At 63.4% G+C, this 54,269-nt stretch carries 60 protein-coding genes and 2 pseudogenes; 37 read left to right on the top strand and 25 right to left on the bottom strand.

What is annotated here, in order from left to right; translation table 11 throughout:
- Positions 1–85: 85 nt before the first annotated feature.
- Together J2X36_RS22260 and J2X36_RS22255 are read right to left on the bottom strand one after the other, a co-directional pair.
- On the bottom strand, positions 86–343 hold the full coding sequence (locus J2X36_RS22260) for a hypothetical protein (RefSeq protein WP_310353894.1): 258 nt from the start codon (positions 341–343) through the stop codon (positions 86–88).
- On the bottom strand, positions 340–978 hold the full coding sequence (locus J2X36_RS22255; RefSeq protein WP_310353892.1) for a hypothetical protein: 639 nt from the start codon (positions 976–978) through the stop codon (positions 340–342). The genes J2X36_RS22260 and J2X36_RS22255 overlap by 4 nt, the downstream gene beginning before the upstream one ends.
- A gap of 171 nt (positions 979–1,149) precedes the next feature.
- Between J2X36_RS22255 and J2X36_RS22250 the strand changes: the two genes are divergently transcribed.
- The 11 genes from J2X36_RS22250 (at position 1,150) to J2X36_RS22200 (ending at position 9,229) form a co-directional block, all read left to right on the top strand.
- Complete coding sequence (locus J2X36_RS22250; RefSeq protein WP_310353890.1) at positions 1,150–1,917, top strand: hypothetical protein; 768 nt, start codon at positions 1,150–1,152, stop codon at positions 1,915–1,917.
- Between the two features lie 4 nt (positions 1,918–1,921).
- Positions 1,922–2,212, top strand: a complete 291-nt coding sequence (locus J2X36_RS22245) for a hypothetical protein (protein ID WP_310353887.1) — start codon at positions 1,922–1,924, stop codon at positions 2,210–2,212.
- A gap of 444 nt (positions 2,213–2,656) precedes the next feature.
- Positions 2,657–2,920, top strand: coding sequence for a hypothetical protein (locus J2X36_RS22240; RefSeq protein WP_310353885.1), 264 nt, complete (start codon positions 2,657–2,659; stop codon positions 2,918–2,920).
- Positions 2,917–3,519 carry a hypothetical protein gene (locus J2X36_RS22235; protein ID WP_310353882.1) on the top strand — a complete coding sequence of 201 codons (603 nt, stop codon included), beginning with the start codon at positions 2,917–2,919 and terminating at the stop codon, positions 3,517–3,519. Before J2X36_RS22240 ends, J2X36_RS22235 begins: the two co-directional genes overlap by 4 nt.
- Before the next feature lie 50 nt (positions 3,520–3,569).
- Entirely contained in the window at positions 3,570–3,815 is a 246-nt protein-coding gene (locus J2X36_RS22230; protein ID WP_310353879.1) for a hypothetical protein, read from the top strand.
- A 716-nt stretch (positions 3,816–4,531) separates the two neighbouring features.
- Positions 4,532–5,038 carry a sigma-70 family RNA polymerase sigma factor gene (locus J2X36_RS22225; RefSeq protein WP_310353935.1) on the top strand — a complete coding sequence of 169 codons (507 nt, stop codon included), beginning with the start codon at positions 4,532–4,534 and terminating at the stop codon, positions 5,036–5,038.
- On the top strand, positions 5,035–5,844 hold the full coding sequence (locus J2X36_RS22220) for an anti-sigma factor (RefSeq protein ID WP_310353877.1): 810 nt from the start codon (positions 5,035–5,037) through the stop codon (positions 5,842–5,844). Before J2X36_RS22225 ends, J2X36_RS22220 begins: the two co-directional genes overlap by 4 nt.
- Before the next feature lie 169 nt (positions 5,845–6,013).
- On the top strand, positions 6,014–6,244 hold the full coding sequence (locus J2X36_RS22215) for a hypothetical protein (RefSeq protein WP_310353875.1): 231 nt from the start codon (positions 6,014–6,016) through the stop codon (positions 6,242–6,244).
- Positions 6,245–6,340: 96 nt separating this feature from the next.
- A complete protein-coding gene (locus tag J2X36_RS22210; protein ID WP_310353873.1) occupies positions 6,341–7,876 on the top strand; it encodes a CHRD domain-containing protein in 1,536 nt (511 codons plus the stop codon).
- Positions 7,877–8,571: 695 nt separating this feature from the next.
- Positions 8,572–8,925, top strand: coding sequence for a 4a-hydroxytetrahydrobiopterin dehydratase (locus tag J2X36_RS22205; protein WP_310353871.1), 354 nt, complete (start codon positions 8,572–8,574; stop codon positions 8,923–8,925).
- Between the two features lie 163 nt (positions 8,926–9,088).
- Entirely contained in the window at positions 9,089–9,229 is a 141-nt protein-coding gene (locus tag J2X36_RS22200) for a hypothetical protein (protein ID WP_310353869.1), read from the top strand.
- A 662-nt stretch (positions 9,230–9,891) separates the two neighbouring features.
- On the opposite strand, the gene J2X36_RS22195 is transcribed toward J2X36_RS22200, so the two are convergent.
- Positions 9,892–10,263 (bottom strand): AtpZ/AtpI family protein, encoded by a 372-nt coding sequence (locus tag J2X36_RS22195; protein ID WP_310353866.1) that lies wholly within the window; start codon positions 10,261–10,263, stop codon positions 9,892–9,894.
- A 523-nt stretch (positions 10,264–10,786) separates the two neighbouring features.
- Entirely contained in the window at positions 10,787–11,143 is a 357-nt protein-coding gene (locus tag J2X36_RS22190; protein WP_310353863.1) for a hypothetical protein, read from the bottom strand.
- Between the two features lie 907 nt (positions 11,144–12,050).
- Here J2X36_RS22190 and J2X36_RS22185 point away from each other — a divergent pair.
- The 7 genes and pseudogenes from J2X36_RS22185 to J2X36_RS22155 all read left to right on the top strand — a co-directional run bounded on the left by J2X36_RS22185 (position 12,051) and on the right by J2X36_RS22155 (position 15,944).
- Positions 12,051–12,293: a hypothetical protein gene (locus J2X36_RS22185; protein WP_310353860.1), complete on the top strand. Its 243-nt coding sequence runs from the start codon at positions 12,051–12,053 to the stop codon at positions 12,291–12,293.
- 440 nt (positions 12,294–12,733) lie between these two features.
- On the top strand, positions 12,734–12,898 hold the full coding sequence (locus J2X36_RS22180) for a hypothetical protein (protein ID WP_310353857.1): 165 nt from the start codon (positions 12,734–12,736) through the stop codon (positions 12,896–12,898).
- Positions 12,899–13,106: 208 nt separating this feature from the next.
- Positions 13,107–13,484 carry a hypothetical protein gene (locus tag J2X36_RS22175; RefSeq protein WP_310353855.1) on the top strand — a complete coding sequence of 126 codons (378 nt, stop codon included), beginning with the start codon at positions 13,107–13,109 and terminating at the stop codon, positions 13,482–13,484.
- 66 nt (positions 13,485–13,550) lie between these two features.
- Positions 13,551–14,136 (top strand): annotated as a pseudogene (locus J2X36_RS22170) (IS5 family transposase); the annotation flags it as partial.
- Between the two features lie 190 nt (positions 14,137–14,326).
- Positions 14,327–14,521: a hypothetical protein gene (locus J2X36_RS22165; protein WP_310353852.1), complete on the top strand. Its 195-nt coding sequence runs from the start codon at positions 14,327–14,329 to the stop codon at positions 14,519–14,521.
- On the top strand, positions 14,518–15,477 hold the full coding sequence (locus J2X36_RS22160) for a site-specific integrase (protein ID WP_310353849.1): 960 nt from the start codon (positions 14,518–14,520) through the stop codon (positions 15,475–15,477). The genes J2X36_RS22165 and J2X36_RS22160 overlap by 4 nt, the downstream gene beginning before the upstream one ends.
- A gap of 188 nt (positions 15,478–15,665) precedes the next feature.
- Positions 15,666–15,944: a DUF6522 family protein gene (locus tag J2X36_RS22155; RefSeq protein ID WP_310353847.1), complete on the top strand. Its 279-nt coding sequence runs from the start codon at positions 15,666–15,668 to the stop codon at positions 15,942–15,944.
- A gap of 76 nt (positions 15,945–16,020) precedes the next feature.
- Here the strand turns inward: J2X36_RS22155 and J2X36_RS22150 are convergent, their stop codons facing one another.
- On the bottom strand, positions 16,021–16,245 hold the full coding sequence (locus tag J2X36_RS22150) for a hypothetical protein (RefSeq protein WP_310353846.1): 225 nt from the start codon (positions 16,243–16,245) through the stop codon (positions 16,021–16,023).
- A 2,402-nt stretch (positions 16,246–18,647) separates the two neighbouring features.
- On the opposite strand from J2X36_RS22150, the gene J2X36_RS22145 reads away from it, so the two are divergent.
- The 4 genes from J2X36_RS22145 to J2X36_RS22130 all read left to right on the top strand — a co-directional run bounded on the left by J2X36_RS22145 (position 18,648) and on the right by J2X36_RS22130 (position 20,500).
- Positions 18,648–19,034, top strand: coding sequence for a hypothetical protein (locus tag J2X36_RS22145; RefSeq protein WP_310353843.1), 387 nt, complete (start codon positions 18,648–18,650; stop codon positions 19,032–19,034).
- 126 nt (positions 19,035–19,160) lie between these two features.
- The gene (locus tag J2X36_RS22140) at positions 19,161–19,919 is read left to right on the top strand and encodes a Crp/Fnr family transcriptional regulator (RefSeq protein WP_310353840.1); all 759 of its coding nucleotides are present in this window, start codon (positions 19,161–19,163) and stop codon (positions 19,917–19,919) included.
- A gap of 136 nt (positions 19,920–20,055) precedes the next feature.
- A complete protein-coding gene (locus tag J2X36_RS22135; protein ID WP_310353838.1) occupies positions 20,056–20,298 on the top strand; it encodes a DUF6894 family protein in 243 nt (80 codons plus the stop codon).
- A 7-nt stretch (positions 20,299–20,305) separates the two neighbouring features.
- The gene (locus tag J2X36_RS22130) at positions 20,306–20,500 is read left to right on the top strand and encodes a hypothetical protein (RefSeq protein WP_310353835.1); all 195 of its coding nucleotides are present in this window, start codon (positions 20,306–20,308) and stop codon (positions 20,498–20,500) included.
- A gap of 29 nt (positions 20,501–20,529) precedes the next feature.
- On the opposite strand, the gene J2X36_RS22125 is transcribed toward J2X36_RS22130, so the two are convergent.
- Entirely contained in the window at positions 20,530–20,655 is a 126-nt protein-coding gene (locus J2X36_RS22125; protein WP_310353831.1) for a hypothetical protein, read from the bottom strand.
- A 1,580-nt stretch (positions 20,656–22,235) separates the two neighbouring features.
- On the opposite strand from J2X36_RS22125, the gene J2X36_RS22120 reads away from it, so the two are divergent.
- Positions 22,236–22,466: a hypothetical protein gene (locus tag J2X36_RS22120; RefSeq protein WP_310353829.1), complete on the top strand. Its 231-nt coding sequence runs from the start codon at positions 22,236–22,238 to the stop codon at positions 22,464–22,466.
- A gap of 485 nt (positions 22,467–22,951) precedes the next feature.
- Here J2X36_RS22120 and J2X36_RS22115 read toward each other — a convergent pair whose 3' ends face one another.
- From J2X36_RS22115 to J2X36_RS22105, 3 genes are all read right to left on the bottom strand, one after another.
- Positions 22,952–23,551 (bottom strand): phasin family protein, encoded by a 600-nt coding sequence (locus J2X36_RS22115; RefSeq protein WP_310353828.1) that lies wholly within the window; start codon positions 23,549–23,551, stop codon positions 22,952–22,954.
- Between the two features lie 683 nt (positions 23,552–24,234).
- Positions 24,235–24,552: an integration host factor subunit beta gene (locus J2X36_RS22110; protein ID WP_310353826.1), complete on the bottom strand. Its 318-nt coding sequence runs from the start codon at positions 24,550–24,552 to the stop codon at positions 24,235–24,237.
- Positions 24,553–24,644: 92 nt separating this feature from the next.
- Complete coding sequence (locus J2X36_RS22105) at positions 24,645–24,881, bottom strand: hypothetical protein (RefSeq protein WP_310350033.1); 237 nt, start codon at positions 24,879–24,881, stop codon at positions 24,645–24,647.
- Positions 24,882–25,363: 482 nt separating this feature from the next.
- On the opposite strand from J2X36_RS22105, the pseudogene J2X36_RS22100 reads away from it, so the two are divergent.
- Positions 25,364–26,326, top strand: a pseudogene (locus J2X36_RS22100) (IS630 family transposase).
- A gap of 68 nt (positions 26,327–26,394) precedes the next feature.
- On the opposite strand, the gene J2X36_RS22095 reads toward J2X36_RS22100, so the two are convergent.
- The 6 genes from J2X36_RS22095 to J2X36_RS22070 form a co-directional block, all read right to left on the bottom strand.
- A complete protein-coding gene (locus J2X36_RS22095) occupies positions 26,395–26,610 on the bottom strand; it encodes a hypothetical protein (protein WP_310353823.1) in 216 nt (71 codons plus the stop codon).
- Positions 26,607–27,446, bottom strand: coding sequence for a sensor histidine kinase (locus tag J2X36_RS22090; RefSeq protein ID WP_310353821.1), 840 nt, complete (start codon positions 27,444–27,446; stop codon positions 26,607–26,609). Before J2X36_RS22090 ends, J2X36_RS22095 begins: the two co-directional genes overlap by 4 nt.
- A gap of 35 nt (positions 27,447–27,481) precedes the next feature.
- Positions 27,482–27,661: a hypothetical protein gene (locus J2X36_RS22085; protein WP_310353819.1), complete on the bottom strand. Its 180-nt coding sequence runs from the start codon at positions 27,659–27,661 to the stop codon at positions 27,482–27,484.
- Between the two features lie 231 nt (positions 27,662–27,892).
- The gene (locus J2X36_RS22080) at positions 27,893–28,240 is read right to left on the bottom strand and encodes a helix-turn-helix domain-containing protein (RefSeq protein WP_310353817.1); all 348 of its coding nucleotides are present in this window, start codon (positions 28,238–28,240) and stop codon (positions 27,893–27,895) included.
- Positions 28,241–28,534, bottom strand: a complete 294-nt coding sequence (locus tag J2X36_RS22075; protein WP_310353814.1) for a cyclic nucleotide-binding domain-containing protein — start codon at positions 28,532–28,534, stop codon at positions 28,241–28,243.
- A gap of 98 nt (positions 28,535–28,632) precedes the next feature.
- Entirely contained in the window at positions 28,633–29,589 is a 957-nt protein-coding gene (locus J2X36_RS22070) for a helix-turn-helix domain-containing protein (protein ID WP_310353809.1), read from the bottom strand.
- Positions 29,590–29,655: 66 nt separating this feature from the next.
- On the opposite strand from J2X36_RS22070, the gene J2X36_RS26940 reads away from it, so the two are divergent.
- Positions 29,656–29,961, top strand: a complete 306-nt coding sequence (locus tag J2X36_RS26940; protein WP_405029838.1) for a DUF6894 family protein — start codon at positions 29,656–29,658, stop codon at positions 29,959–29,961.
- Positions 29,962–30,265: 304 nt separating this feature from the next.
- On the opposite strand, the gene J2X36_RS22065 is transcribed toward J2X36_RS26940, so the two are convergent.
- Positions 30,266–30,619, bottom strand: a complete 354-nt coding sequence (locus tag J2X36_RS22065; protein ID WP_310353807.1) for a hypothetical protein — start codon at positions 30,617–30,619, stop codon at positions 30,266–30,268.
- Between the two features lie 1,079 nt (positions 30,620–31,698).
- On the opposite strand from J2X36_RS22065, the gene J2X36_RS22060 reads away from it, so the two are divergent.
- Complete coding sequence (locus J2X36_RS22060) at positions 31,699–31,947, top strand: DUF6894 family protein (RefSeq protein ID WP_310353806.1); 249 nt, start codon at positions 31,699–31,701, stop codon at positions 31,945–31,947.
- On the opposite strand, the gene J2X36_RS22055 is transcribed toward J2X36_RS22060, so the two are convergent.
- The 3 genes from J2X36_RS22055 to J2X36_RS22045 form a co-directional block, all read right to left on the bottom strand.
- A complete protein-coding gene (locus J2X36_RS22055; protein ID WP_310353804.1) occupies positions 31,944–32,057 on the bottom strand; it encodes a hypothetical protein in 114 nt (37 codons plus the stop codon). The two genes, J2X36_RS22060 and J2X36_RS22055, sit on opposite strands and share 4 nt — an antisense overlap.
- A gap of 135 nt (positions 32,058–32,192) precedes the next feature.
- On the bottom strand, positions 32,193–33,701 hold the full coding sequence (locus J2X36_RS22050; protein ID WP_310353803.1) for a LuxR C-terminal-related transcriptional regulator: 1,509 nt from the start codon (positions 33,699–33,701) through the stop codon (positions 32,193–32,195).
- Positions 33,702–34,140: 439 nt separating this feature from the next.
- Positions 34,141–35,175, bottom strand: a complete 1,035-nt coding sequence (locus J2X36_RS22045) for an IS110 family transposase (protein ID WP_310353801.1) — start codon at positions 35,173–35,175, stop codon at positions 34,141–34,143.
- A 197-nt stretch (positions 35,176–35,372) separates the two neighbouring features.
- On the opposite strand from J2X36_RS22045, the gene J2X36_RS22040 reads away from it, so the two are divergent.
- A complete protein-coding gene (locus tag J2X36_RS22040; RefSeq protein ID WP_310353799.1) occupies positions 35,373–36,005 on the top strand; it encodes a tyrosine-type recombinase/integrase in 633 nt (210 codons plus the stop codon).
- A gap of 344 nt (positions 36,006–36,349) precedes the next feature.
- Here the strand turns inward: J2X36_RS22040 and J2X36_RS22035 are convergent, their stop codons facing one another.
- Positions 36,350–36,667, bottom strand: a complete 318-nt coding sequence (locus tag J2X36_RS22035; RefSeq protein WP_310353931.1) for an integration host factor subunit beta — start codon at positions 36,665–36,667, stop codon at positions 36,350–36,352.
- Between the two features lie 134 nt (positions 36,668–36,801).
- Here J2X36_RS22035 and J2X36_RS22030 point away from each other — a divergent pair, with 134 nt between their 5' ends.
- Positions 36,802–37,020 carry a hypothetical protein gene (locus J2X36_RS22030; protein WP_310353796.1) on the top strand — a complete coding sequence of 73 codons (219 nt, stop codon included), beginning with the start codon at positions 36,802–36,804 and terminating at the stop codon, positions 37,018–37,020.
- 119 nt (positions 37,021–37,139) lie between these two features.
- Positions 37,140–37,385 carry a hypothetical protein gene (locus J2X36_RS22025; RefSeq protein ID WP_310353795.1) on the top strand — a complete coding sequence of 82 codons (246 nt, stop codon included), beginning with the start codon at positions 37,140–37,142 and terminating at the stop codon, positions 37,383–37,385.
- Positions 37,386–37,568: 183 nt separating this feature from the next.
- Here J2X36_RS22025 and J2X36_RS22020 read toward each other — a convergent pair whose 3' ends face one another.
- From J2X36_RS22020 to J2X36_RS22005, 4 genes are all read right to left on the bottom strand, one after another.
- The gene (locus tag J2X36_RS22020) at positions 37,569–38,606 is read right to left on the bottom strand and encodes an HAD family hydrolase (RefSeq protein ID WP_310353792.1); all 1,038 of its coding nucleotides are present in this window, start codon (positions 38,604–38,606) and stop codon (positions 37,569–37,571) included.
- Between the two features lie 71 nt (positions 38,607–38,677).
- Complete coding sequence (locus J2X36_RS22015; RefSeq protein ID WP_310353930.1) at positions 38,678–40,291, bottom strand: arylsulfatase; 1,614 nt, start codon at positions 40,289–40,291, stop codon at positions 38,678–38,680.
- Positions 40,292–40,383: 92 nt separating this feature from the next.
- Positions 40,384–41,307, bottom strand: a complete 924-nt coding sequence (locus J2X36_RS22010) for a formylglycine-generating enzyme family protein (RefSeq protein WP_310353789.1) — start codon at positions 41,305–41,307, stop codon at positions 40,384–40,386.
- 101 nt (positions 41,308–41,408) lie between these two features.
- Positions 41,409–41,696 (bottom strand): hypothetical protein, encoded by a 288-nt coding sequence (locus J2X36_RS22005; protein ID WP_310353787.1) that lies wholly within the window; start codon positions 41,694–41,696, stop codon positions 41,409–41,411.
- 324 nt (positions 41,697–42,020) lie between these two features.
- Here J2X36_RS22005 and J2X36_RS22000 point away from each other — a divergent pair, with 324 nt between their 5' ends.
- The 6 genes from J2X36_RS22000 (at position 42,021) to J2X36_RS21975 (ending at position 49,163) form a co-directional block, all read left to right on the top strand.
- A complete protein-coding gene (locus tag J2X36_RS22000) occupies positions 42,021–42,485 on the top strand; it encodes a hypothetical protein (protein WP_310353784.1) in 465 nt (154 codons plus the stop codon).
- A gap of 2 nt (positions 42,486–42,487) precedes the next feature.
- Positions 42,488–43,723 (top strand): HlyD family secretion protein, encoded by a 1,236-nt coding sequence (locus tag J2X36_RS21995; RefSeq protein WP_310353782.1) that lies wholly within the window; start codon positions 42,488–42,490, stop codon positions 43,721–43,723.
- A gap of 1,005 nt (positions 43,724–44,728) precedes the next feature.
- Positions 44,729–46,156: a sensor domain-containing diguanylate cyclase gene (locus tag J2X36_RS21990; RefSeq protein ID WP_310353780.1), complete on the top strand. Its 1,428-nt coding sequence runs from the start codon at positions 44,729–44,731 to the stop codon at positions 46,154–46,156.
- A 166-nt stretch (positions 46,157–46,322) separates the two neighbouring features.
- Positions 46,323–46,817, top strand: a complete 495-nt coding sequence (locus J2X36_RS21985; protein ID WP_310353778.1) for a PAS domain-containing protein — start codon at positions 46,323–46,325, stop codon at positions 46,815–46,817.
- 238 nt (positions 46,818–47,055) lie between these two features.
- Positions 47,056–47,382, top strand: coding sequence for a hypothetical protein (locus J2X36_RS21980; RefSeq protein WP_310353775.1), 327 nt, complete (start codon positions 47,056–47,058; stop codon positions 47,380–47,382).
- 65 nt (positions 47,383–47,447) lie between these two features.
- The gene (locus J2X36_RS21975) at positions 47,448–49,163 is read left to right on the top strand and encodes a PAS domain-containing methyl-accepting chemotaxis protein (protein ID WP_310353772.1); all 1,716 of its coding nucleotides are present in this window, start codon (positions 47,448–47,450) and stop codon (positions 49,161–49,163) included.
- 56 nt (positions 49,164–49,219) lie between these two features.
- On the opposite strand, the gene J2X36_RS21970 is transcribed toward J2X36_RS21975, so the two are convergent.
- On the bottom strand, positions 49,220–50,605 hold the full coding sequence (locus tag J2X36_RS21970; RefSeq protein ID WP_310353769.1) for an HD-GYP domain-containing protein: 1,386 nt from the start codon (positions 50,603–50,605) through the stop codon (positions 49,220–49,222).
- Between the two features lie 481 nt (positions 50,606–51,086).
- Here J2X36_RS21970 and J2X36_RS21965 point away from each other — a divergent pair, with 481 nt between their 5' ends.
- On the top strand, positions 51,087–51,320 hold the full coding sequence (locus tag J2X36_RS21965) for a type II toxin-antitoxin system ParD family antitoxin (protein WP_310353768.1): 234 nt from the start codon (positions 51,087–51,089) through the stop codon (positions 51,318–51,320).
- On the top strand, positions 51,310–53,580 hold the full coding sequence (locus J2X36_RS21960) for a PAS domain S-box protein (RefSeq protein ID WP_310353765.1): 2,271 nt from the start codon (positions 51,310–51,312) through the stop codon (positions 53,578–53,580). The genes J2X36_RS21965 and J2X36_RS21960 overlap by 11 nt, the downstream gene beginning before the upstream one ends.
- Positions 53,581–54,269 lie beyond the last annotated feature (689 nt).

Genomic DNA, 54,269 nt, shown 5'->3' with positions numbered 1-54,269 from the left:
AGCTTCTGAAAGAAGCGAATTACATGAGATGGCTCGAAATCTCATTATAATTACAGATTACATATTAGAGATTAGATATTGTAGATTAGAAATTGTACCCGGAAATTGGATCTTGGGCTTCCATCTCAGCGATGGACTTCTCGATGTCCTTGGCGGACATGGTGTGCCCCTCAGGTCGGAGGAGATCCTTGAAGTGGCGGATGTCCTGTTCGTGGAGATCCACGAGGCGGACGAGATTGTTGTTCTCCTCCACCAGTAAGGCGTTGAGCTGCTCCAACGCGCTGACGCGCTGGTGCAGATCCTTGACGAGCTGAGTCAGTTCGTGGGTGGTCAGGCCGTTCATGGCTTCACCTTCTTCTTGCCCTTGCCGCGCCACAGGCCCTTTGGGTCGTATCGGCCGCGGAGCAGATTCTTCGGGTCCTTCAGGTTGTTGGCGATCTGATCCACCAGGATCGTCGCGTGGAGACTCTGTTCGAGGAACAGTTCGACGGTCAGTTCATCGAACTCGTCCCAGGACATGCGAGTGACTGCGCCATAGTGGTAGACGGAGCCGGGGTATTTGCTGATGAACTGGCCGAGCATCGGGGCGGGCTTGTCCTTGATCTTCGGCATCTTCAGCGTCTCGGTCACCAGATCCTTGTAGAACAGCCGGCACGCGACGCCCATCAGGTCTAGGTGCAGTTTAGCTTCGAGGTAATGCTCGAAGAATCCTGGCTCGTGCATCTGCGTGGCGCCTGACCAGACGGCCAGGCGGCTGCTGGGCGTGAACGGGTCCGTCCGGTCGAACATCTGCCAGTTCAGGGCGTAGCGCGAGCTAGACCACTTGCCGCGGATATCGGGCCCGTTGTCGTAGTAGTTGATTGTGGCTAGGGTCAGCCGTGATGAGTCCGTGAATCCGTGTCCGGAATCATCAAGCTTGACCGCAGAGGAATCTGTCTGCGCAAATGATTCCAGCTTCGTGTAGAGATCGATGGTCATGAATCTTTCTTCTTTAGCCAGATGCATCCTCTAAGCACGTCGAGACAGGCGGACGCAATACCGCTTTTTGTGCAAAATGCATTTTGACAAGACCTTCGATGTGGGCTACGTCCCCGATCGTTCGCAGCCGTCGACTTTAGTGGGCGACGAGTATCCTTTGAGGATTTTCTGATGGTCTGTTCACCCAAGGCCCGTGGCTTCCAGGGGTTCTCCCTTGATGGCGGCGATATCGCCTCATTGCCCGCGCTGCATGACGGCATGACGCTGGTGCTGATCGATCACCATCCCATGCTGATCCCGGTCGTGGCGTCCGACGCGTTGGTGGGTGCCGACGAGTGCGTGCCCTTCGTCAAGTCCATGGTCCCGAAGGATTGCGAGCACCTGTTCCAACCGATGCTGGCCTGTCGCGTCGCCGAGGCGTGCACCGAGGTCATCAAGGGCTGCACGCCAAAGCGCGCTCGCAAGCACCGCGACACCGCAGTTCGCTGCGCCCTGATGTCGTCCATCGCGACCGGCAACGCCTATTTCGGTCGTGGAGCACGACACACGCATCAAGAACGCCATGCCAGTGCGCGACACGGACGAACTTCAGGGGTGGCTCAGCGTCCATTTCACAGCGGTCACGTTCAGTGCAACTCGCCCCATGATGGAGGTGGTCTGATGACCACGACCGTGTGTCTCGCCGCGGGCGAGTACGATGAGGGCAGCGAGTGCGGGTACTCGCTCTACCGGACTGGGGCGCCTACTGAGGCGGCCCTAACCCAGATGCTGCTCGATGAGCGCGGTGACGGCATCGTCGCTGATTTCAGCGTCGATAAGTGCGAGGCCAGCGAGGGCAGCAAAGTATTTGGGGAACTCGACTTAGAGCACTCGCGTCTGGTGATGGCGGACGAGAACGGCAACTGCGCGGACGTTTGCGCCCTCTCGGTAGGGGGCTGAACTGATGGCTCTCAAGCTCTACTACTGCATCGGCTACCATCCTGATGTCCGCGCGACCGATGGGGCTGAGATGGAGTGCTACGTCCGCGCGTCTGACGAGGACACAGCTCGTCAGATATGGGCCGAAGCGTTCGACCTGAATGATCCGGACATGGATCAGGATGAGTTCGAGGAGGTCATCGAGGAGATGAATTTCTCGGCCAACGAGCTCAAGACGTATCCCGAGGACGCGGCGGCTAATGCCGGAGCGATCGATTGGGGCGAGATCTACCGCGTTATCAAGGCGGGCGTCTGAAGTTGAAATGGGGGATGTTCCCCCGCATCCCCATCTCCTTCGCCCGCTTCAAGGTGGGTCACATAATCGGCGCGGTCGCTCTTGGCCGCGCCGGCATCCTGCGCGTGCGCTCTCGATGCCCGGAGCCGGAGAGGGGCTACAGCTATTCTGGCGGCCACACGGGGAAAAAGGTGGGCCTGAAGGCGAAGCTCGTCGCGAGGCCCCTGGCCGTCTGCGCCCCTCTAATCAAGCGCCTGGCTGATGGCGCTGCTCGCCCCAAAGCGAGTTCGAGTGCTGCATCGAGGAGTACGGGCTGCGCATCGGTTTCCTGTTGCAAAAACGGGATCTGTTTCGCGAAAGCTCCGACGACTTGCAGATCTAAAATAGGCCTTTCGCTGACTTGAACTCAACGGCACCGCCCGCGAGGTCAAATCGGTGAGGCGGAACTACTAAGGAGGTATTGTTTTGAGCGTTTCAATTCAGGGGTTAGTCCTGTATCTCGCCTACGTGGAAGACCGCGAGGGTGGGGGGTACTTCCACTATTCCCTCCACCAGACGGAGGCTGGGGCTGAGGCGGGCGCTCGCGCCTTGCTGAAGCAGGAGGAGGGGCGGTTTGTGGGCTGGAATCAAGGCGCCATGGACGCCCTCAGCTTCAATGAACTGTGCGCGTGGCTTGAGGACGACAACGGTCACCTTATGGGCGTCGAGGAACTGGAGGTACAGCCGTGAGCGATCTCTCCTTCCGCCGCGCCTACACCGTCGCAGAGGACCAAGTCCTATGCACCGGCATGGTGCTCGGCCGCATCCGCGCTCTGCACCCGTCCTGCCCGTTCACCATGGACGTGAATCCGACCTACCTCGACGAGGACGGCGACGAGGTGATCCTCGATGAATCGGACGATCCGGACGACTTCGAAGTGTCCAAGGACTCCGTGCGGCTCATACTCGGCTTCCAAACCGAGGACGACGCCGCGTTCTTCATGGCCAAGTACGAGAACAACGTGCAGATGCTCACGGGTCTGCGGAAGGAGCCGAAGCCGCTACACCTCTACTTTGTCGAGGCGCAGTGGGCGAACAGCGACGGCATCGAGAAATACGATCTGTGGGTGCGGGCCGAGAGCGAAGATCAGGCGTTCGCCTTGGGGTCCGACTACTACGAGATCCCCGACATTCACGGCCAGGAGACCTTCACCCGTGCCGACGCCGAGGCGTTCTACGACGTGGGCTTCGAGATCCAGCGCAAGAAGACCTACCGCGAGCCGATCGAGATCAAGGCTGGCACCTTTGAGTGGGATGACGCCGACCGGCTGACCGTGGGGGCGCTGTGATGGCTCAGGAAATCTGGCTCGCCCTCTATCACTGAGAGGATGCGCGTGGCGTGCCCTTCTACTCGGTCCATGCGACCGAAGAATCGGCTCGCCTCACCTACATCGAGACCGTGATCGGCCTACTCGTCGACTGCGGCGAGGACGAGGACGAGACCGAACTGCGGGCCCTGACCGACGAGCAGCTTCACAAGCGGTTCGACGAGGTTTTCCTGCAGCAGACCCACTGCTGGTACGAACGGGCGACCGTCCGCCAGTGTGACACCGCGGCCGATGTGGAGCGCCTGGACGTGATGTGATGCGCCTGCTCTCGGTCAGCGACATGGTGGGCGTGATGGCCCACCTGGCCAGGCCAATCGCCGCGCTGGGGCTCGGACTCTCTCGCTCCGAGTTCCAGGTAACCGGTTCGTGCGCTGCGCCGGGTGGGAAGCACGTCGATCGCGATGACGTGCCTTCAGATTTTGACGTGGCTTCGGGAGCGCGGACGGACGTCAAATAGGAGAAGGTGGGTGGCGTGATTGCCATCCACCGTCGAGGCTTATCGGGCTGCTTTGGGTCCGCCTCGCGCCACAGGGCGACGCCATAGAGCAGACCTTCCGCATTGCGCCCATAGTTGCCGTTCAGCCCCCGCAGACAGCATCTCCAAAGCGGCCATTCGCCGATTGGACGTTACGGCACGCAGTGGATATCTCGGACTTTAGCGGGTTCGGCTCAGCCTTCGTCCCTTAGCTGGTGGCTGGTGCCAGCCGTCCAATGATCCACTCCGGCGCCTCGCCCAAGTCAGAGAAGAGAGGGGTATAAGGATCGTCCACGGGTATGGCTTTTGTCCTCTGCCCCTGCATGCCCCGGCATCAAACCTGAGGTCTACCGACTACCAGCGCAGCGCGAAGCTGAGGGCTCCGTCAACAGGTACGTCTGCGGACGCGGGCACGACGGGAGCTGTTGCCGGTGGAATAACGCCGGATCGGCGGCGTCTATGGCCCGGAAGCTGATCTCGGACACGCGCAGCGGCGTCATGGACAACCTCGCCGCCCTGATCGAGCCTGCCATCCCGGCGTTGCGTCGCTACGCCTGGGCGCTGCTGCGCGACCATGACGCCGCCGACGATCTCGTGCAGGACACGCTCGAACACGCCGTCCGTCGCTGGAACCTGCGCCGTCAGGACGGCGACGTGCGCAGCTGGCTGTTCAGCATCGAGCACAACCTGTTCGTCAGCGCAAAGCGGCGCTGGGCCCGCCGCGGCGTGCAAGTCGGTCTGGACGAGGCGCGCGCCGTTCCCGGGGCCGCGTCTCCGGAGCAGCAGGTCGGAATCGGCGACCTGCTCGCGGGGCTCGACGCGCTGCCGTCCGACCAGCGGAGCGCCATCCTGCTCGTCGGCGTGGAGGGGCTGTCCTACGCGCAGGCGGCGCAGGCCCTCGGCGTCCCGGTCGGCACCCTGATGTCGCGCCTGAGCCGGGGCCGTGAGCGCCTGCAGGCCTACCTTGAGACGGGACAGGTGCCGCGCCTCAGGAGGGTGAAATGACGCGGCCCGACCCTCCGCTCGGCGAGGACGACCTCCAAGCCTGGATCGACGGGCGCCTCGATCCCGAGCGTCAGGAGGCGGTACAGGCGGCGCTGGCCGACCAACCCGAGCTTGCCCAGCGCCTCGGCGACTACAGGGCGACGCAGGACGCCCTGCGAGCGCGCCTCCGGTTCAAAGCCGCGGAGCCGATCCCGGCGCGGCTCCGCATCGACAGCATCCTGTCCGCGCAGAGGCGGGCCCGGAAGAGCTGGCTGTCGGCGGCCGTGGCGGCCTGCCTCTGGATAGTTCTCGGCGGCGTCGTCGGCTGGGCTGTCAACGAATTCCTCGCCGTCGACGGCGGCCTGGGCTTCGGCGCCCGCTCCAGCGCCGTGGCGCAGGAGGCCATCGACGCGCACCGGACCTTCGCGGTCGAGGTCGTCCATCCCGTCGAGGTTCGGGCCAGCGAGCAGGCGCACCTCAAGCAGTGGGTCACCAAACGCCTGGGCCGCAGCCTGCAGATTCCGGACCTGACATCGCTCGGCCTTTATCTGGTCGGCGGCCGTGTCCTGCCGGCCGGGCAAAACATCGCAGCGCAATTCATGTTCGAGGACGACGCGCGCAACCGGGTCACCGTCTACGTGTGCACCGGTCAGGCCGGCGCGGGCGATCTCAGCTTCGCGCGGCGCGGAGACGTTCAGAGCTTCTACTGGACCGAGCACGGATCCGGCTACGCCGTCGTCAGCACGATCGACCGGGCCCGTCTGCAGGCGGTCGCCGAGCAGGTCGCCCGACAGATCGAGGAGGTGCCCGAGAAGAAGCAGGGCTGACGCGGCGTTGCGCCAGCCATTGGCCGTCGCCCCGTCGCGTCGGCTCCGAGGTAACCACCGAAGAGCGGCAAGCCGTCCGCCTCTAGGCGCGTCTTGGCCAAGCTTCGGTGCAACAGGGGGGTCTGTCACAGTCGAACCATTGAGCTACCGTCAACAGGGAGTGCTCCCGATGATGAAAGAGATCCTGCCTCGCACTACCAGACTGCTGGCCGCAGATGACATCTCAACTCTGCTGGGAAGCGTGTGTTTTGATGAGGCGGTGGCGCTTCGTGCGCCGGAGCAGTGTGGTTCGAGATTGCAACACTCGAATTCGACTTTGCAGCCGGTTCGAGCGCACGTTCTCCGTCTGCTGTTGAGGTCTGCAGCAGAATTGCGAGCCGAAGGCGTACCTTTCGATTGAGCTTGTCGTTCTGCATCGCAGTTGCGGCAAGCAATCTCCGCATGTGCCTGCAGAGCAGATATTTTCTAGCAGTACTCCGCCTCCCAGGAGGGAGCTATGTCTACAGCGTTCCGCGCCCTTGTTGAAGGCACTCAGGAAGTTCCTCCGAACAACTCGACAGCCCGTGGCATTGGAACAGTTATCTTTGACAGCGCCGCGCTTGCGGCGGACTACACGTTCCGCATCGAGGGGCTCGATTTCGGCTTGGCGACGCGGAGGCCAGCGCAGACCTCCACGACCGCTGACGACGTCACCAGCACGCACTTCCACAATCAGGTGCGTGGTCAGAACGGACCCGTTGTGTTCGGGCAGATCAATCCTGCACAGGATATCGACGACTTGGCGGTCGTACTCAACGCAGATGGCTCGTGGACGGTGAGCGGCCGCTGGGAGCGAACGGACCCGGCCAACGTCTCGATCGCCAACTTCGCCTCTACCCTCGGGGCGGCCGCCGTCGGCACAGAGGTCCCGCTCTACTTCAACGTGCACACGGCGCAGTTCCCCGGAGGGGCCATCAGAGGCCAGCTCGTCACCATCGCCGACGACGGCGACAACGTCGTGACCGGCACGGCGGGCGCCGACATCTTGCCCGGGCTCGGCGGCAACGACACCTTTTTGGGGAGCCCCGGCAACGACACCGTCTCCGGCGGCAGCGGGACCGACCGAGTGATCTTCTCCTTTGCGCTGAGCACCGCGCGGATCGGCACAACAGGGGACGGCGCCATCACGATCACGGGTGCCGAGGGAACTGACACCTTTCGGGGTATCGAGCAGTTCCAGTTCAACGACCGCACGGTCGCGGTGAACGACGGCTCGCCGCTCGTGGACGACCTGTTCTACCTGATCCGGAACCCGGACGTCGCGGCGGCAGGGGTCGACCCGGATAGCCACTACGCGCAGTTCGGCTGGCGCGAGGGGCGCGATCCCAACGCCTTCTTCTCCACGGACGGCTACTTGGCCGCGCATCCCGACGTGGCGCGAGCTGGCGTAAATCCCCTCGACCATTACGCGCAGTTCGGTTGGCGAGAGGCTCGTGATCCTGGCCCAAACTTCGACATCGAAGCCTATCTCAAGGCCAACCCGGATGTGGCAGCCGCCGGCATCGACCCGCTGACGCACTTCCTCGCCTTCGGTCAGGAGGAAGGGCGTACAGCCTTTCCTACGATCGGCCGAGCCCGCGACTTTGGACCGGCGGGCTTCGATGCAGAGTACTACCTGCTCGCCAACGGAGAGGTGGCCGACGCCGCCCGTGTCGCTGGGGGCAACACGTTTGTGTTTGCGGCTCGGCACTACGAACGGTTCGGCTGGCGCGAGGGGCGCGATCCGAACGTGGTGTTCGACACGAACGGCTACTTGGCGGCCTACGGAGACGTAGCGGCGGCGGGGATCAACCCGCTGACGCACTACCACCAGTTCGGCTTCCGAGAAGGCCGTGATCCCTCAGCCGACTTCGATACGACGGCCTACCTGGCCGCCAACCCGGACGTGGCTGCGGCCGGGCTCAATCCGATGACGCACTACCTGCAGTTTGGCTTCTACGAGGGCCGCTCAGCGTTCGGCGACGGCACGTTCGGGGCCGGCTCGATCGGCTAGGTCGGCGATACCGACTCGAGCGTGGCCGGAGCATCGCTGGCCACGCTCAGGTGCCTGGGGGATGCACCAAGGATCGATGGTCAGCCGGAGTGCCGTCTAGGGCTAGGGCAGGAGTGCGCCCAACACGATCGTTGAGGCGGTTCGAGAGGCTTCTCGGAAGCGGACTTGCCGATCAGCGGTTCGCCAGTGGGTGAAGAACCGGCCCGCCAGCACGGCGGCGGACCATGTGGCGGCGGAAATGAAGGCCCTCAATTCCTCCCGCGTGCCGCTGTCGTTCCGCGGGAAGGCGTAGGTCGGCCCCTTCCTCCCCTGCACCGTCGTGCGGTGCCAGCCCGGCGGCGACCGCCGGCCGGAGCTGCCTCCTCCCACTCGCGATCGTGTTCCGTGCGCAGGGCGGCACGACGGGCCGCAGCGTCCTCTGCTTCGGCCATCGGCGCTTCCGCCGGCGCCTCCGCCGCCGGACGGATGATCGGCCTGCCCTCTCCCGAGAAGCGGACAAGCGTCGTGACGATGCGGTCCAGATCGCTGGCCGCCACAACACCCGCACGAAGGAGCTCGAGGCGTGAACGGCCGGCCATGTCCGCACAGGAACCTTCCTCGAAGCCGAGGGCTGCGATCTCGTCTTCGTCCAGAGGCAGGCAAGTGCCGGCGCGGGACGTCCGTGCTAGACTCGCGCCATCCCGGAGGGTCGTTCCATGTCCACTCAATCCGAACAACTGGTCGCGAAAACCTGCACGCCGTGCCAAGGCGGCATCCCGCCCCTCGCGCCCGACGAGGCCCAGGAACATCGTCGGCAGACGCCCGAATGGGACTTGCTCGACGACGCACACCGCATCGAGCGCAGGTTCGAGTTCGACACCTTCGCCGACGCCTTCAAATTCGTGCAGCGAGTCGCCGATCTCGCCGAGAGCGAGGGCCATCATCCCGACGTCACGTTTGGCTGGGGCTATGCCGCCGTTTCGCTACAGACCCACAAGATAAAGGGCTTGCACGAGAATGATTTCATTCTCGCAGCAAAAATAGATCGGGAGGCTTCGAGCCAGCATTAGGGCGATCGCGCTGGATTGGCGCCGTATCTGCTCGTGCACTTTCTGGCGCCAACAGCCGTCAGCAGATGACTAATGCCTAACGAGGACGTCTCGAACGAAACGCGTGCTTGGGCGTTATGCCCCCAAGCGCTCTTGCGCGCCGACGAACTCGGAGGATGTCACCATGAAGTCGATGTCCGAGATGACACATGAGGTCACGGATGCGGTCAGGAAGGTGTTCGGCCGGCTGACAGGCCGTGTCGATCAGATGCCGCGCACCGGCAAGCCTTCCGGCCAGACTGACAGGATGACCGGGAAGAAGTGATTTGGACAGAGGGGCGCCGATACCGTCCTTCGGCGGCCCTCCCGTCTCATCGGCCGCCGTCTCACAGGTGCTCGGCTTCTCATAGGGTGTTCGCCGATGTGTCAGGTGATTATCGATGGGAAGAGGATCGGCTCAGAGGTATAGGGGCAGCTTTCACTGCGCCTCGCAAGGCAGGCAACTGACGCGGTGGCTGCTATCCAGCTGGCGACTCGGGCGAGGCTGACGCGGAAGGGCTCTGGGCAAAGCACATGATCCGCGGACAATTCGTGAATCACCCAAGTCACTGCTGCACGCGCAGGTCGCGTTGATCGCATAACTCGCACAAACGGAAGCATCGCGTAAGCATGAGTCACTTACGACAGAGCAGGATCTTCGGCTGTCGCCACACGAAATTCTATAGGGTTTGCCCCAAAGTTCAGGGTTATCCGGTACGTCCTCGGCGCGAAACCTGCCCGAGGGCTCTCTTGGACTCCCTAAGGGCCTTGTTTGATGCGGGACCATTCGGTGGCAGGTGTCAAGGCGGTCGTTCACACCGGTTGAGGCCGTAAAGTAGTGTGGCGCGACCAGGATTAGATTCGATTCAGTTATCCAATCTGGATGACCCAGCATCTTGCAGCTGAACGAAGCGATGCATGGGGGCGTCGTCCCGCAAACCCTTCGTCTCAGGATTCCTTCCGGTCGGTTGGTTCGGAATGCGGCCCACTGAAGCCGGAGGCGCGTATCACCCCGTAGACGCCCGCGGCGAAGCCCAGCATCAGGAGCACCAACATTCCCCAGGGTTTCGTCCCAAGAAATCGATCGAAGATCCAGCCGAGGATCCCCCCTGCGATTACGGCCCCGGTGAACTCCGTGGAGAGTTGCATTGCGCGCCCGAGGGGCGATGGCCCACCAGGCGATCCGGAACGCGACGAATGAGTGGGAGAGGCCGAGATCCGCTTTCGTTCAATCTGCGTCTCGAGGCGCTTGAGGCGTGCGGAGAGATCGCGGTCCGGTTCTGTTCCCGGTTCTCTGCCCTTCTCGTCGCTGCCGCTCACGGCGAAACCTTACATTTGCGGTGCCGCAAGTTCGAGGCGAGACCGTCAGAACCCCGGCTTTCACTGCCTGCGGCGCTGCTGAAGAGTACAAAGCACGAACCCCGCGCACGGCGCGAGCGTCCCGACAAAAGTGAGAAAAATAATTTCGGCGGACATATGGAAGTCCCCTTCGGCCGGACGCTGATGGCACCTCTCTAAGTGATATCCGAGGTTCAGAAAGAACTTCCAAATCAACGCCGGCAAATTTTTCCTGTTCCATAGCTGGTTTCGTGCCGAGATATCGCGGTCCGGATCGGTGAGCCCTAACTCTGTGGCATTCACCGGTGTGTCGAGGACGCGATGATCGAGGCGGCTCGATGCTGCCCGGGCTGGCTCAGAGAATCAGCCCAGACCAAAGGAGCAGCTCTTCGCCGGCTTCCGCCGAGGAGGAAGGCGCTTGCGTTCCTACGTAAGGGCTTGGCGACAGCTCCGAATCGGTTCCGCAATCACGCTTACCGGGAATCGCGGATCGCTCTGCGCTGAGTCACGCGGCACGGCCGATATCGAACCATACGCTCTCCAGCACCATGGCGCGCCAGTCCGAGTGCTGCGGGTCCATCTGAACAACGTCCATGTTCGCCTCGTCTAAGGCATCGAGGCCTCCGTTTGCAAAAATGCCCTCGCCGAGCCGGTGAAGTTCTCCCCAGTGCCGCGTTCCAACGGGATCTGTGGTTGGACCACTGGAGCTTGGCCCAAGCAGCGAACGGCCGGGTTCCCGCCACGTCGTGAGGGATCCCCCGTCGCAAACGGCACTGAAGGTCGCGGCAACACGCTCGCTCTTGGCGATGGCCTGCAGCAACGCGTCGATGGCCGCTTCAGCGGTATTTGGAGCAAAACTCATGGCTGTCTCCTTGCGCCACCCAGGATATCCTTTCGTTGTCGACGCTCCCATTCGCCCTGCTGCGGTGGCTTTCGCGGGCGATCTAGCTGACCGGCGACCGCTCTAGCGATCTATTTGGGGGCTCAGAAGGGAACATGCGGGTCGCATGTGCAGCGATGTCAACAGAGCCACTGCAGGCGACGCTCAGCTGTGCCGCTTCAGCTGAATTTGCTATATAAATTCAAGATAACCGATGAATAATTCATAGTACATACATCAAATCTAGCAGTAGTTGATGAATGTAACTCTTGGGGTCGGCAAGCCTGCAGCGAGCCTCGTGCGGCCATGCACTGGTCCCAAGAGGGCGCTCATGACGAGTAGGAACTAGCGCGGCCAGCAACAGTTTTGAAGATCTGTCCTGCCCGCTATTTGATTGGATAGAGCGACCCACCTGAGGGATGGCAATCATTCGGCACTGCACATTGCCCTTTCCGATACTCGGCGAGCGCTTAGGTCAGAGTGCGAGTGGCACCAACGCTGCACGAGTAAACAACCTTTCACGAGTCGCCGTCGACCAATTCGACCGAAGTGGCGCCATCCTGCATGTGGCGAAGTGCAAGATCCTCTTGGCATTGGGCTTTCGCGGAGGCGAGATCACCGCGCCACGCATTTGAGCCCAATGCCGTCCGCTCTTTCCGAAAGATGATCCGGTACATCGGGCGAAACTCCACAGTTTGTCATCGCACAAATCGCGCCGGCGGCGCGAGTAAGCGGCAACTTCCTAATGTATGTGGCGAGAGCTCGGGCGGTTCACAAGGCATACTTGAAAATAAATCCAACCAGGAAGAATATGATTAGGTTGTTCGTCGGCCAGGTGATATGATGGTTTTGGAAAGTTTATTAGCCTTATATCGGCGGCGGAGGAAAAATGCGCACGACCCGTAAGACGCTGACCTTCGATCTGCCCTTCACGTTGAGCGGGCTCGATGAGCAGCAGCCAGCCGGAACTTACACGGTCGACACCGATGAGGAGTTGCTCGAAGGCCTGTCCTTTTTGGCTTATCGGCGCGTCGCTACCACCATCTATATTCCGTTTGCACACAGCGGATCGGGCTCCCTGCAGGCTGTTCCCGTCGACCCACAAGAACTCGAGGCGGCATTGCGGCGCTGAGAACGCGCGCCGCAGGATGGAGGCGAACAAATCTATACCGGTTATTCGGAGGATGATATGTCTAGAGCTAATCTCTCTAACTTCCTGAACGACAAGCTCAACCAGGCCGTCATCGCGACAGCGCTTGTCGCGGGTGCTTGTCTGTATCTTATGTCCGTCCTCGATCTACACTGGTAGGAACGAGGGTCTGCTCTGATCGGGGGTGTGGCTGGCGTAATGAAGAAGATCGCCATGCATGAGGATCGGTACGCTTTCGGCAAATTCACGAGCCATGCCTAGAGCGGTGCACGTGGGCATATAGATCCAGCACCAGTGTTTCAGCTTGGAGATGCGCCTACAAGCTAATGAAGCTGCTTCCAGCAAGAGGCTACAAACCTGAGTGCAAAGTGCATGACGCTGAGCAAACTCATGAATGGGTTGTCTCTGAGGGTCAACTCTGCATGCATCCAAAGCAGGTGTTTTATCTACACGAGCGGTTTTTCCTGCTCTGGGCCAAGCTGAATTCCGCCATAAAGTGCAAGCTCCAGCCGCACCAGGCGTTATTGCAGGTGGAACTGGAGGCCGAGATCGGTCGCAAGAGCCGCAAGAACCGCAAGAACCGCTAGAGCCATCAGCTTCGCCAAGCCCTTCGGATCCTGTGCAAACGCGAGTGGGCGGCTCGGCCGCAGCTTAGTCAACGAGCGACCAACGGCAGCGCCATCTAGGGTAAATAATCGCGTTCGGCGGTCAAACGGATCTGCCGCGAGGGTCCCGTGTTAGCGGCGCACACTTTCCGGCCCGAGGCGCAGGCCGTTGGAGCAGTAGGAGAACGCGATGGCAAGCCCAAGATTGACCGGTCTCGAATTCCAGTGGTTCACCCAGAGCCAACTCCTCGCGACGAATTACCAGCAGAGTTGGCGGATGGATCTTGAGCCTTCACTGTCCACCTTGGTCTCCTCCATAAATGAAGATGCGAGGTCTAGTCTCACCGGTCCGCAATCCCTTCAGCGCCTGGCTATCCGCTTGGAGCAGTCTGCTGACGAGATCGCGGCCGAAGACTTTGGGGCGCCACCGCGCACCAATGGCCGCTTCGAAGCCGACCGCCGCATCACGGCCCTACGCTGTCTTGCGGCCAAATTTGTGAACGCTGCCGGTGAGGTCGTGGCCTCGAACCGAGACGCGCCGGCAGAGGCGAACGCGCGTCCGAATTAGCGTCCGGACCCATAACGGTGGCGCGTCCTGCCTCGGTATGATTCAGGGTTCCTGTAGGAGGAGCCCATGGATCAGTTTTGGCTGACGGACGAGCAGTTTGCGAAGGTCGCGCCGCACCTGCCCACCGACACGCGCGGCAAAGCTCGCGTGGATGATCGGCGCGTGATCAGTGGCATCGTCCATGTGCTGAAAAGCGGTGGCCGCTGGACGGATGCACCGCACGAGGTCTACGGGCCGAAGAAGACCCTCTACAACCGGTTCGTGCGCTGGGCGGCGAAGGGTGTCTGGGTCAGACTGTTCGAGACGCTTGCTCAAGCCGGCGGGCCGCCGGCTCAGGTGCTGATCGACTCCTCCATCGTGAAGGCGCACCGCTGCGCCTCCGGGGCGAAAGGGGGGAGCAGAACCAAGCGATTGGCCGCTCGCGCGGTGGGCGCACGACGAAGATCCATGCGCTCACCGACCGCTTCTGCCGGCCGCTCGCTTTCCTGCTGACCGGCGGACAGGGGGCCGACTGCAAGGCTGGCGCACTGCTTCTGGAGCGCCTGCCTGCCGTCTCCTGCTAGCCGACAAAGGCTTCGACAGCGACGCCATCCGCCGGCATATCGAAGCGGCGGGGACAGCACCCAACATCCCACCCAATGTCTTTCAGCGGGGTTGAGACAGCCCTGCCGGCCGAGGCCGCCGCTCTAGTTCAGGCCTACCAGCGCGCGAGCAAGACCGAGGCGACGGTGCGGGCCTATACGTCCGACGCGCGGGTCTTTCAGGAATGGTGCGCCCGCTATGGCTTCCGGCCGCTTCCAGCGTCCCCTGAGGCTGTGGGGTCTTCTCGAAAGTTTCGAGCGATGAATTTGAAGCCGCGCGCACTCGCCTGCATCGGGGTTTTTGCCGGCCTCGTCGGCTTCACGGTCTACAACCTGCCGGCGCTTGAACCGGTCTTCGCGCTCCCGATCAACCGCACGCTGTTCGCCGCACTCTGCGCCCTCGTGACGACCTGGGCTCTGGTTTACGTCCTGAAAGGCTGGGGAGAGCGCCCGTGAAGATCCTGCCGGCGATTGCGGACGAGGGGGCGACGTTGCCCGTTGAGACCGCGCCCCTCGTCCAGGCGTACCAGCGGGCGAGCAAAGCCGAGGCAACCGTGCGGGCCTACAAGGCGGACGCTGCCGCGTTTGAGGCGTGGTGCTCACGGTTCGGCTTCAGGCCGCTGCCGGCGAGCCCCGAGGCTGCGGCGGCCTTCCTGGTTCATGAGGCCGAGCAGGGACGGGCATCCTCGACCATCGGGCGCCGGATCGCTGCGATCCGGCATGCCCACAAGTTGGCTCGCCTACCTGACCCCACGCAGGATGAGGGAGTGCACGCGGCTGTGAAAGGCATTCGGCGCCGAGCGGGCGTGAAGCCGACGCAGAAGGCGGCCGCAACCGCCGAGGTGCTGGCCGCCATGCTGATGCGAATGCCCGACACCCTCACGGGCAAGCGGGATCGGGCGTTGCTGGCCCTCGGGTTCGCTGGCGCCTTCCGCCGCTCCGAACTCGCCGCGCTCGACGTGGCCGACCTTCGCGAGGACAAGGAAGGGCTCCGCGTCTTTGTACGGCGTTCAAAGACTGACCAGGAGGGCAGGGGCATCGAGAAGGCGATACCGCACGGCAGGTTCATCCGACCGGTGGCGCTCGTTCGCGAGTGGCTGGAAGCTGCCGGCATCACGGAAGGCCCCGTGTTCCGCCCCGTCTCGCGGTCGGGCAACGTACGCCAGGCTGGGCGCCTCACGACGCAGGCCGTGGCCGACATCGTGAAGAAGTACGCGACCGCTGCCGGCCTCGATGCCTCGACCTTCGGGGCCCACTCCCTGCGAGCCGGATACATCACCACGGCAGCCGAGCGGGGCGCGGATCTCGCCCGCATCATGGATCAGTCAGGCCACCGCGATCCGCGGACGGTGCTGGGCTACATCCGCCGGGCCAACGCCTTCAAGGATCATTCGGGCAGCGGGTTTCTATGATGCTTTTCGTGAGAAACCGCGTTGATCGCCTGCGAGCACACATCTGCCGGCCGCGGCAAGCAGACTGAGAGCAAAACTTCAGTAATGTGGCCTTTGAGAGAGCATATCTCAGGCATACATCTTCTCACGGATATGATAGAGCTAATCTCAGCCCTGCATCTGCGGCCGAGCTGATGGAGGGTTTTCCAATGCACTTCGAATTAGATGAGCAGGGCAATTGGGTCGTCGCTTTCGACGAACTCGCCGGCAAATTCGGTAACTCAGCCAGCCACCTTCAGCATCAGGTCAAACTTGGCCTTCTCAAAGGATTTATGGAGGCAGGCAGCGGCGAGAATGCGGGCCGGTCTAGGATCACCATTCGAGCCGGCAGGGCAGCGTGGCAGGGTACGTTCGACGGCGCCGGGTTCCTCGTGGAGGAGATCATATTCCCGGAAGCACCCTGGTTGAAGGATGCACCCTTGCACTGACGAAGGCCTCATTTGGGTGCGAATGCGAGGATTGCGGCGTCATTATCGCTGTCTGAATGCACCAGCGGATCAGCCGTCATACTTTAATCCGAAGGAGGATTGCTCCGCTGCTTGCCTCCTTGAAGGCGTCATTTCCGAGATATTCAACTGCCGCCCCGTTGAGCAGAGAGTACCGACGCTGATCTTTCAGGATGTGCGATCCGCTGAGACCACCGGTTCGTACGAAGGCCTGCCAAGCGATCATCACGCGAACGGCACCGTCTTCCGCTCTGACGTCAAGGCGTTCAAGCTCGTGATCCATCGCTCATCTCGCCTGCAGAACACCCCAGCTTACGGTTCGGAATACGCATAGGCTTGCTGCCAAAAGCTGTTTCTACGAGATCGTCTTCAAGGCAAGCTGCAGACCGGCGGGCGGTCCCGCTGCCTCACGAAGTTAGCCTGACTGCTCGAACAGCTTCGGTGGTTCAGCTCGGAGCCCCCTTTGCCAGAGCCTGCGTTTCAAGATCCATGAGTTGATCGATCCGGCTGCCGTCGAGTAGCGGAGGGCCATTGCGCATGCCAGCGGTCACCTTCACTGCGCTGGCCGCTGTGTTTCGTCGCGCCGCCTTAGGCGAAGGGTTGGCTCGGAAGCTTTTGCCTCAGGCGGATCAGCCAACTGGCTGCGCACGTTCATAGTGCCCGAAGGGCCAGGATCGCGCGCCCTGACACGATCCGGAACGGTTTTGTGCCTCGGGGCCATGTTTGGCGATTGTGCCGCACTCCGTGGGCCCCCAATCGGTGCTTCGGCAAGCGCAGCAGACAGAATTCCGAAAAAAGCAAAGGTTATAAGAAAATACTTCACAGCTAAATTCTCCGATCAGTACCAAACTAAGATCTACATATTCAGTTTGTTCCTATAAACTTAGCTATTCTGGGATACTGGACGTAATTTCGTGAGCGCCCAAGGTAGGCGGCCTTGGCCTTTCAAGCGCGAGCAGATTGTTCTGCCCACGCCGGCGGGAGCCCAGCTAAGAAGCGCACCAACCATGCTGCATTGAACATCGTGCCCATATGCGGCACCGATGCTAGGCACCTTTATCATGAGGCTTGATCCTCTTGGCGTGCAACATCGTCGCGAACCGATCGGTACGGTTGCATTCAAGTGAAGCTGAGGTCGGTCCGCACCAAAATAATAACAAATGATACAAGTAGTATTATTTTAATTGGTCCTTGAACCGCTACAAAAATATACGATATGATGTTTAAGTGGATTATTTCTTCGCATAACAAGCCGGATTATCAACGTATTGTGAGGATAGGCCTGCTCAAGGACAGCTGGAGGACGCCATGCGCGCCACGATCGTTCCTGTTTTGACCAGTCTCATGCTAAGCTTGGCTCCTCCGATCGTGCTCGCGCAAGGCAGTGACACGCCCGCGAATGCTGCAGAGGTCGCGCCTCGTGGTGACCTTGAAGGCCGAGATGGGCTGACCAACTCACTTGAGGAGCACCAGCATGGAGTAGCGCCCGTCTACTCTGGCGACGAGTTGGCTCAAAGCCCGAGCCCAGTAAATCTCAAAGCATCGAAGGACACTGTCCCTCGGGAAACGGTTGGGCCCACGGTATCTCGGTGTGTCGTTCCAAATTTCGGGGCAACTTTCGAATGCGCCTCTTATTATAATTGGCTTCATATATAATTGACGATGGAAAATTTTGTGAGCTGAGTGTTTTGTCGATGCGGTTTAATCTCAGGAAATACTTCTAAATAACCCACGAACAGGAGTGAGAAATGAGCAGCGAACTTGATCAGGCCGCACCTGCAACTCTAATCTGGCTCCCTGAGGGACTTGTCCCTGACGCCGCATCATTCACGGTGAAGTCAGTAGGCGTGGCTCAGAGCACAGCGGATTGGCCCCATTTCAGCGATGCATTTCGTTATGCCATGAACCTTCCGCGATCAGATGAGCGGCTGCCTTGGATCCAGGTCGGTGATCGGACTATTTCGCCGGAAGAGCTGCGCAGGATGTATGCCCCTCGCGGCCACGAACTCAACTAATCCACAAGCGTGGGACGGACGATCTAGGCTTCGCACTGCATCTCATTCAGCAGATATTTCCGCCCATTGGTGACGTCAATGACAAACGGTTACTTAACGTCGTGGCTTGATGACCACCTCAACAAAACTTTTGTCGCGACCTTGTTGGCTGGCCTCGGCGCAACATAATTCATCGTGGGTATGGACTTACGCTGGTAGGCAAAGACCTGCGTGCAGGAACGCGTATTGTGGCTGAAAGAGTGTGTACAGGGCCGAGAAATGGGCCAAGCTCAAGGCACCACGAAGATAAAACTATTTATTACGATCGCCCGAATAACACACGGCCCTCTTGCCACTGTAACATCTGGTGTCACTGGGGAGTGCTTGAGTGGCGAGCCCCTCTCGAAGGAGTTCGACCTTGGCGTGTTTGGACCGTCTTGCTCTGATCGAAGAGCAGTTTGCTGATGCAGATGGAGCTTGGGCGCGCGAAGTTCGGGTCCTTTACAGTGGCAACCCGTACTTCCACGATAACAAACAAAGCGGGCATGGTGAGCCGGGCAGCGCTCTGCGCTCAGCATACGAGGCGCGCCAGCGTGCCTTCGCCACATGGTACTCAGCACGCGGGCTCGACGCAATGACGCGCTCGCGCGAGGATAAGGAGCACTCCCATCAGCTTGCGTGAGGATCGGACATGGCGGACGATCTGAAACATGCCGCTCTGCTACGCGATCGAGCAGCCTTAGCTGAAGACGCGGCTGACGCACTGTTGAACTCCATTGCAGAGAGCGAAGCAGCAGGCTCCATCTTTCGTGCTGTGAGCGATGGCGGGAACCTCACCACTTGGCGAGAGGTCGGGCGAACGCAGCTCGGGCCTGACTTCAGCTGCCACCTCATCAACCCCGACGATGCAGGCCATTGGCCTGAGTTGCGCCGGTTCGGTGATGACATCCATGCGGCCGGTGGGCTCGATGCGCTGGATGAGGCCATCATGCATATCATCTACTTATTCCCGGCTCAGGCAGACTGGCGCGCTAAGGTGCTGGAGAGTGTCTGGTTTGACGTCGGACGTACTGCATGACCTTTATGAGGCGCGGCGTGCCTTCAACATCGGACAAGAGGCGCGGCTGGGCTCTGGAGCGTCACATGGACGACTGGCCGGCGATTTGCCCCCCGCATCCTTTGGCTATTTAGCTGGCGAATGTCCGTGTTCGCCCCCGGCCTCCCCTGCCTTGAGCCAGCGTCAAACCCGCTGATCCTGAAGCTTGAACACGGGGTCGCTCTCTCTGATGCGGACAAAGCTACGCTCGAAGCGCTGTCGGCGCGCACACGGGAGGTCGAGGCGCGGCAGGACCTCATTCGTGAAGGTGAGCGGCCGGAGGTGGTCCACCTCGTCATGAGCGGACTGGCCTGCCGCTACAAAGTCCTGCCGGACGGCAAGCGCCAAATCCTGGCCTTCCTGATCCCGGGCGACTTCTGCGATCTGCACGTCGCGATCCTCGGCTTCATGGATCATAGCATCTGCACCCTGAGCCCTTGCACCATGGTGGCGATCTCAGGCGAGACCATCGCCGATCTCACCCTCAATCATCCCCGCATCACCCGCGCCTTGTGGTGGGCGACGCTGGTCGATGAGGGCATTCTGCGGGAATGGCTCACCGGCATGGGCCAGCGCTCCTCAGAAGCCCAGACAGCCCACCTCTTCTGCGAACTGCTGGTGCGGCTCCAGGCTGTCGGACTTGCGGCACCAAACAGCTTTCCTCTCCCGCTGACGCAGAACGAACTGGCTGACGCGTTGGGAATCTCCGCCGTTCATATGAACCGCACCCTGCAGCAACTGCGCGCGGATGGCTTGATCGTTCTGAGCAAGGGCATCCTCACGGTTCCGGATGTTGCCCGTCTGCAGGCTTTCGCCCACTTCAATCCGAACTACCTGCATCTCCTGCGCCGAAGCCGAGGGGCTTGAGGATGACAGCCTGCTCCGACGAATTGCGTGGCTATGTGGCTGAGCAGGGTCTAGGGTGGCTCACCGCTGATCCGAGCCCTGGCAATCAGCCGCTGAGAGATGCGTGCGCTCCCGCCGATGACCTGCGGAGCGCGACGTGGCACGCTACTTCTTCGACCTTCACAACAGCAAGTTCTCCTCGCGCGACACCCGCGGGCATGACTGTGCGAGCCGCGATGCCGTGAGCGAGTACGCGCTGAGGCTACTCTGCGACGTGGCGAGGGAGCGTCCACTCGAACACATGCACAGCCGCCTTGGTGCGACGGTGCGCGGCGAGAGCGATGATGTCGTGCTCACGGCGACTGTCAGCATGTCGACCACATGGCTGGACGCCGCCTGATGGGCTGATGAGGTCGCGCGTCCTGTCCCGCGCTCCGATCCACTCGCCGGTCTATGTGGCCACGAGCGGCATCGTGGACACCATCGTCGGGCTGGCCGAGGCCGTCAGGGGCGACCGCAAGCAATTCCACCTGACGGCGCCGATCACGCCCGGCGGGAAATCTAGCGCCGCCCGAGGCCGGCGAGTAGAAGGCGCCGCTTAGTCCGCTTACCAGAACCTTCTCCAAGCCGCCTACGAAGCCCGATGGTCGGTCTGCCTGTTCCGACTGATGCTCTCGCTCTCGATGCTCGGCAGGTGGCCGAGGCGGAGCAGCGCTACGCTCGCCAGGTCGAGCTGGTCGCCGAACTCGCTGGACAAGAGGGAGCCCTCGTCTGCGCCCAACATGTAGGGCATCGAGGTACTGATCGCAGAAGCTTGACGTGAGGCAGCCGAAGGGCGGGGCAAGAACATGACCGAGGCGGCAGCTATCTGCGATCCTATGCGTGCAGCTCAGGGTCTTCCGACCTCATGTTGCATGTGCGCAGTAGAGCGGTTGCCTGAGCCCTCAGGCGAATGGCCTCGGCGGTGTGACGCCGCGCCTCATCAAGAAGCACCCGAACAGCCACTGCCTTGCCCTTCCTGACGAGGGCGTCGGCAGTCGCGGTCATTTCAGACGCGATGCTCTCGGCCATATCAGCGGCAGCGATAAGTTCTTCGGGCGACATCGTAAGCGAGCCTTGACCAGGGAAAATGCCAATGGCGACCCCGTGGCCAGCTCATCGAAGCACTATGTTGCAGTGCGATAAGAGACATAGTTGATTGTGCGGCGCAACAAAAAAGATGCGCAGCGAGAATGTGCGTTTGAATCGTACCGCGTCAGAATACAGCTAAGCCTGCTCTATCTATGCACATCCTGAGCAAACGCTAAGTTTAATCCTAAGCTGCGGGCCGTCATATAAGCGTAAACAGCCTATGCCGCACAGCAATTCACCGCCGTCGCAGTGTGCTTAATCTTGCCGAGCTGCTTAATGAGCTGCCCGTGCTGACAGCGCGTCCCTGGCTGCCTGGAGGAGATCCACATCAACCCAACGAGCGCCGATCTGGCGTTCCAAGAGTCGAGCATGAGCCACAACAGCTTCCGGAGGTCCCCACATCATCTGGTATGGCGGAACACCAGGACCGGGCTGCTCGGAAGCGAGGCGTCCGAGCTTGAATGCGGATCCCTTCTTGATCAGCCGTTCCAATGCCTGCCGCAGAGTTGATGCACGCGTCACTCGCACTCTTTGCGTTGGCGCGTCATTCCCAGTGTAGACGAGGTCCACCAGGTCAGCTGAGGAGAACCACCGCTGCGGATCGCGAGCGAACACGTTCAGGATCGCTGCGTCCACACTGTCGATCTTCCTCACGTAGCTGTGCCCTCGCACACTGTGTTCGCCTTGCAGAACGGCCGTATATCACCCCAGTCCTTCCCGTTGATGTTTACCCGGCCGCAAGGTCTTTCCGGCGAGGTGTGTAGCCGGGCAGAAGTTCTTCAGTGGCAGCCTCGGTTGGTCCTGAGCCCCATAACCAGTGGCTAGGCGGCCAGATTGAAAGTTCTGAAGATGTCAGTTCGCTGCGTGTAGGCTGTGCGTTGGTATATTCCGACAGCATGTCTTCGAGTTCTGCAGGCCCAATCATATCCGCTCCTCAGCGGCTATGTTGCACCGCACAGTAAAAACACGAACCCTGACTTGATGGTTCCTCGCCTGCGTCAGATTGGGCGTTCAGGAAACCTGAGCCCTGCCGCTGACCGGTGCAAGGCGAGGGTCGGCCGACCTCATGGATAAGGGAAGCTGAAGATCAAGCGGGGCCGTCCGTCGCGTTCACAAGGGCACGGGCTTTGCCATAGGTGGGTGCGCCCCGGCTCCAAGGATGCTCCACGGGCCATCCAAACCCATCAACATCAGACGGAGACCGGAATGCAGGCGCCTTGGGCTGCCTACAACGTCTTTCGCCGCAAGCAGCAACCAGCCTTGTGTTGCGCCGTTCGCCAAGACTGGCCTGTGCCATCGTTCGTCAATGGCGAGACTTGGGATTTCGGCGGCACGGTCAGGGCTGCGGAGTTCACACTCGCGGGCTTTCAGCCTGCGGCAGCGAGCCAAGCCATGCGGCTGACCGGCTACTACTTGTTCCACGCTCTGGATGCCTAATGGAAGCCACTGATTTGAAGAAGCCGGCTGCGGATCAGGCGAGCAAAGCCCCTCTCCCGATCTGCAGCCGGCCCAGCAAGGTAAGCCCGTCCAAGGCTCAGCAAGACAATTCCACTGATTGGACAAAGTTCAGGGCGCCCAAGCTGTAACACGGCCTCGGTGCCCCCCTGAGAGATGACAGACGCCAGCCCGTCGGAAGTCGAACTGCTTGCCTTCGCGACCGAGAATGCGGAGCTACGCCTTCAACTCGCTGAGGCGCAGGAGCACTGCATCGAGATGGCTGTCGATGCTGGGTATCTGTAGGCCGAGATCGAGGCGCTGCAGGCCCAGCCCGCGGAGGCTGAGCACGAGCGCGACGAGCGGCGCGCCGCGAGGCGCCGGAGCCTGTGCGACTGAGAAGAAAGAAAAGGGCGGCCGTAGCGACCGCCCCTCTGGCTCGTGATGAACCCAGGATTGTTGCGCCTCAGGTTCAATGCGTCTGCGCCTCAGCGAACGATCGTCGGGGCCTGCGCCATGCTGGCGAACGCCTTGCCGGCCTCCTCGACGGCGCGCGCCGAGGTCTCCGTGATGGAGCGGCTGTCCTGAACGATGTGCTGCAGGCTCTCGCGGGCCACCTCGCTCTGGATCGCCGCAAACTCCTGGACCGACTTGGCCTGGGTGAGCTTGTTCACCCCGTCGAGGTTGCGCTGCCACTGCCGTTGACCAAGCTCGAACCAGTGTCGCGAGGCATCCTGGAAGGCTTGGGTCAGAACCGTGCCACAGCGTGCGACCGCCTCCATATTCTGCTTCGACTGGCGGGCGAGACGCTCGCTATCCTCGCCCGTGAAGCCCAGCGTCTTCGTGAAGCGCTGTGCAGCCTCACGCGCCTGCTGCGAGGCCGTCTCGACGCTACGCTGCACGACCTGCTTGGTGTTCTCGGTGGCCTGCTGCTGCAGATCGGCCATCTTCTTCACGCCGTCACGAGCGGCATCAGCGAACTGCTTGCCCTGCTCGGCGGTCTGGTTGAGGTTCGCCTTGGCCGTGTCGGCAGCCTTGTCGCTCTGCTCGGCCTGCTTGCTCTGATTGGAATTCTGATTGAAGGCCATCCTGGCTTCCTTCCCTGTGGATTATGAATTTAGAGCGCTTACGAATGAGATTTTAAGCGCATCTACTTGAAGGCGCGAAGCAAAATCGTATATCTATCGCACTGCACCTAAGTCATACTTTGTGCATCAGTTTCAAGGTTGGCAGTCGCATTTAAATATGATTTTATTTTCATTGATGACATTCAAATGTTATAGCCTTGACGCAACCCCATGATCGCACTGCACAACGTCGATGCGGACGTGAAATGACTGGGCGCCTGAACGCGTGTGAGACTGCGTTCGCCTCGTGCCAGAGCTATTAAGGGCCGGCCATGTGCGACCAGTACGCACGCCCGCGCGCGCGAGGGGCGGTCGCACAAGGCGCGAGCTTGGCAGGCTGCCTGCGGTGGTGCGATCTCACCCTGCTCCACGGAGGGCCTGAGGCCGCTCTCACTTCCGCTCTATAAAAAAACGCGCGCGACCCCTCATCAGGGCGGCGAGTGTTTTTGGCGGGCTGCTCACTCTTTGGCCGTTCTCGGGGCAGCGCCGCAGTCTCAAACATTGCCCTGTAGGGTCATGATACCAGCGCCCCCTCGCCGATTGGACGTTATGGAGCTGCTCCGTTCGCAGAGGCGCGTGTATGGGAGTGGGGTCGCCGGCCGCGGCGCCATCGAGAGGGTGACCGAGCGCAGCCGCGGGTTCCTTCAGCCTACCCGACGCAGCTCGGGCAGAGCGTCAGACATCTCGGGGTTCAGCCGCTGCCGGATCTCCTTGCCGGCCTTGAAGTGGACGGCCTTCTTCTCCTCCACGACCACGCTCTCGCCTGTTCGCGGGTTGCGGCCTTCACGTCCCCGCACGGTCTTGATCGAGAAGGCCCCGAAGCCGCGGAGCTCGACCCGGTCGCCGGCTGCAAGGGCATCCTCGATCCGGCCGAGGATCGCGTGCACGATGGCCTCACGGTTTTGCTCGGAGAGGTGCGGGTTCTGCGCCGCGAGGCGGGTGACGAATTCGGAGCGGACCATAGGCAGCCAGAGACACGATCGGTCTGGGGCGTTCAAGCGCACGTGCGAGGCCGTGCGAAGGTCGCGTGAGGGCGTTTATGGAAACGGTCGCTTCACGGCTCAGGCGTCGTGAGCTGCGCGATCCTGTTGAGGATGAGCTGCCGATGCACGTTCCACTGGGCCAGGGTGCCTACGAGCACGTGCAGGAAATCCCGGGCGAGGTTCAGGTCATGCCCGTCCTTCTTCAGGCGCGCGATCAGTGCGACCTGATCGGCGATGCGTGTCTCGCCTTCGGCAATATGCCGGTCGGCTTGGGCGAGATAGACGCGCTTTTCCTCTAGCTCGGACATGGCGCAGCCTACGCCCTTCCGAAGAGCCCGTCTCAGAGCTGTGCGGGACCGCGCCGAATTCGCATAATCCCCGCGCTTCCCTTTGCGTAAGCCGCTTTATGGAAACGAAAATTGCCCCTCCGGACAGTCTCCGGAAGTGCTCGTCCGCGCCGCACGGGCCACGCCAGCCGAGGGCCAGTCGCGCCGGCCTCCGTGCGGCCTCGCGGGCGCGCCGCTCGACTAAGGAATTCTATGCGCCGGCCGCGCCCCCGTTCGGAGGGGCCGCCGGCATTCGGTGTTTCGCGCCACCGCCGAATGGGCGAGCCCCCTGATGCGCTCAGCAGACTGCCCAGGATCTTAGGGCAAAAGACAGAGGTGTCTTTAACCTCGAAGGCGCCGACCGCTCGCCATAGCTCGCAACAGCCATTCGCCAACTAGAGCCGGTCCCGCGCCGCTTGAGACGGGTTAGCGGGTAGCGCGTTGGTGGGTGAAGGAGCTTGCTCATGCCTTCACCTCTGTCTGTGGACCTGCGCGAGCGTGTCGTGGCCGCCGTGGCGGCGGGTGCCTCTTGCCGTCGCGTCGCAGCCCGCTTCGGGGTCAGCGTGTCGAGCGCCAGCCGCTGGTCGGAGCGCTTCCGCAATGAGGACCAACTCGCCTCCAAGCCGATGGGCGGCGATCACACCTCGAAGCGCATAGAGGCGCATGCCGGGCTGATCCTGAGGATCTCCAAGCAGGAGCCGCGTCTTTTCCTGCGCGAGGTGCGCGACCGGCTGGCTGAGCAGGGCATCCAGACCAGCACGAGCGGCCTGTCGCGCTTCTTTGCCCGCCACGGGATCAGCTGGAAAAAGGGGCGACGTATGCAGCTGAGCAGGAGCGTGCGGACGTAAGAGCGGCCCGCGAGGCGTGGTTTGAGGCGCAGCCCGAGCTTGATCCGGATCGGCTGGTGTTCCTGGATGAGACGGCGGCTGCCACCAACATGGCGCGCCGCTATGGTTGGGCGCTGCGCGGCGAGCGCTGCCGGCTCGCAGCCCCGTTGGGCCACTACAAAACCACCACCGTCACCGCCGCCCTGCGCACCAGCGGGCTGTGCGCCACTGCGCTATTGGACGGTCCCACGAACGGCCAAGCGCTTTTGCAGCTACGTCACCGAGACCCTGATCCCGGTGCTGCAGCCGGGCGACATCGTCGTCATGGATAACCTGCCAGCCCACAAGGTTGCGGGCGTGCAGGACGCGATCGAGGCCGCAGGAGCGCGGCTGCTCTACCTTCCGTCCTACAGCCCTGATTTCAACCCGATTGAGCAGGCCTTCGCAAAGCTGAAAGCGCTGCTACGCAGCGCGGCCGCCCGCACGATCCCGGATCTCTGGGCGGCGATCCGTCAGGCCTTCACGCGCTTCACTCCGCAGGAGTGCCGCAACTACCTCGCCGCAGCCGGCTACGAAAACGACTTGGCCGTCGCTACCTGACCGGGAACAGCTCTAGGTGTTACGGAACGCCTCGCGATGCGAAGTCAGTGACCTTGCGCGTGATCTAGTCACTCAGCTTCGGGAACGCTGAGGAGAAGTGAGCGGTACGCCCGTGCAAGGACGAGCGTCCGGGTGATCTCGGCCAGCACCTGCTGGGCGTGCACCAACGCCTCCTCATTGCCCACAAGTCCGGCAATCAGATAGTTCTGCCGCGCCTGACGCTGCTCCGCCTCGGCGACCTGACGGCCTGCGAGTGCAAGAGGGCTCTCAGTGAAGCCGGTCACCTGCCGGTCGTCCGGCGCGTGGCGAGCGGCAGGTCGATGGGCCAGCACAGCTCGATCTCTGCACCGTCATAGCTCCCCTTGCCCCCGAGCACGTAGGGCAGCGCCCGCTCGATCAGTTCGCGGTCGTAGGCACGGCGGACAAGAGCCTCCTCTTCGGGCGGACCGAGGCCCTGCTCGATCCAGGCCAGCACCAGCCAGTGCCCTTCATCGCGTGTCTCGACCCGCCACGTCACTGTGAGACGCCCCTGCTCGCTGGCGAGTGCGCCGTAGCGGCAAGCTGTCGTGGTCAGCTCATGCAGCGCTATGGCGAGGCTCTGCACCACCGCCTTGCGGATGTTCACTTCTGGTCCTTCCAGCACGATGCGGTCCCGCAGGGCGGGCCCGAGTGCGTCGAGTTCGGTCTCGATCAGGGCGCGCATGGTGATCGGCCGATGACCGGCGTGGGAGAGCAGGCCCTGCACGCGGGAGAGGGCGGCAAGCTGACCCGTGAACTGCTCCCGGAACGCCTCGCTCGGTCCAGCCCGCCGCATGGTCTGGTTGGCGAGCGACCGCACGACGGCGATGAGGTTGCGGGTGCGGTGCTGAAGCTCGGCCGCCATGCCCGCCTGTTGCTCGCGAAGCCGGAGTAGCTCGCCCTGAGGACTGCCCGGCTCCGGCAGGTTGGAGCCTCTGACGCCGTCCCAATCTAACAGCGAGAAGCGGGAGGCGTAGCTCGTCGCCCGCAGGATCTCCCAGGACCGATCGAGATGGGCGCGGCTGCGCTCGATTAGTTCTCGATCCTCGACGGTGGACCGGCAGGCGCGGACGAATGCAGGGATGGGGGCGGCTTCGTTCATCCGGCCCGTCTGCCATCTGTTCGCGAGGGCCGCCGTCACTTGGGTTGAGTTTTGTTGGCCTGCGACGACACCGCCGGTTCAGTGGGCTGGGCGACGGCCGGTAGCTTGGTTCGCTCCAGCAGCGCGCGGGACCTCTCGATGACCTCCTGCGAGGTCTTGATCAGCCAAGCGTCGTAGTGGGTGCCAGGCAGGCGCCTGTAAGGCGGTTCGGCCATGGACGGCACTCCTCGCGAAGCAGGGGGAGCGCACGTCACTCTCAGCCACCAGCGCCTACGGGTTCGGACCGGCTGGTGATGTCCTCACCCTGCGCCTTCTCGGCCCGGACGGCCAAGCGAAGCGGTGCAGATTTCTCGGCGGTCTGTGAAATGCGCTTCGAGGGCATAAAGCCGCTCGCCGACTGGGCGTTATGGAGCGAGCGACGATCCCATCGCCGTCCGCTCGGCAACTCAGCTCCGTGCAGCTCCAAAACCGTCGAAGCACAGGTAGGCCGGGTCGAACTCAGCGAAATCCTTGAGCGCCTGCACATCGGGGATGGCCACCCGCTGATTGCTCCAGGTGATCAGACCGCTGGTGCGCAGGCTCTGCAGCACGCGGTTCATGTGGACAGGCGAGATGCCGAGCGCATCGGCCACATCCGCTTGCGAGACGGGCAGCTCAAAGCTGCTCTCATCGGCCTGCCCGATCACCTGCAGGCAGATCAGTAGCTCACACAAGAGATGAGCCAAACGTCGATCAGCCGGACGGGCGTTGTTGACGATCCACTCGCGGGCCCGGCTCAGCTCACGCAGCGTCACTCACCAGATCGCCCGGCTCACAGCGGGGTAGAGGCTAATCAGCTCCATCAGCCTGGAGCGCGGGAGATCGGCGACCGAGCAGGGCGTGAGCGCGCCGACGCTCAGATCGCGTCCGAACGCACCCACATCGTGCATGGAGCAGAGGTCGCCCGGCAGGACGAAGGAGACGATCCGCCGTTGGCCGCTCGGCAGCATCTTATAGCGGCAGGCGAAGCCGCTCATCACGAGGTAGACGCGATCCGTGACGCCCCCGTGGACGAGGGCGCCGTTGATGATATCGCAAAGGGCCGGCAAGGGTCGGCGCTCAAGGGTCAAACTGTGGAGGGCGGTTTGCTCTTCGTTGGACAGCGTCCCAGCGCGTTCGAGCTTCAGCAGGAAGGGGTCCCCATCGGCTAGGCTGCCCTTGCACGACGACGATGCTCACTGGGCAATACGCCATAGGCGGACCTGAACCGGCGGCCGAAGTGGGTCATGTCCGAGAACCCCCAGCCATACGCGATCTCGCTCACCGTCCGGCCCATCTGCAACGGGTCCTCCAGCGCCTGTTGGCAACGAGCGAGGCGCCTCGCTTGGATGAGTTGCACGATCGACGTGCTCTCTTCAGCCAGGACCTCGTTGGCATATCGCACGCTGACCCCGGCTGCGTGCGCGACCGTGCTGGCGTCAAGAGTTCGGTCAGCCAAACGCGCTTCGACCGCGGCCCGCAGCCTCGCGCGGACAAGTGAGCGGGCAGACGACGTGCGCAGCCTTTCCTCTCCCATCGTCCTACCGAGCGAGAGGGTGATCAGATCGAGCAGGTGAGGCTCAAGGAGTTCTTGAGCCGCCGAGCCCAACCCGTCCGTGTGGAGCGGCAGCATCGCAAGGTTGGCAGACAGCAGGCGGTTCTCGGGCGTGTATGGCTTGACCGATCGCGCCGTCATCTCCCGCATCTGCCCGAGGCGCGCTTCCATGAGCCGTCGTGGAACCTTCAGAATGAGCACCTCGGAGTCTTCCGAAAACCGTGCCTCGTATTGCAAGCGCGGGTCGATCAGCGTGATATCCCCCGGTTCCAGCACGACTTGGCGGCTGTCTTGCTCGAGAGCGATGTGCCCTCCAAGCTGCCGACAGACGAACAGCTCGTCGGTGTTCGCGTGTGCGATATGACGGCGTGTGTGGCTGACCGCCATCGCCGAGTTCTGGAACAAGACGAGGCCGATGGCACCGACCGAGCCTGAGCGAAGCTGAGCCCGAAACGTATTCCGGCACTTCGGCGTGGAGGCGTGATCGGCGACATCCTTCCGGGCAACGCTGAGCCAGTAATCGAACCGATCCCGCCGATGGACGTGCTCTGTCGAGAAAACGGTCTTCATCGTGCCCCCGCCGGTTCGAATAGCCGACGATGAGCGCTGCCCCAGCCGATCCGAGACCTCACCGTCATGGTTGATATGGGCCTGAATGGGCTGAAGGCACCCGGCTCCGCCGGATCAAGGCGGGAACATCGCGTGCCACGATACTTCTTCGACACACACGACGGTCACACCCTCCAAGACAATGAGGGGCTGGTTCTTTCCGACCTCAGCCGCGCTCGCGCCGAGGTGCAGCGTGTGCTCTGCGAAATGGTCGCGCGTGAGTCATCGCACACGAACGCGATCCAAATTCGAGTGGATGTGCGGGACGAAAGCGGGAAACGCGTCTTAACGGCGACGCTCCTAGCGGTGATTGAGGAGCCCCCTAAACGGTAGCCCGGCATACCAAGGATCGTTTCGTCGCGGTTGCCCCCAGGGTCTCTCCAGCGCGCCTGCGTTCCAGCAGGTCTTGTCCTAGCGGAACGCTCCGAAGCCACCGGAGCCCGCTATCGACCAGCGCCTCGATCGCGGGCGCACTCGCATCTAAGATCCTTCTGGGACGATCATGCGTCTCGCGCAGATCTCAGCTTGTCCTCTGGGGTATACCGCAGTGGACAACGATGTATTCAGCGTATGGGCCGGGTGTTCCCGCCGCTGAGGATCTGCGGTGGTGTCGAAGGGACGTGCGCTCGCCCGGCCGTCATGATGCACGCCCGACATCAAACCACACGCTCTCCAGCACCATTGCGCGCCAATCCGAGGATGCCGGATCCATTTGAACGACGTGCATGATGGCCTCATCCACTGCATCAAGGCCGCCGGCTGCATGGATCGCTGCACCGAGGCGGTGCAGTTCTGCCCAGTGAGCAGCTCCAACCGGGTCGGCGGAACAGCCGAAATCTGGGCCGAGCTGTGCCCTCCCGGCCTCCCGCCAGGTCGTGAGTGATCCTCCGTCGCGAACAGCGCTGAACGTTAGACCAACCTGCTCGCTCTCAATGATGGTCTGCAGCAAGGTGTCGGTCTCAATTTCGGCGGTAGAGACTGCATGTCTCATCGTGGTCTCCTGAACCCGCCTAGCAAATACATCCATCAGTGATGCCGTCCGCCATCTTGCTGTGGCGGCACGTCCAGTTCGGCTTCGGCTGACAGGGCGGAGAAGCGGATGCTCTGAGGAAACGCACGGCTCGCGCACTCGGTGTCATCGGCGGATTGCCTGCAAGCCGCACCCATGCTCGGATCAAGCCTGTGGGGCATGAAGCCACCCGATCCGAATGCGCGGCTGATTTGCATCACACCACGTCAGATTGCGTCCGCTGAGGTTTACCTCAACGAACACAATCTCACGTAGTCCCACGCGCGTGAGCGGGTCTGCGTCGCTACTGCACGACGTGAGCAGCGGGCCAAGACAGCAGCGCCGCACGCCCCACAGGCTGTCTGGTTGTTCGTCCAGTCTTGGCAGGAAGCCGAAGGCCGCCAATCTCTCAGATCGATCGAGGCTCGCACGTCGCTCGGCAGCATCGCCGGCTGTGGCGTGCCGTTCTGATGGAGGGACCGGTGACGCACCTGATGCAGTCAGTCCGCTCGTACTACGGCCATCTCTGCTGGCGGATCGCAGCATCAGCCGCGAGGCACGAAGCCGAGGCAGAACGCTTGCGAGCAGACCTCATGAAACAGCCCGGAGCAAGGAGCGCGAACGAGCGCCAGTCCGCGGGCTAGGTCTCGAACTGGATCGTTCCAGTAGGCTTTCAGATGCTCCCTGCGGCGCGTTCCAGAAGCCTGGAAACCACTCTCTTGGAGCCGCTTTGGAACGCTCCGCCAGGGCAAGCCCTAGTGGAACACTGGCACCCGCCGTAGGCCCGCTACCTTGGATCGGCCCGCCGCCGTCTTCCATCTATCATCGCGACACAGCGTCTGCAGGAGCCGCTCGCAAAAATTGTTGCGCCACGTGGAACCAGATCGCATCCTCCGCGTTCCGCGCGTGCGAGGCCCGAGATGGGCTCACCAGTTGGGCGCCGGCCACTCGGTGTCCGGGGTCCCTTGTAGGTCAGAAAAGCCGACGGATTGTGCCATCTCGGCCGATCCGGGCGGTGTCGGGCGCTCTACTTTTGGTCACCCGATTTGGGCGAGCGATGAATGCCGCGGTACTTCTTCCACATCGACGAAGGACGGCACCACACCGACACAGTCGGGGTTGAACTTGCTGGTTTAGAGGCAGCCAGAAGGGAGGCCCTGAAGATCATTGGCGAGTTGATGATCGACAATGCGCTGGGCGACATTTGGTCCGGCGGAGAGTGGGTCATGACGGTTGCCGATGAAACCGCACGAGAGCTGTTCACCATTCGGCTCTCAACGTCTCAACGGAACGGTGCAGGTTCCGCTTAGGCTGTCTTTGTGCGGCAACACTCACTCGGCTTTAGGCCATAGGCGGCTTTGAACCGGCGGCCGAAACGAGTCATGTCCGAGAACCCCCAGCCATAGGCGATTTCGCTCACGGTTCGGTGCGTCTGCTACTCGCGCCGTGGCGGCTGCGTCAGCTCACGGAGTTCGAGGCGGGGTACCTCTCGCGTTCGCCGGCTGTCCCGGGGCCTAGAGCAGCCTGCTTCCTGCGGGGGGCGCCGGGCTGCGGCCTAGTCGCCGTCCTGGAGGGCGGGGCGTACGCCAGCTTCGGTCGCGATGAGCACGGCCTCGGACAAGGTGTGGGCGCCGAGCGCTTCCATGACCCGGGCGCGGTAGATCTCCACCGTTCGGGGGCTCAGGCCCAGCGTGCGGGCGATGCTCTTGTTGGTGCCGCCCCCGAGCAACCCCTCCAGCACCGAACGCTCGCGTGCCGACAGAGACGCGATCCGATCATGGGACTCGTCGCGCGCATGTGTCCGCTCCGCCGCGTCGCGGATTTCGGCCAGCGCTGTCTTGACCGCGAACAGTAGCACCTCCGATGTCCAGGGCGCTTCGAGGAAATCGACCGCCCCCGCCTTCATGACGCGGACCCCGAAGCCGGCGTCGCCACCGCTCGCACCGACCGCCACCACGGGCAGGTGCGCGCGTGCCGCCTTCAGCTCGCCTGTGAAAACTAGGTCGTCGGCTTCCATCAGGTTGAACACGACGCAGCCGGGCATCAGCGAGGCCGCAATCTTGAGGAGAGCCTGACCGCTCGCAAAGGCTCGCACCTCGTACCCGGCGGCCTGCAGGGCATCGACGAGGCCGCGTCGGGCGTCATCTCCGACCGCGACCACGTAGGTGCGCAGGCCGGTGTCGGTGGTGATGTCCTGCGCGATGCCGCCCGCTGACCGGCTGCGTCCGTCAATGCCTGGGATCGGGAAGAAGGTGTCTCGGATGCGGCGCACGGCGCGGTCGGAGGCGCGCAGGATACGGTACTTCAGGACCAGCGTCTCGCCGCGACCGACCCGCTCCAGCGCTCGCGCCGCGCCGTCTTGGTCCTCCGGGTGGACGCTCGCGAGCCAACTCGCGACATCCGGCATGTCCTCGGGAGGCATGCCCCAGACCTGCGCGAAGGCCGGGCTGAGATAATCGACCTGTCGGCTCTCCAGGTCGACGAGCCAGAGCACGTTCGCCGAATGCTCGGCGAAGCGCCGGAAGCGCTCCTCGGTCAAGCGCAAGGCACTCACCTTCTGCAGGCGGTCGATCACCGGCCCCAGGATGGTGGCGTAGGTGCGCAGGAACTGGGTGTCCTCGTTGCCGAAGTCGCGCGGTTCGGTCGCGTCCACCTGCAGCAGGCCGTACGCCTTCCGGCCCGGCACGAAGATCGGCACGTTGACCAGTGCCACCACGCCAGCCTCCTTCATGAACTCGGGGACCTCGAAGCGCTCCTCCTTGCGGATGTCCTGCGTGAAGACGGGCTTGCCTTCCTTGATCGCGAAGGTCTCGGAGGAGTGCTCGCCCATCGGCAGGCGCAGCCGACCAACGATGCCCGGATCCCAGCCGACGCCGGCGCGTACGAGCAGGCTTTGCCCGCCCTCCTGGATCTCCAGGATCTTGGCGCGATGGATGCCGAGGGCCTCGCCCACGAGCCTGCAGGCTTCAGTGAGGACCTCGTCGAGGTTCTCGCTGCGCAGGGCGAACTCGCCGAAGTCGGCCAGCACCTGCTGGCGCTTCATCATCTGCTCTTGGCTGGGCATCGGAGCTCCCCGGCACAGAGCGATCAGGCGCTGGTCAGCGAAGAACCGTAGCTCGGACCCTGCGCAGCACCTCAGCCACTTGTGTACGCCCGAGCCAGGGCTGGGTCCAAGCCCGTTCCATCTGCAACGGGTCACTTCAAGGCATCTACCTGAGCTGCGCTAAACGTCTTGTGTGGATGGCTCCCGCGTTGCAAGGGGGTCTCTGAAGGCTGGCGGGCTGGTCGGGTGCCGTCTTGTGTCCGGCCTGTTCGCGCGGTCATCGACCGCTGGCCCTGATGGTTTCCGCGGATGAGGTCCCATTCTGCTTCGCGGGCTTCGACGCCCTTGACGTTTAGCGGGTTGTCCTCGTCCCCGGTCTGACCGGTGCGCCATCACTTCACAGGGTCCTGGCAACCTCCTTCGCGCGGTACCGCGCTTGAACGGATCAGGGATTTCGCCATCAGGCCGTGGCCACGCTGGTCACCGGCATCCGGTAGACCTCGCCACGCACCATGATGGCCCAGATCGCCCGCGCCGTGCGGTTGGCCATCGCGACCGTGACGACCCGCACCGGCTTGCGGGCGAGCAACGCGTTCAGGCGCGGGTCGGCCGCGCTAGGATGGTGCTTGTTGCGCCGGACGAGCGAGGTCATGCCGGTGACGAGAAGCCGGCGCAGGTACTGGTCGCCCATCTTTGAGATCCGGCCGAGCCGTTCCTTGCCGCCGCTGGAGTTGTTGAGCGGTGTCAAACCCAGCCAGGCCGCAAACTGACGCCCGGAGCGGAAGTGGCTCGGATCAGTGACGGTGGCGGCCAGCGCGGTCGCGCCGAGCAGGCCGACGCCGGGTACGGTGGCGATGCGTCGGGCGAGATCGTTCGAGCGGTACCAAGCCAGCAGGTCGCGTTCGAGCCGGTGGATGCTGTCCTGCACCGCGATCGCCTGCTCGGCCAGGGCGCCGATCACCTTGGCGGCCAGCTTCGGGACCTCGTGCGCCTCACCGGCGATCGCACGCCGTACGAAGGCGAGGGCGTGCGGGAGACCCTTCGGGATATCGATGCCGAACTCGGCCAGCAGCCCGCGGACCATGTTGACCAACTGCGTGCGCTGCCGGACCAGGAGATCGCGCGTCCGATGCAGAGACAAGGCTGATTGCTGCTCGACCGATTTGATCGGCACGAAGCGCATGGTCGGGCGCGTGACAGCCTCGCAGATCGCCTCGGCGTCCGCCGCATCAGTCTTACCGCGCTTTACGTACGGTTTGACGTAGGCCGGCGGCATCAGTCGCACCTCGTGACCGAGGGCCGTGAGTTCGCGCGCCCAATGATGGCTCGTGCCGCAAGCTTCCATGCCGATCAGACAGGGCGGGAGCTTGCGGAAGAAGGGCATCACCTGCGCCCGCCTGAGCGCGCGCCGGACGAGAACCTCGCCCGTGCAACTGATGGCGTGCACTTGGAAGACGTTCTTGGCCAAGTCGATGCCGACGGTCGTGATCTCCATCGTCGTGGCTCCAAGCTCCTGCTGCATGACAGCACCTTCTTGGCGCCGCAGCGCCGGGAAGCGGGAGCCATCCAGCCCATCTGCTTCCTCGCACCTTGAGCCTCGAAGCGGACAGGCTGCTTACGGCCAAAAAGTCCCTTTGGTTGCCCCAACGGTCCTTCTCCGGCCGGCCAGCAGGTCTGGTCAGGAGACAATCCATGGGACACTCAGAGTACGACCCCGCCTTCAAAGACCGCAAACCATGGAACGCAGGGCGCAAGCTCGGCGCCAAGCGCCCACTCAAACCGCAGCAGGTCTGGGCCATCCGGTTCTGGCTCGACCGCGAGAGGCGCATCCGCGACCGCGCCCTGTTCGATCTTGCGATCGACAGCAAGCTGCGCGGCTGCGACCTCGTGAGGCTCAGGGTCTGCGATCTGACCAGCGGCGGCCGAGTCCGCTCCCGCGCCACGATCGTGCAGCACAAGACCGGCCGGCCTGTGCAGTTCGAGCTTCTCGACCCCGCTCGCGCCAGCATCCTGGCTTGGCTGGACTGCCGAGGTGGCACGCTCCACGAGTTTGCCTTTCCGAGCCGGATCAACCACGCCGCTCATATGAGCACGCGGCAGTACGCGCGTCTCGTTGATGAATGGGTGGTGGGCATCGGCTTACGGTGTGAGGATTACGGGACGCACTCGCTGCGGCGGACCAAGGCGTCGATCATCTACAAGCAGACGGGCAACTTGCGCGCTGTGCAGATCCTGCTCGGGCACACGAAGATCGAGAGCACCGTGCGGTACCTTGGCGTCGATGTTGAGGATGCGCTCGTGCTGGCCGAGAGCACCGAAATCTGATGGGCAGGGCTCCTCGTCTCGCTGGCGGCGAGCCCCGCTTCCAAATGGCAGGCGAGCCCATCTCGGCCGTTCAACGGGTCAAGCTCCCGTTTAGGCCGCGGGCGCTCGAAATGGGTGCCCGATGGCCGGCTAAGGTGGGCAGCCGAGGATGGTTGGCGACCCAGAAGCTGTCATTCGGCTTTGCGCCTGTTGCCGCAGTCCAGCCGATCCTGACGGCATCTCCAAAGCGGCCATTCGCGGGCTGGGCATTCTGGAGCTAACCACCCTACGTAGGCGTATTTGTGAGAACGGGGTACCGGCCGCAGCGACATCGAGGGGTTGATCGAGCGCAACCGCGGGTTGCTTCAGCCTACCCGGCGCAGCTCTGGCACGTCATTGGACATCGCGGGGTTCAACCGCTGCCGGATCTCCTTGCCGGGCCTGAAGTGGAGCGCCCTCTTTTCCGTCACGACCACGCTCGCGCCGGTCCGTGGATTGCGGCCTTGGCGCGCCCGCATGTTCTTGGTCGAGAACGCCCCGAAGCCGCGGATCTCGGCCCGGTCGCCAGCCGCGAGAGCGTGCTCAAGCCGGCCGAGGATCGCGTTCACGATCGCCTCGCAGTCCTTCTCGGAGAGGTGCGGGTTCTGCGCCGCGAGGCGGGTGACGAGTTCGGATCGGACCATAGGCACGCAGAGACACAATCCAACCGAGGCTTTCAAGCAACTCCTTTGTCCGCGTGCGAGGCCGCGCGGTTCGCCTCAGAGGCGATAACCCGGTAGGGTGTCGGCATCAGCACCGTGCGCCATGAGGGAAGACCATGCCCTACACCGAAGGCGCCAAGGGCGCCCCCATCTTCACCTTCGAGACCTATCATCCGTCTCGGCAGGGCCTGCCCTGGCTGAGTGTGTGTCTGGATCCTAACGGACGCGTCGTCGCTGCCGTCTCCTCCGATACTCGCGACAAGGCGGAAGTTGAGACGGCACGCTGCGCGGCGGACTTCTCTGCGAAGTTCCAGATGGGCAGATGCCTGCACTAGGCCGCGTCCCGGAGCGCCCGGTTGATCTCGGCGTGCTCGGAACTCGTGGTCGACCATCGACACGCGAACAACGGGCTATGCCTGGGGTTGAGCAGGGATTGGTACCCGGAGGGCGTCGCATGCTCCAGAACGCGGAGGCCGAGGTCGCCCACTATGTCTTCGCCGTGTATCCGCCGCCAATGCCAGGGATGCCCTGGCTCTCGGTTTGCAGCGGCCCGGACGAGCATGTGCTCGACTCAGAGGCGTTCGCCAACTTCGAGGAGGCGGACCTTGTGACCCATCGGGCGCAGGAGCTTTTGCTCGACAGCATCGTGCGACGCATGGAGATCGAGCACGCCCTCATCGCCGAAGGCGTCTTGCACTAGGCCGTAGCCTGCCATCGCTGCCACAGCTCCTTGGCCAAAGCCCGGCACCCGCTCGTCATGCTGAGCACATCAGCGGACACTCCACTCTGGGCACGCAGCATCGCGGCGCTCGCCGATTGGATGTTATGGAGAGACTCGGTTCGAGAGGCGGCCTTTTAGATCTCGCCGTCTCTCAATCGAACATCACGGATCGGGCATCCCGGGCTTGATGGGCGGATGAGCCACAAGGCTCCGCTCGAACGGGAAGACCGTCTTCCAATCCCGCTTCATGTCGATCACCGTCCAGCGGTCCGTGGCTGCGGTCTCCAGCGCCTTGTCGAGACGGCCAACCTTCGACTGCCGATCGTAGGCGTACTCGCGTTCAGCATCCGTGTGGTGCACAACCACGCCGAGGCGGCGCCCGCCCGCCTCCGTGGTCCATTGCAGCATCTGAAGGTCACCGTCAGAGTTGCCGAACGCGGCGACCGGTCGGCGGCCAATCTGCTGCTCGATGCCCGCCGGCTTACCGACCCCGTCGTCGACGAAGTTCACGTGCGGCAGGCGGAACAGGACGGAGCGGCCGTCACGCGTCTCGAACTTCGTGACGATGCTGGAGCCCACAACCTGCTCGGGCGGGATGCCGTAGCGCTTCTCCGCGAAGGCCCGCATGAACTCGATACCGCCGCCGGAGACGATGAACGTCTTGAAGCCATGGGCCCGCATGTAGGCCAGAACTTCCAGCATGGGCTGGTAGACGAGTTCCTCGTAGGGACGGTCGAAGCGCGGATGCCGGGCCGTGGCGAGCCAGTCCCTGACGATCTGGCGGAACGCCTCCGGCGTCATGCCCGCATGCGTCGCGGCGACGATCTCGGCCGCGCCCTGCTCGCCGGCTGCGGCGAGCGCCTCCATGTCGCGGTCGAGGACGGCCTTAAAGGGCTGCCTGTCCTTCCAGTCCGGATGCAGCGGCGCTAATTCGCGGACCCGGGCCAGCGCGAAGGCGAACTGAACATAGATCGGCTGCTCGATCCAGAGCGTGCCATCGTTGTCGAAGGTGGCGATCCGCTCAGGGCTCGGGATGAAGTCCGGCGAGCCCTCGCGGGTCACGTCGGTCACGAACGCGACAATGGCCCGCTTGGCAGGCCCGTCGTTCCAGGACGGCAGCGGATCAGGTTGCGCAGTGGCGGTCGAGATCCATGCCGCGGCCAGCGCGAGGGCCCAGAAGCGGGACGGACGCAGCCTCATCACGGTCTGTCTCGCATCAGTCCGGCGGGCGCCCACGGAGAGGCGTCCGCCCTGAGTCTCGCTGACTGCCATTATTGGCCCGTGGGCAGCGGCAGGGTGATGCCTTCTTTCGCGAGTCGCTCACGCACGCTCTGCAGGCGCTCGTACTGCGAGATCGTGACAGGCCCGGTGTACACCTCGCTCTGGAGCTTGCGCGGCGGGAACTGCGCGTAGGTCTTCATCAGCCCCTTCACCGCTTCGCTCATCGTCACCATCGTCCAGGTGCGCTCCGTGTAGTTGTTCATGAAGATGTCGTACCGCTCCTGCGGGTCCTGCCAGAGGTCGAACACCTGCGGGACCGTCGCGACGTACTTGCTGGATCCCTTCCAGCCGAGGTTGGTGTCGACCGCGAGGCCGCCGGTGTGGGCGCCGTCATCGCCACGCAGGTTGAACACGGCCTTGTAGTTGCCAACTCGGACTGCGCCCGGGGTCAGCTCGTCCTCGGTGAAGTAGAACCACGACTTGCGCTCGGACTTGCCCGTCCCGAGCAGCACCGGCGACATGTCGTAGCTGTCGAAGGTCATCGGCTGACCCTCGCGGTCCTTCTCGGGCAGCTTCAGGCCCGCGACCGATGCGAACGTGGCCATCAGGTCGAGGCCACCGACGATGTCGTGGTTCTTCGTGCCCGGCTTGATCTTGCCCGGCCAGACGGCCATCGCCGGTACCCGGTTCCCGCCCTCGCGGACGGTGCCCTTGGTGCCGCGGAACGGGGTGTAGCCGGCATCGGGGTACACGTCCTGCCACGCGCCGTTGTCGGTCGTGTAGAAGACGAGGGTGTTCTTATCGAGCCCGAGCGACCGCAGCTTGTCCATGATCCGGCCGATGCGGGCGTCGAGTTCCACGACCGAGTCGGCGTACTTGCTCTTCGAAAGCGACTTGTGCTCGTACTCCGGGGCCGGCATGTTCGGCTGGTGCACCTTCATGAAGTTGACGTTGATGTAGAAGGGCGCGCCGCCCTTTGCCGCGTCGTCGAGGAAGCCGAGGGCGGCCTTCTCCACGTAGCTGTCGAAGAACGGGATGCCGACGACGCCCTCCTTGCCGTCCACGACGGGGGTGTTCACGTACTGGCCGTTGACCTTGAAATCCTCGACGGCCTTCTCGCCTGCCTTGCCGGAGAGGGCTCCTCTGGTGACCTTCTGGAACATGGCCCTGAGGTCGGGATCCATGTCGGGGAACCAGGTCGGATCGGCGTAGGTGTAGGCGTTGAGGTGGTAGAGGCCGCAATACTGCATCACATCGTAGCCCTGGGCGTTGGGCAGCGCGTAGTCCGCCTCGCCGAGGTGCCACTTGCCCGTGAAATAGGTCTTGTAGCCGCCCTGCTTCAGCAAGGATGCGAGCGTCCACTCGGCCGCCGGTAGGCCGCCACCCTGACCTTGAAACGCGACCGTCGTCATGCCGCTTCGGTTGGGAATCCGCCCGGTCTGCATCGCGGCCCGGCCCGGGGTGCAGCTGGGCTGGGCGTAGAACGAGAAGAAGGTCATTCCGTCGTCGGCGAGGCGGTCGATGTTGGGGGTTGGCATGCCGCGCCCCGGACCACCGCCGTAGGGACCCAAGTCGCCGTAGCCGGTATCGTCGGAGACGATAAAGAGGATGTTGGGCTTCTGCTGCTGCGGCGCCTGAGCGAAGGTCGGCACGGCCGGCGTCATCGTGATCAGGGCCGAGGCCCCGATCAGCGCCGCTCTCATGGACTGAAGGCGGCTTCGAGCCCGCGGAGGCGGCATAAGGGCTTTATCACGGGTCATGGAACGCTCCTTTCCCTGACGATGCAGCGGAAGCCGACGTGGCTCGTCGAGGTGTCGACCGGCTCGGGGAGGCGTGCCGCCGGTCGGTAGCGGCTGCAGAAGTTCGGCGCGCACAGGTGCGAGCCGCCCTTCAGAACCCGTCGCGGGATCCGGATATCGGGGAGGCATGGGTCGTAGCTGCGCTCCTCCAGCCCCCCACGCGGGTCCTTCGGGATGCAGCAGGCCTTCGGCGCGTCGGACGGGTGCCGGTCCGCAAAGAAGTCGCTCGTCCACTCCCAGACGTTGCCGGTCATGTCACGGAGGCCGTAGCCGTTTGGCGGGAAGGCCTTGACCGGCGAGGTGCGCTGAAAGCCGTCCTGTGCGAGGTTCTGCCAGGGGAACTGGCCCTGCCAGGTATTGGCCATGTGACGGCCACCCGGGGTGAAGGCATCGCCCCAAGCGAACTCCGCCCCGTCGAGACCGCCCCGGGCAGCAAATTCCCACTCGGCTTCCGTGGGTAGGTCCTTGCCGGCCCACCGCGCATAGGCGAGCGCGTCGGCGTAGGTCACGTGCACGACGGGATGGTCGTCGAGGCCGTGGACGGTCCTCTTCGGGCCATAGGGACGCCGCCAGTTGGCCCCCTTGAGCAAGGTCCACCACTCGCCCCAGAGCCGCAGGTCGACGGGATGGTTCGGCGGCGTGAAGACAAGCGAGCCCGCATAGAGCAGGTCCGGTAGGGCGCCTGGATAGTCCGTCGGGTCAGGCTTTCTCTCGGCGAACGTGACGTGCCCGGTCGAGCGGACGAAGTCGCGGAACTGGCGGTTGGTCACTGGCGTCGTGTCCATCCAGAAGCCGCCGACGGTGACACGATGGACGGGTTTCTCCTCTGGGTAGTGCCGGTCCGAGCCCATGCGGAACGTCCCGCCGGGGATCCAGCGCATGCCCGGGCGATCCTCGGGACTCGTCGCGAGAACGGCATCATCGACGAGCCCGGATGACATGCTCCCTCCTGTAGGTGTGCTCCCTGGAGAAGCTGGCCGGCTTACATTTGTAGGCACGTCAGCAAGGCGACGTAGCTTGGCGGCCCGCCGATGCTCGCTTCCTGAACGCAAATATTGCGGCGTTGCGCGTTGAAGCCGGCCCACTGCTGCTCAAGTTGCGTGCGGGCCTGCGTTTCGTCCCTCACGCAGTTCTGGTCCGTGTTTCGGGCACTGCCTTCCAGGGTCGGGGCTGCCCGACACATCGCTCCGATATTGTACCGGGGAAGCTCGCCGCCCAGCGCAGCCGAGGTGGTCAGAACGATGAACGCCAGGCTTGCGGAGCGAAGCATTGAGTGGGCTCCTGATGCAACCAAAGGGCCCAGGCCGCTCTACCGTGCGAACTCGGCGGCGGCACAGTATTACCGTCGCGGAATTATGCTTGATGTCTGAACACAATCCTAGCCGCCTTGACCGTACGCTGATGCCAGCTCGGCACTATCGCAGACCCTAGCTCGTGCCTGGCTCGCCTTCACGAGGCGCTCCATTCGTACACAGGCGCGACGGTCGCGCCGGATTAGCGTACACCCACTTTGGGGACCACCAGCGCGAGACGCGCTGCTCGTGGGGCAGGAACACCCGTCCGAACGGCTTCGTCGCTCCCGCTGGAGGCCCGCATGACTGCCTCTCTGAACCCCGCGGCGCCCCATCACCTGCCGGCGTTCATCACCGCTCCGGGCGAGACGGATGTCCTAACGGTGGCCGCGTCCGTGATCCTCGTCGTCGCCGTCCTGGCGGTCGGGCTCCTGTTCCTGCGCCTGCACACCCTGCCCGAGCGGATCGCCCACCGGGGCCACAAGCTGCAGTTCGAGATCGTTGCGGTGCTGGGTCTGCTCGCCCTCTTCACGCACGTGCATCTCTTCTGGGTGATCGGCCTGCTGCTCGCCCTGATCGACATCCCGGACTTCGGAGGGGCGCTCAGCCGGATGGCCAGGGCGCTCGAACGGATGGCGGGCATCCCGCATCGCGACGAAGCGGCCGAGGTGTCAGGCGAGACCAGCGCCGTGGTCGCACCGCCTGAGGCGCCCAAGCCCTCGTCGCGGCCCATGCCGAAGATCGTTCCGGCCGGCACGGGGAGCTGACGATGCTTGAGCTTCTGCTCTGCTCCGTGCTGACGATCCTGCCAGATTACCTCTACCGCCGCTTCGCCCAGGGCAAGCGACTCGGCAAGGAGATCACGCTCTACTCGGTGTGGTTCGAGCTCCGCTGGGGCATCATCACCTGCCTGATGCTCACGGTCGGGTTGATCACGGTGATCTTCTACAATCACCCCTCCACAACAAGTGCCACCCTCTACTTCAGGACAGTGCCCATCGTTCCGGAGATCAACGGGCGTGTCGCCGAGGTCTACGTGAGCGGCGCGAGCAGTGAGGTCAGGCAGGGGGCGCCGATCCTCAGGCTCGACAGCTCGACCCAGGCGGCGGCGGCGGAGGCTGCCCGCCGCAAGATCGCCGAGGTCGAAGCCGCGCTCGTATCGGCGCGGACGGATGTCGCGGCATCCGATGGCAGGATCCAGGAGGCCACGAGCGCGCTTCAGCAGGCGGTGGACGAACTGGAGACGAAGCAAGAGCTCAACCGGCGCAACGCTGCCATCGTGGCGGTGCGCGAGATCGAGAAGCTACAGAACCTCGTGAACGGCCGCCGTGGCGCCGTTGCGGCGGCCGTTGCCGCCAAACAATCGGCTGAGGCGCAGATCTCCAGCCTCCTTCCGGCCCAGAAGGCCAGCGCTGAGGCGGCGCTCGCCCAAGCCGAAGTGGAGTTGGCGAAGACCGTCGTCCGAGCCGGCGTGAGCGGACGGGTGGAGCAGTTCACGCTTCGGGTCGGCGACATCGTCAACCCATTCATGCGCCCGGCCGGCGTGCTGATCCCGGACGTCACTGGGCGCAAGACCATCGTGGCCGGCTTCGGGCAAATCGAGGCGCAGGTGATGAGGGCCGGCATGATTGCGGAGGTCACCTGTGTCTCGAAGCCCTGGACCGTCATCCCGATGGTGGTGACAGGCGTGCAGGACTTCATCGCCGCAGGGCAGCACCGCGGCGGGGAGCAGCTGATTGATCCCCAGCAGGTGGCGCGACCGGGGACTATCCTGGTCTTCCTCGAGCCGCTCTACGAAGGCGGGCTCGATGACGTGACACGCGGCAGCAGCTGCATCGCCAACGCCTACACCAGCAATCACGACCTGATCGCCTCCGGGAGCATCAGCCCGCTGAAGGCCTTGGTTCTGCATGCAGTCGATGCTGTCGGCATCGTGCACGCCATGATCCTGCGGATGCAGGCACTGGTGCTGCCGATCCGAACCCTCGTTTTCAGCGGACATTGATGCGGCCGCTATCTGCGCGCTGTTTCGCCAGGGTTGCGCAAAGCAGTGCTTTGGCGCTGACGTTGCGTGCTCCAGGCGGAGCCTTCCTCGCCGCAAAGCTCGGCCGAGAAGCTGGTAGAACGCGCCGCTGCGCAACGAGAAGCGCCGTTCACCCCCATACCGGGGCGTTCCAATAGGGCTTGCTCGTTTGGACCGTTTCACGAGCCGACGTGCCTCGTTGCGCATACGTCGCTCGGTATTCTGGACCAGCGGGCGCGCTATCGTTCCAGACCCTATTCGAACACCGCTCGCGACAACCTGCACAAGAAGCGGCACAGGCCGATGGGCGACGTCTGCTTAGCCCAGTGACTTGCCCGAGAGCTGCCGTTCCGTTCTCGGCCAAACCCGGCCGGCAACTATGCGCCCATTCCTGCCATCCAGCGAATGTGAGCAGCGCCTCCACAGCGGCCATTCGACGGCTGACCCTTCTGTATACGGCCGCCTCCCGTAAGTGGATTCGTGAGAACCGGGACATCCCGCCCTGAAGACGGAGGCGCCCACCAAGCACGCTGTCTAGGAAACGCCCGCGCTCGGTGCCTTCTGCCCTACCTCGCAGCCAAGGCATGAGGCATTCTCGTTTCTCGCCGCAGGCGTGAGGTAACAAGACCTAGCTTTCAAGAGCACTTTTAAACGGAGAACGCGCCCGATTTGAAGCTGCCGAGCTCTCCTTCCGCTTGGTCTCGGAAAAGGTCGCTTCTGCGTAGAGCACAGCAGAAGCATTCGCATCTACGCGCCTGCGGAGCGAGCCCTGATAGGGCTGCGCAGCACCACGCCCGCAACTGCCGAGACAGCCGCACTATAAAAGTTTCAGCAACGTCACGGCCCTACGATCTACGGTCAGAGCAGGGGCTGGCAGTGTTAGGCAACCTTAGATCAACCTATTCGCTGAACTGGGTGCACTCAGCGCGCTGGCTTACAATTCTCAATCTACTCACGGTCGTGGGGCTGTGTGCCGTCTCAGCGATCATGCTCTGGGACATGCGCCTGGACGCGGCTCGGCGCACCCGCATCGCCTCTCATAGCCTCGTTCAGGTGCTAGGGCGCGACATCGCCCGCAACATCGAGCTGTACGACCTCTCGTTGCGCGCGATCGTGGATGGCATGAAACTCCCCGCCGTCGTCAATGCCGATCCGGCAACCCGCCAGCTCATCCTGTTCGACCGCGCTTCTACCGCCGAGAACTTCGGCCACACGCTCGTGTTCGACAAGCTCGGCAACCTGGTCATCAGCTCGAAGTCGCTCGACGTTCCGCCCCTGAACTACGCCGACCGTGAGTACTTCCAGTACCATGCCACCCACGATGATCCCGGTCTGCACATCAGCCAGCCGATCATCTCACGCCTCACCGGCCGGCGTGTGTTGATCCTCAGCCGGCGCCTCTCCGGCCCGGACGGTTCGTTCGCGGGTGTCGCGATCGGCTCGGTCTACCTCGACTACTTTCGTCAGTTGTTCGCGGCCGTCGGGGACCACCTCGGCAACATCGCTCTATATGGGCCCGGCGGCTCGATCGTGATGCGTGAGCCCTACGATGAGCTGCAGATCGGTCGCAGCGTCTCAGCGACCAACAGCTACCAGAAGCTCTTACAAGCCCATCATGGCAGCTTCGAGGGAGCTGCCATGATGGGCGAAGGCACGCGCAGCTTCGTGTTCACGCAGGTCGGCGACCTTCCTCTGCATCTCAGCATCGCGGTCAAACCGGAGGACATCTATGCCGAGTGGTGGCGCAAGGCGCTCGTGCTCGGGGCCGTGGTGCTCAGCCTGTGCGCTATCACGATGGTGCTGACGTGGCTGTTCCGGTGCGAGCTGATCCAGCGAAAAGCGGCGGAGCGCGCGACCGCGGCCCTAAACGCCGAGCTGGAGCAGCTGGCCCTCACCGATGCGCTGACGGGGCTGGCAAACCGACGCCAGTACGATGAGGTGCTTGCACGCGAATGGCAGCGCTGCCAGCGGCAAAGCCTACCTCTGTCACTGCTTTTGCTGGATGCGGATTGCTTCAAGGGCTTCAACGATCGCTATGGCCATCAGCAAGGGGATGAGGCGCTCAAACTGATTGCCCGCTCTATCGAGGCTGGGCTGGGCCGCGCGAGCGACACGGCTTGCCGGATTGGTGGCGAGGAGTTTGCCGTCATCCTTCCCGAGACAGACGCGCGGGGCGCCGAGATCGTCGCTAACCGCATCTGTGAGACCGTGGCTGCCCGAGCCATGCCGCACGTGGCCAATCCCCACAGCGTCGTAACCGTCAGTTGCGGTGTAGCGCACGACGCGCTGGCGAAAACGCCGGGTGCGATGTGCGCCGCAGCAGACGAGGCGCTCTATGAAGCTAAGCGGGCGGGCCGCAACCGGATCAAGGTCAGTCACGCGCGGGAGACACACCTTCACCTTGTCGCCGGCTGAGGAGGATCGGTCATGATCTCACGCAGGCAAGGCAATCGGACGAGCATCACGCGCCAAGGCAGCAAGGAACGAGGGTGGGGCATGCCTCTGTGCCGGTAGTCCCGAAGGCGACGATGCTCTATCGCCTGCCTTCCTGGAGCTTCAAGCTCTACCAATCGGCTTGGTGATGACCGTTCTTGAGGTGATCCGCGCCTTCGCTCACAGCTCGGCCGTCGGTGTCGTGGTCACGGATGCGAAGTCCGAGAGGCCGGGTCCCACCATCCTCTATGCCAACGAGGCCTTCAGCCAGCTTGTTGGCCGGCCGATTGCGGAGGTAGTCGGCATCAGCCCGCGCTTCATGCAGGGCCGTGAGACCAGACGTCCGGCTCTGGATCAGTTCGCGCACGCCCTCGCGGCAGGCGAGCGGTTCCATGGCTATCTGACGAACTACCGAGCCGATGGCGCCAAGTACGTTGCGGAGATCGATTGCCGGCCGCTCAAGAACGTTGAGGGCCGTGTCGAGTACTTCCTGGCCTTCGAGCGCGAGGTTGTCCGCCGCCGCGGACGCCCATGGGGTGGAATAGCGAGCCGGTTCGAGCCGGTAGCAGTAAGTAGTGATTCGTTAACGCCTGACCTCAAGTTGCTCGGGGCGTTCGAGCGAGGGGATTGTGTCTCACTGTGACAAACATGCTGGTTGCATCGGCAATCCTCAGCTGAACACACATATGTTAGTGCCGATCTATTTTCGAGCGGCGTCCAAGTTAACCTTTAATTATGGAATCTCAGTCACTTTATGGTTGCAGATGGTTCGAGGCTGGCGAGCGCCGCCCTTCATCCACTCTGTCTCAATACGATGCCGCCTCTCGGGCGGCCGTGCGCTCCATCCCTACAGCCGAGCCTTGCTCTGGCTGCGAGCGGTCGTGCGCCCGCAGCAGCGGACCGTTCGCATGCACGCCAGACACTCGAACGTCGTCAGCCTGTTCCTGCCAGCCCCCGAGCAAACGAGCCTGATCGAGGCTCGCCGTCGCGGCCTGGAGCAGGACCGGCAATCTCTCGCGGAACTGTCCGGCTACCTGCAGACGCTGCGCCGAGAGCTCATGATGGCCACCGAGCACTTCGAGGCAGCAACCCGTGCGGGCGGCAAGACGCCGACCAGCCGGCCGCGTGATTTCCTGAAGCAGGTCGAGGCGCTGGAAGCCAGCATCAACCGCCTCATCGGCGCGATGACCGCGCACCAGCCGCGCTGAACCCACTCTCCCCATCATCATCGCTGCTGCTGACGCAAGGCAGAGCGTACCCACGGAGGCCTGGCATGTTCGGCAAGCTCAAGGACCACGCTGATCTCAAGGCCAAGCTCGACGCACTGAACCGCTCGCTGGCCACCATCGAGTTCGCGCCGGACGGCACGATCCTCAGCGCGAATGAGAACTTCCTCGCCGCCATGGGCTACACGCTCCAAGAGGTGGCCGGTCAGCACCACCGCATCTTCGTGGATCCGGCGGAGGCCACTAGCCCTGCTTACGTGGCTTTCTGGGAGGCGCTGCGGTCCGGTCAGTTCCAAGCAGCCGAGTACCGCCGCCTCGCCAAGGGCGGCCGCGAGGTCTGGATCCAGGCCACCTACAACCCCGTCTTCGGCGGCGGCGGGAAGCTCGTGAAGGTGGTGAAGTTCGCCACCGACATCACCGCTCAGAAGCAGCGCAATGCCGAGTTCGAAGGGCAGATCGCCGCGATTAACAAGGCGCAGGCCGTCATCCACTTCGCCCTCGACGGCACGATCCTCGACGCGAACGAGAACTTTCTCACGGCTGTGGGCTACCCCCTTGAGGCGGTGCGGGGCCAGCACCACCGCATGTTCGTCGATCCGGCCTACGCGGCGAGCTGGGAATACGCCGACTTCTGGCAGCGGCTCGGCCGGGGCGAGTTCCAGTCCGGCGAGTACCGGCGCCTGGCCAAGGGCGGCCGCGAGATCTGGCTGCAGGCGAGCTACAATCCGGTCTTCGATGCCTCTGGGCGCCCCTTCAAGGTGATCAAGTGCGCCACCGACGTCACCACCCAGAAGCTGCACGCCGCCGACGTCAACGGGCAGATCCAGGCGATCGGCCGCTCGCAGGCAGTGATCGCCTTCGCGGTGGACGGCACGATCCTGGACGCCAACGAGAACTTCCTCGAGACGGTCGGCTACAGCCTCGCTGAGATCCAGAGTCAGCACCACCGGATGTTCGTCGAGCCTGAGCACGCGGCCAGCCGCGAGTATCAGGCCTTCTGGACCGATCTGAGCCGGGGCGCGTTCAAGGCGGGCGTCTACAGGCGGCGCGGGCGCCAGGGTCGCGAGATCTGGCTGCAGGCCACCTACAACCCGATCTTCGACATGAACGGCACGCCGTTCAAGGTCGTGAAGTACGCCTCCGACATCACGGCGAGCGTGCAGGCGCGGCTCGAGGCGACCGAGGCGACGAAGCAGACCCTCAACAACGTGCAGGCGGTAGCGTCGGCCGCCGAAGAGATGAGCGCCTCCGTTACCGAGATCAGTGGGAACATGGCGCAGTCGAAGGCCGCCGTGGACGACATCCACACCCGCACGCTCGCCGCCGACCGGGCGACCACACAGTTGCAGGATGCGGCGCGGGCGATGGACGGAGTGGTGCAGACGATCACCAAGGTCGCCGAGCAGATCAACCTTCTGGCGCTCAACGCCACGATCGAGTCGGCGCGTGCCGGCGAGGCGGGCAAGGGCTTCGCGGTCGTGGCCGGCGAGGTGAAGGCGCTCGCCAGTCAGACCACGGCAGCGACGTCGCGGATCTCGGACCAGATCGTGGAGATGCAGCGGGTGTCGGGTGATGTGGTCGGGCTTCTGGCGGCGATCAGCTCGACGGTTGCGAGGGTGCAGAACTATGTGACCGGTGTGGCGAGCGCGATTGAGGAGCAGAGCGCAGTCACCCGCGAGATCTCGGCAAACATGCAAACGGCAGCCGGCGGCGTGGCCAGCATCAGCCGCAGCCTCGACAAGGTTGCACTCGGGGCTGTCTGACCTTGAGGGATCCGGCTGGCGTGCCTCACGCCCGCCGGACCGCAGCTTCTGAACACTCAGGCTGCCCGACTGAGATCACCTTCTACGGCTGCAAGTACCCGCTCCAGAGCGGCAAAGCAGACGGGATCAAACGCGGTGCCGACGTCAGCCCGCATGATCTCAAGCGCTCGTTCAGTCGGCATCGCTGCCCGGTAGGGGCGGTTCGCCGTCAGTGCATCGAACACGTCGGCAACCGACACGATGCGGGTTTCAGGCTCGATCTCGTCGCCCGCCAATCCCCGCGGATAGCCTTTGCCGTCCAATCGTTCATGGTGCCCGCCACCGATCCGCGCCATGTCGCAAAACGCACTCACCCGGGCCAGAATGCCTTCCGACAGCGAGGCATGGTTGCGCATGTCGCGCCACTCCTGCTCGTCGAGCTTTCCATTCTTGTCGAGGATGGAGTTTGAGACGCCGAGCTTGCCGATGTCGTGCAGGAGGGCCGCTCGCCTGAGCCAGCGCCGCCGCTCCGAGCTGTAGCCCAGCTCTGCCGCGATCAGGTCAGTGTATACCGCCACGCGCTCGGAGTGCCCCGAGGTAAAGGGGCTCTTCGTGTCGATCACCTGCGCGAAGGCACGCGCGATGTCGTCGAGGTAGTCCTCATCGACGACGATCAGGCTCTGGGCCGGCTCAAGAGCCGCCACAGCGCGCTCGATATTGTCCGAGCCGAGGGTCTGCCAGAAGACCTCGCCTTCGGCGACGCGCTCAAGGCAGGCAACAACGTGCGGATCGAACCAAGCTCCTGCTCGGGCGCGAACTTCAGCCAGCGCCGCCTCTCGACCAGCCGCGGTGTGGAACACATCCACGACCTGCGCGAGGAGCGCGATGCGGGCGTAGAGAGGTATGGCCGATCCCGCCAAGTGGTCGGGTCGGCCTTTCCCGTCCCAGTGCTCGTCGAGTGCATGGATGGCGTCGCAGACGGCGGCCGGGAAGCGCAGGCGCGCTGCAATCTCGGCGCCCCGCTGGCAGCGGGTCTGGATCAGGTCGTCAACGATTTCGCCGCCGTTCTGAAGGATGTTGAGGATCGCTCTGAACCGCTCGGCCAATCCTGCCTTGAGGCCCGTGTGCGAGAAGACGAAGCCGAGCACCTTCGGCAGGCTGTCGCTGACGGTCTTGAAATCGCGTTTGAAGCCGAGATCGTCGGACAGATAGAGTTCGCAGATGCGGGCCGCATTGCTCGAGCAGCCGAGATCTTTCAGCATCACGGTGTAGTAGAGCTCCCAGAGCTGCATCTGCGGCAGCCCCAACTCGCGCCCGACATGCATGGCGATCCAGGTCGAGCGCACACAGTGACCGGCAGGCTGTCCCTCCGTCAGATCGAGAGCATGACTTAGCGCGCCGAGCAGCTCGGACAGGCGCAGACCGCCGGGTCCATCCTCTGCAGTGGCAAGTTTCACGACCATCGCCGCCGAGCTCCTCAGATCACACGGCAACCATGCTGGATCTTCTGGAATCAGAGATAAATTTCTGCTGGCTCAAGGCAAATTAAGGCGACGTGCTTAACAGGTTGAGAATACCTCATACTCGCTGCCGTCGCGGTCCCAGCGAGGGTTCTACTTCAGCCCAAAGGCTCTGCAGATGCACCGCTTACTGGTTGATGCGAAGCGCCAATTTGAACATGCCTCCAGAACGGACCTGGGCTGTAGAACCACTCGGAGGTCGGACGTTATGGAGCGCCAGCGGCGGGACTGAAGTCAGCGCCTAGGCAGAGACCCGCGTCGCGAGCGTTCCGAGCAAACGCGGGGGCGCTCGGCATCTAAGACCTTTCCGGAACAGTCATGCATCCCGCGCATGCTCGATCTTGATCATTGAGGTGTGCTTCAGTGGACTCCCTCAAGTGTAACGATCATTGACACAGGGCCGGCGTGCCGGCATGCCGCTAAGATGCCCCACCGCAAGACGATGAATGTGTCGCTCACGCCCGAGCTGGAGGCCTTCGTCGGCGCGTGCGTGTCCTCCGGCCGCTATCGCAGCAACAGCGAGGTGATGCGCGCCGCCTTGCGGCTCCTCCAGGTCCAAGAGCACCGCGAGACTGCCGTGAGCGCTGTGCTGCCCTCGCATGAGCCCGCTCAGCTCGCTGCGCGGTCAGGACCGAGCCTGATCGCCAATGGCAAGTAGGTCTCCTCTGCCGTTCTCGGCACGCGAGCGCTTCTTGGAGACGATCCTCGACAGCGCCACGGAGTTCGCGATCCTCACCCTTGACCTGAAGGGGCGGATCAGCAGCTGGAACAACGGTGCCGAGGCTGTGTTCGGCTGGACCGAGGCCGAGGCCCTCGGCGACCCAGGTCATATCATCTTCACGCCCGAGGATCGGGCCGACGGCGTGCCGGAGCAGGAGCTGGCCTGCGCACGCGAAAAGGGCCGCGCTGCCGACGAGCGCTGGCATGTGTGCAAGGACGGCCGCCGCTTCTGGGCGAGCGGCTCTATGGTGCCGCTGTTCGATGAACTCAGCGGAAACCACGAGGGCTACCTCAAGATCTTGCGCGACCGCACCCGCGAGCGCTTGGCCAGCGATGTCATGAGCGAGCAGCGCCAGACGCTGCAGACGGTCACCGATCACATCGGCGAGGCTGTGTTCCAGCTGGACAGCGCCGGCCGGATCACGTTCGCGAATCCCGCGGCCGAGCAGATGTTCGGCTGGCGCGCTGACGAGATGCTCGGCCAGGACCTACACCAGCTCCTGCATCACAGCCACCCCGATGGTCAGCCATATTCGACCGAGGAGTGCCCGTTCGTGCAGAGTCTCCGTCGCGGTGAGACGATCCGCGACCACGAGGACGTGTTCTTCCACAAGCACGGGTCATCCCGCTCGGTCCTTGCGACCAGCGCCACGGTCAGCCAGGCAGGGCAGTCGAACGGCGCCGTGATGACGGTGCGCGACATCACCCAGCGCAAGGCCACCGAACAGCAGCTCACCGACAGCGAGGCCCGCTGGCGTGGCCTGTTCACCGGCATGCAGGAGGGCTTCCACCGGGGCGAGATCATCCGCGACGAAGCTGGCCACGCATGCGACTTCCGCTTCCTAGAGCTTAATCCCGCCTTCGCGACCCAGACCGGGCTTCCAATCAGCAGCAGCGGCCGCACGGTCCGGGAGGTGATCCCCTCGATCCAGCAAGAGGTGATCGATACCTATGCCCGCGTCGTCGACACGGGCGAACCGATCACCTTCGAGACCCACGTGCCGGCGCTCGGCCGCTGGTTCGAGGTGCGCACCCGCAAGGATGAGGGTGAGTGCTTTGCCTCGCTATTCCTGAACATCACGCGGCGCAAGCAGAACGAGTTGCGTCAGGCCGCTCTGATCGAGTTGGGTGACCGGCTGCGCGATCTCGACGACGAGCCGGCGATCGTCGCTGCCACCGCCGAGATCATGGGCCACACACTGGGTGCCGACCGGGCCGGCTACTCCGCAGTCGACCCCGTGCAGGAGGCCATCATGGTCGCGCAGGACTGGGCGCGAGCGGGTCTACCCAGCGTCGCGGGCTTGCATCGGTTCCGAGACTACGGCTCCTACATCGAGAACCTGCTCGCCGGCGAGGTCGTGATCATCGCAGATGCCGAGCACGACCCTCGCACGGCCGCGGACGCAGCGGCTCTCATCGACATCAATGCTCGCGCGCTGCTGAACTTGCCGGTGCTGGAGCACGGCCGGCTGGTGGCCTCGTTCTTCGTCACGAAGGGTGCCGCCTACACCTGGTCGTCTCAGGACGTCACCTTCGTCCAGGCCGTGGCCGATCGCGCACGTGGCGCAATCCGACGTGTGCAGGCGGAAGAGCAGCAGGCAGTACTGAATCGTGAGCTGAGCCACCGGATGAAGAACCTGCTGGCGATGGTGCAGGCCATCACCATGCAAACGATGCGCAATGCCACCGACTTGGAGCAAGCGCGAGAGACGCTGGCTGCGCGCCTGATCGCGTTGGGCAAGGGGCACGACATCCTGCTGGAGCACGAATACAAGGGGGCGAGCCTTGCGGAGGTGGTCAGGTCAGCTGTCGCGTTGCACGACGACGGGCAGCCCGGCCGCTTCCAAATCTCCGGGCCAGAGGTGCACACCGGGCCGAGCGCGGCCCTCTCGCTGTCACTGATGCTGCACGAACTCGGCACCAACGCTGCCAAATATGGAGCGTTGTCGACCGCGGGCGGCCAGGTCGTGCTCCGCTGGACCATCGATCAGACTGAAGTTGAGCCGTTGGTCCGGCTGTGCTGGGCAGAGCAGGGCGGTCCGCCCGTCACACCACCGAGCCGCAAGGGTTTCGGCTCACGCCTGATCGAGCGCGGTCTCGCTGGCGCTGTAGGTGGGAACATCACGCTGGCATTCGAGCCAACCGGGCTCGTCTGCAACGTCGAGGCCCCCCTAGCCGCGTTCCAGGCAGCGACCTGACCGTGCCCTCACCCCGCGATGTCGCTGAGCGGACGGCTTCTCCAGGCGGATCGTGAGCGCAGTCAGGCATCGTCCTCAAGGCTAAGGAGGATCGATCGGAAGGCGCGGGCAACCGCAAGCGTTCGCTCAATCTCGGTCAGAACTTGCCGGGCGCACGCCTGCTCTCGGCCTGTGAGATCGGCGATCAATCTGAGCTGGGACACCCGGCGCTGTTCGGCCTCGGTAATGTGTCGGGTCGCAGCTTCCAGCGGTGTTTCCTGTCTGGGGACAGCCATGATCAGGGTAGAGCGAGAGGGGATCATCGGTGTAACCAACTTCCACCACAGGGTGATTGAAGCAAGCTGAACTCGCCGATCCAGAGCCTGCCGGAGTAGCTGTGCGTTTCGTGCAGAGCTCGCTTTGGCCGCTGGGGTATGCCGCAGCAGACACATGGAAAGCGGGCCAAAAGCGCGTCCGCTAGAGCGCTTTCAGTTCAACGGACGCATCGATTTGCGCGCACCCGCCCAGCGGACATCGATGTGGTTCATCGGTCTTGTGGCGTCCGTCCCGATCACCGCGCGGCCTCTGAGCAAAGGCGCATCTGAGGCCGCGGATTGATCCGTCCCCACGGGAGTGGTCCGCCCTTTTGGTATGGCTATTGAGCCTGGAGGACGGACGAGATGGCGAAGCGACCTAAGCCAGAGGAGATC

This window comes from Methylobacterium sp. BE186, from assembly GCF_031457035.1.
GTDB classification, from domain to species: Bacteria; Pseudomonadota; Alphaproteobacteria; order Rhizobiales; family Beijerinckiaceae; genus Methylobacterium; species Methylobacterium segetis.
The sequence above is the reverse complement of the archived record's forward strand: the minus strand, read 5'-3'. Positions and strand labels throughout refer to the sequence as shown.

Coding starts and splice junctions, on each gene's coding strand:
- J2X36_RS22260 (WP_310353894.1), bottom strand. CDS start 343: ATGAACGGCCTGACCACCCACGAACTGACTCAGCTCGTCAAGGATCTG.
- J2X36_RS22255 (WP_310353892.1), bottom strand. CDS start 978: ATGACCATCGATCTCTACACGAAGCTGGAATCATTTGCGCAGACAGAT.
- J2X36_RS22250 (WP_310353890.1), top strand. CDS start 1,150: ATGGTCTGTTCACCCAAGGCCCGTGGCTTCCAGGGGTTCTCCCTTGAT.
- J2X36_RS22245 (WP_310353887.1), top strand. CDS start 1,922: ATGGCTCTCAAGCTCTACTACTGCATCGGCTACCATCCTGATGTCCGC.
- J2X36_RS22225 (WP_310353935.1), top strand. CDS start 4,532: ATGGACAACCTCGCCGCCCTGATCGAGCCTGCCATCCCGGCGTTGCGT.
- J2X36_RS22220 (WP_310353877.1), top strand. CDS start 5,035: ATGACGCGGCCCGACCCTCCGCTCGGCGAGGACGACCTCCAAGCCTGG.
- J2X36_RS22215 (WP_310353875.1), top strand. CDS start 6,014: ATGATGAAAGAGATCCTGCCTCGCACTACCAGACTGCTGGCCGCAGAT.
- J2X36_RS22210 (WP_310353873.1), top strand. CDS start 6,341: ATGTCTACAGCGTTCCGCGCCCTTGTTGAAGGCACTCAGGAAGTTCCT.
- J2X36_RS22205 (WP_310353871.1), top strand. CDS start 8,572: ATGTCCACTCAATCCGAACAACTGGTCGCGAAAACCTGCACGCCGTGC.
- J2X36_RS22200 (WP_310353869.1), top strand. CDS start 9,089: ATGAAGTCGATGTCCGAGATGACACATGAGGTCACGGATGCGGTCAGG.
- J2X36_RS22190 (WP_310353863.1), bottom strand. CDS start 11,143: ATGAGTTTTGCTCCAAATACCGCTGAAGCGGCCATCGACGCGTTGCTG.
- J2X36_RS22185 (WP_310353860.1), top strand. CDS start 12,051: ATGCGCACGACCCGTAAGACGCTGACCTTCGATCTGCCCTTCACGTTG.
- J2X36_RS22180 (WP_310353857.1), top strand. CDS start 12,734: ATGCATCCAAAGCAGGTGTTTTATCTACACGAGCGGTTTTTCCTGCTC.
- J2X36_RS22175 (WP_310353855.1), top strand. CDS start 13,107: ATGGCAAGCCCAAGATTGACCGGTCTCGAATTCCAGTGGTTCACCCAG.
- J2X36_RS22165 (WP_310353852.1), top strand. CDS start 14,327: ATGAATTTGAAGCCGCGCGCACTCGCCTGCATCGGGGTTTTTGCCGGC.
- J2X36_RS22155 (WP_310353847.1), top strand. CDS start 15,666: ATGCACTTCGAATTAGATGAGCAGGGCAATTGGGTCGTCGCTTTCGAC.
- J2X36_RS22150 (WP_310353846.1), bottom strand. CDS start 16,245: ATGGATCACGAGCTTGAACGCCTTGACGTCAGAGCGGAAGACGGTGCC.
- J2X36_RS22145 (WP_310353843.1), top strand. CDS start 18,648: ATGGCGGACGATCTGAAACATGCCGCTCTGCTACGCGATCGAGCAGCC.
- J2X36_RS22130 (WP_310353835.1), top strand. CDS start 20,306: ATGAGGTCGCGCGTCCTGTCCCGCGCTCCGATCCACTCGCCGGTCTAT.
- J2X36_RS22120 (WP_310353829.1), top strand. CDS start 22,236: ATGCAGGCGCCTTGGGCTGCCTACAACGTCTTTCGCCGCAAGCAGCAA.
- J2X36_RS22115 (WP_310353828.1), bottom strand. CDS start 23,551: ATGGCCTTCAATCAGAATTCCAATCAGAGCAAGCAGGCCGAGCAGAGC.
- J2X36_RS22110 (WP_310353826.1), bottom strand. CDS start 24,552: ATGGTCCGCTCCGAATTCGTCACCCGCCTCGCGGCGCAGAACCCGCAC.
- J2X36_RS22105 (WP_310350033.1), bottom strand. CDS start 24,881: ATGTCCGAGCTAGAGGAAAAGCGCGTCTATCTCGCCCAAGCCGACCGG.
- J2X36_RS22090 (WP_310353821.1), bottom strand. CDS start 27,446: ATGAACGAAGCCGCCCCCATCCCTGCATTCGTCCGCGCCTGCCGGTCC.
- J2X36_RS22085 (WP_310353819.1), bottom strand. CDS start 27,661: ATGGCCGAACCGCCTTACAGGCGCCTGCCTGGCACCCACTACGACGCT.
- J2X36_RS22070 (WP_310353809.1), bottom strand. CDS start 29,589: ATGAAGACCGTTTTCTCGACAGAGCACGTCCATCGGCGGGATCGGTTC.
- J2X36_RS26940 (WP_405029838.1), top strand. CDS start 29,656: ATGGTTGATATGGGCCTGAATGGGCTGAAGGCACCCGGCTCCGCCGGA.
- J2X36_RS22065 (WP_310353807.1), bottom strand. CDS start 30,619: ATGAGACATGCAGTCTCTACCGCCGAAATTGAGACCGACACCTTGCTG.
- J2X36_RS22060 (WP_310353806.1), top strand. CDS start 31,699: ATGCCGCGGTACTTCTTCCACATCGACGAAGGACGGCACCACACCGAC.
- J2X36_RS22050 (WP_310353803.1), bottom strand. CDS start 33,701: ATGCCCAGCCAAGAGCAGATGATGAAGCGCCAGCAGGTGCTGGCCGAC.
- J2X36_RS22045 (WP_310353801.1), bottom strand. CDS start 35,175: ATGGAGATCACGACCGTCGGCATCGACTTGGCCAAGAACGTCTTCCAA.
- J2X36_RS22040 (WP_310353799.1), top strand. CDS start 35,373: ATGGGACACTCAGAGTACGACCCCGCCTTCAAAGACCGCAAACCATGG.
- J2X36_RS22035 (WP_310353931.1), bottom strand. CDS start 36,667: ATGGTCCGATCCGAACTCGTCACCCGCCTCGCGGCGCAGAACCCGCAC.
- J2X36_RS22030 (WP_310353796.1), top strand. CDS start 36,802: ATGCCCTACACCGAAGGCGCCAAGGGCGCCCCCATCTTCACCTTCGAG.
- J2X36_RS22025 (WP_310353795.1), top strand. CDS start 37,140: ATGCTCCAGAACGCGGAGGCCGAGGTCGCCCACTATGTCTTCGCCGTG.
- J2X36_RS22020 (WP_310353792.1), bottom strand. CDS start 38,606: ATGAGGCTGCGTCCGTCCCGCTTCTGGGCCCTCGCGCTGGCCGCGGCA.
- J2X36_RS22015 (WP_310353930.1), bottom strand. CDS start 40,291: ATGACGCCGGCCGTGCCGACCTTCGCTCAGGCGCCGCAGCAGCAGAAG.
- J2X36_RS22010 (WP_310353789.1), bottom strand. CDS start 41,307: ATGCGCTGGATCCCCGGCGGGACGTTCCGCATGGGCTCGGACCGGCAC.
- J2X36_RS22005 (WP_310353787.1), bottom strand. CDS start 41,696: ATGCTTCGCTCCGCAAGCCTGGCGTTCATCGTTCTGACCACCTCGGCT.
- J2X36_RS22000 (WP_310353784.1), top strand. CDS start 42,021: ATGACTGCCTCTCTGAACCCCGCGGCGCCCCATCACCTGCCGGCGTTC.
- J2X36_RS21995 (WP_310353782.1), top strand. CDS start 42,488: ATGCTTGAGCTTCTGCTCTGCTCCGTGCTGACGATCCTGCCAGATTAC.
- J2X36_RS21990 (WP_310353780.1), top strand. CDS start 44,729: ATGCTCTGGGACATGCGCCTGGACGCGGCTCGGCGCACCCGCATCGCC.
- J2X36_RS21985 (WP_310353778.1), top strand. CDS start 46,323: ATGACCGTTCTTGAGGTGATCCGCGCCTTCGCTCACAGCTCGGCCGTC.
- J2X36_RS21975 (WP_310353772.1), top strand. CDS start 47,448: ATGTTCGGCAAGCTCAAGGACCACGCTGATCTCAAGGCCAAGCTCGAC.
- J2X36_RS21970 (WP_310353769.1), bottom strand. CDS start 50,605: ATGGTCGTGAAACTTGCCACTGCAGAGGATGGACCCGGCGGTCTGCGC.
- J2X36_RS21965 (WP_310353768.1), top strand. CDS start 51,087: ATGCCCCACCGCAAGACGATGAATGTGTCGCTCACGCCCGAGCTGGAG.
- J2X36_RS21960 (WP_310353765.1), top strand. CDS start 51,310: ATGGCAAGTAGGTCTCCTCTGCCGTTCTCGGCACGCGAGCGCTTCTTG.